Raw genomic sequence first — 55,524 nt, 5'->3', positions numbered from 1 at the left:
GCGTTGCGCAGCGAGCCGGTGCGGGTGGAGACGAGTCCCATGAGCCAGGGGAAGAGCGCTGCGCCGAGACCGGAGACGGCGAGGATGATTCCGGCGACGCGGGCGGAGGGACGGCGGCGAAGGAGGATGGCGAAGGTGGTGGGGAAGAACGGGGCGAGGCTCAGGCCGAGGAGGATGCAGAGGGCGGAGATCGCCGCTCCATTGTGCGCGCCGGCGAGCATGGCGATGAAGACGGCCGAGAGCACGAGGGCGAGGCGCTGGAGGGTTGTTTCGGAGATCCAGCGCAGGACGATGGAGGTGAGCAGGCGGCCGACGGTGAGCGCCGCCCAGAGGACGACCAGGGCGGATTGGCCTCCGAGGAGCTTGGTGTCCGAGAAGCGGAGGGTGAAGGTGGTGAGCCAGCCGGTCATGCAGGTCTCAAGGCCGCCGTAGAGGAAGAGGCAGAGGCCGAAGAGGAGGAAGAGGTTGTTCGGCAGAGACGATGGCGGCTGGCCCGTTGCCCCCGGGCCGCTGCTGTGTTCGCGGGACGTCATCAGCAGGCCGGCTAGGCCGGTGACGAGGAAGATGGCGGCGAAGACGAGTAGCGGGCCGCGCAGGGCAAAGTGCGGCATCACCGCGGCGGCGACCACTCCGGTGATGATGGCTCCGAAGCTGAAGAAGAAGTTGAGCGTGGAGAGCGCGGAGCCGGTGTCTTCGGTGTAGCGGCGGCCGGCGAGGATGTTGCTGGAGGCGATGATCTGGCCGAGGCCGAGGCCCCCGACGAAGAGCGTGGCGCAGCCGATCAGCAGCCCCTGGTCGAGCGAGGTGCTGAGGGCGAAGGCACCGAAGCCGATGCAGCTGAGCACCATGCCGGCGAGGATGCCGAAGCGGAGCCGGCGAGGGACGGTCATGCCGCCGAGGAAGGAGCCAATGAACTTGGCCTGGAAGAGCCAGCCGCTTTGCTCGTCGGTGAGATGCCACTGGTGGGCGAGTGACGGCAGCACGGGGCCGAGCATGACCGTGCCGAGGCCGGCGAGGAGGAATCCGAAGGCGAGCCAGGGGACGGCAGGGCCGTAGGCGTCGTTCTCGGCGGGAGGCGGGATGGGATTGGCGGGGGTCATGTGGAACGCAGGGGCGCGGCGGTGCTTCGAAGCGGGGTGCGTTCCGGTGAAGCCCAGGAGTGCGGTAGCCGCCGCACCGGGTCGGCTCCGAAGGGGTCCTGATGGGCCTACAGACGAGAGTGATGCTAGCACGGGGGCGAGGATGACTATCATGGAAGGCAGAGGCCGCGCCCTGAGAACGAGCAGCACCAGTTGTGCGCTGCCATGAACGGCGGTTGGCCCGGGAGCTTACCTTGTTGCAAGTTACCCGTCGCGCCGAAACGATTCGGCGCGTACGCCCTGTGATTGCGCTGGCCGCGGCCTTTGCGCTGGCGATGCCCTTTGCGGTTCTGACTGGATGCCACAGCAAGCCGGCGAGCACCAGTGGGCCGGTGACGAAGAAGTATCCGGTGCGGGGCTTCGTTGTGCGGGTGAATCCCAATCAGCAGACGATCCTGCTGAACCATGAGGCGATTCCGGGCCTGATGGAGGCGATGGCGATGGAGTACAAGGTCGCCGACCCGGCGGTGATGACCGAGGTGCACAAGGGCGACCGGATCTCGGCGACGATGCTGGGGGATGATAGCCCGGATGGGCCGGTGCATCTGCGGCTCACCGACGTGGTGGTGATCCAGCAGGCCAAGCCGGATTACAAGCCGGAGACGCAGTATCACGTGCCTGCGGCGGGCGATGCGGTGCCGAATATTGCGCTGCGCAACCAGTCGGACAAGACGATCCACCTGGGGCAATTCCAGGGCAAGGTGCTGCTGATCACGTTCGTGTACACGCGGTGCCCGCTGGCGGACTACTGCCCGCGGATGAGCCATAACTTTGCGCAGATTGACAAGGACCTGGCCGCGGACCCGAAGCTGTATGCGAAGACGCACCTGCTGAGCGTGAGCTTCGACCCGGCTTATGACACGCCGGCCGTGTTGCGCAGTTATGGCGGGGCCTACTCCGGCGAGTACACGAAGGAGAAGTTCGCGCACTGGGACTTTGCCGCGCCGCAGGAGAAGGATCTGAAGACGATGGAGGAGTGGTTCGACCTGGGAGTGACGCCGGGGCCGGGGAATACACTTGCACACTCACTGGCGACGGTGGTTGTAGGAGAAGATGGGAAGGTAATCGCTTTCTATCCGAATAACGATTGGAACGTTGCGGACGTGGAGGCGCAGGTGCGCCGCGCTGCCGGCGACGGGAACGTCTCTGCGGGGAAGGCCGGAACGCAACATTCCTCGAAGCTGCCAGTCGCCTTGTAGAGTTTTGCGCGGCCACGCGGTTGTACCGAAGACCGTACCAACATCTTGTACGCGCAGCCAGGCTGCGCACCAAAGGAGCACGACGATGGCGAAGATCACGATGATCGTGGGTTTTGTGCTGGTAGCGCTGGGCATAGCGTATTGGGGGCTTGCCGGGCGGACCGCCCCTACGGCGCTGATTCCCGCTTACTTCGGAGTGGCGCTGATGATCTCCGGCGCGCGCGCCCGGACCCAGAACAATAAGACGCGCATGCTGTTCATGCACGTGGCGGTAACGATCGGACTGCTGGGTTTCCTGTTTCCCGGGATCCGGGCGATCATGATCCTTGCGAAGGCCCCGGCGGGGTCGAATCTCATCATGACTTCCCTGGCGGTGCAGGAGCAGCTGGTGATGGCGATCATCTGCCTGGTGTTTACGGGGATGTGCGTGCGGTCCTTTATCGAGGCGCGGCGTACACCTCCGGTGGAACCTGTCGTCTAGCTTCTGTGGATCTTGTATGGAAAAGAGCGCGGCCTGTATTGGGCTGCGCTCTTTTCGTTTCGCCGCAGCCTGAATCGACGCGCTGTGCTTCTCATCGAACTTAGAGCGAAGACTTATTAAACGAGCGGCGACTTAGAGCGAACATAGGGCAAAGCGTGCTCTAGACTGGATGAACAATGGGTGGAATTTCACGTGGCATGGGCGGCGGTGGTGTAGGGGCGGCTGACCGTCCCGGTCGGGGCGGCGGGGTAGGCCGCGCGGAGAGTGCCGAGCTGACGAAGAACCGTCCGAAGCCCAAGTTTCGCGACATCTGGCCGGAGATTAAAGCCCTGATCCTGCCGCGGCGGTGGCTGCTGGCTGCCTGTTTCGGGCTGATGATCGTGAACCGCGTCTGCGGACTGGTGATGCCGGCAGCTTTCAGGCCGCTGATCGATCAGGTCTTCAACCGGTACCAGATTGCGCTTCTTCCGAAGATTGTTTTTGCGGTGATGGCCGCGACGTTCCTGCAGGGGATTACGTCGTTCGCGCTGACGCAGTTGCTCTCGAAGTCCGGCCAGCGGCTGATTGCCGAGCTGCGCATGAAGGTACAGAAGCACGTCGGTATGCTCTCAGTGAGCTACTACGACGAGAACCGCACGGGCACGCTGGTCGCGCGCATCATGAACGACGTTGAGGGTGTGCGCAATCTGATCGGCACAGGCATTGTGGACTTCGTCGGCGGTCTGTTGACGGCGGTGCTTGCGTTCCTTTATCTGCTGCGCGTGAGTGTGCAGATGACGCTGCTTACGTTCACGATCATGGCGGTGTTTGCGGTGGTGCTGCAGCGGGCGTTCAAGGTGATTCGCCCGATCTTCCGCGAGCGGGCGAAGATCAACGCCGAGGTGACGGGGCGGCTCACGGAGTCGCTGGGCGGCGTGCGCGTGGTGAAGGGCTATCACGCGGAGGCGAGCGAGTCGGCGGTGTTTGCGACGGGCGTTGAGAAGCTGCTGCAGAATGTCATCAGCTCGCTGACGGCGCAGTCGTTGATGTCGCTGTCGTCGACGGTGATCCTGGGGATCGTGGGCGCGATCGTGATGTGGATGGGCGCGCGGCTGCACATGCAGCACAAGCTGACCACGGGTGAATACTTCTCCTACGTGATGTTCCTGGCGTTCATGACGGCTCCGCTGATTCAGCTGGTGTCGATCGGCACGCAGGTGACGGAGGCGATGGCCGGGCTGGACCGCACGCGAGAGATCATGGCGGAGCTGGAAGAGGATGCGGATCCGGCACGAAGCCTGGAGATCGGGCCGATTGAGGGCACGGTCAAGTTTGTGGATGTGGGGTTCTCGTACGAGCCCGGGAAGCCGGTGTTGCATAACATCAGCTTCGAATCCAGGCCGGGGACGGTGACGGCGCTGGTGGGATCCAGCGGGTCCGGCAAGTCGACGATCATCAGCCTCATCTGCGGCTTTCATACAGCACAGGATGGCGCGGTGCTGGTGGATGGTCATGACCTGGCGGCCGTGCGGCTCTCGAGCTTCCGCTCGCAGCTGGGTGTGGTGCTGCAGGAGACGTTCCTTTTCGATGGAACCATTCGAGAGAACGTGCTGTTCTCGCGGCCGGATGCGACCGAGGAGGACTTTATGCGCGCCTGCACCATCGCGCGTGTCGACGAGTTTGCAACGCGGTTCCCAGAAGGGTACGAGACGATCGTGGGCGAACGCGGTGTGAAGCTGTCAGGGGGACAGCGGCAGCGGTTGTCGATCGCTCGCGCGATTCTTGCGGACCCTCGCATCCTGATTCTTGATGAAGCGACGAGCTCGTTGGATAGCGAGAGCGAGGCGATGATCCAGCATGGTCTCAGCTTCCTGATGCAGGGGCGGACGACGTTCGTGATTGCGCATCGGCTCTCGACGATTCGTCGTGCCGACCAGATTCTTGTGGTCGAACAAGGACACATTGTGGAGCGCGGCACGCATGACGAGCTCTTCAACGCACAGGGACGCTATCGCGAGCTGTATGACCGTCAGCATGGAGTGGAGGAGAATTTGTTCCTCGCGCCAGGTGAGGGCGATGTGGTGCCTGACGCGGAGGCGGTCTAAACCGTCGCCGCGCCAAGCTGAGTGAGAAGGAATGCGGAGTCGAAGGCTATCTCTTTGAGGTAGTCGTAGCGGCCGGAGGCTCCGCCGTGTCCGGCGTCCATGTTGATTTCGAGCAGCAGGGGAGCGGCGTCGGTTTTTAGTGTTCGGAGCTTGGCGACGTACTTTGCGGGCTCCCAGTACATGACCTGCGAGTCGTTGAGGCTGGTCTTGACGAGGATGGCGGGGAGCGGCTTGCCGGCTAGCTGCTCGAGGTTGTCATAGGGCGAGTAGCTGCGCATGTAGGCGAAGGCTTCGGGCTCGTTGGGATTGCCCCACTCTTCGTACTCGGCGACCGTGAGCGGAAGGCTGGCGTCGAGCATGGTGTTCATCACATCGACGAAGGGGACGTGCGAGAGCACGACGCGGAAGATCTCAGGCTTCATGTTTAGGACCGCGCCCATGAGCAGGCCGCCGGCGCTGCCGCCTTCGATGGCGACTCGCTTCGGGTCGCCGTAGCCTGAGCTGGTGAGAAACTCAACGGTCTCGATGAAGTCGGTGAAGGTGTTGCGCTTGACCATCATCTTGCCGGCATCGTGCCAGGGGTCGCCGAGTTCGCCGCCGCCGCGGATGTGGGCGTAGGCGACGACCAGGCCGCGGTCGAGCAGCGTGAGGCGCGAGACGCTGAAGCCCAGCGGTAGAGCGTAACCATACGAGCCGTAGCCATAGACATAGAGCGGGCGTGAGCTGTCGTGTTCGAAGCTCGGAATGCCTTCGCCGCTGATGCGGTAGACGAGGGTTACGGGGACGTCGGTGCCGTCGTGGGCTTTGAACCACAGGCGCTCGGCGCGGTAGTTCGCGGCGTCGAAGCCGCCCGGGACTTCCTGCTGCTTGAGCAGCGTGCTTTCGCCAGTGGCGAGGTTGTACTCGAAGACCGAGCCGGGGCGCACGGGCGACTGGTAGGCGTAGCGATAGGTGGTGGCGTTGAAGTCGCGGTTCACATCGCCGTCGGCTTCGTATGCGGGGTCGGGGAAGCTGATCTCGCGGGGATTGAGGGGCAGGCCTTCGGTGCTGAGGTCGAAGACGCGAAGGACGGGCAGGCCGCGCTCGCGGTAAGTGGTCACCATGAAGTTGCGGAAGAGGTCGAAGTCTTCGAGCGGGGCGTCGGGCTGCTCGGGCAGGACCTCCTGCCAGTTCTCGCGCGAGGTCGCGGTGACGGGGGTGCGCATGAGCTTGAAGCGTTCGGCGTCGCGATTGGTCTGGATGTAGAAGAAACCTTCGCGATGATCGACGGCGTATTCCTCTTCGTCGACGCGGGCTGCGAGGAGAGTGAAGGTTCCTTCAGGTTGTGCGGCTTCGAGGAACCAGGCTTCGCTAGAGGTGTGGCTGCTGGCGTCGAGGAGGAGATATTTTCGGTCACGGGTTCGGCCGAGGCCGACATTGAAGCGCTCGTCGGGTTCGTGGAAGATCTCAATGTCGTCGGTTAGCTGTGAGCCTAGGGTGTGACGGAAGACGCGGTCCTGGCGCTTGGTCTGCTCGTCTTCGGTGGAGTAGAAGATCGTCTTCGAGTCGGCTGCCCAGACGATGGAGCCGACGCGCTGGGCGGTGTCGGTGAGGGTTTCGCCGGTCTCGAGGTTCTTGATGGCGAGCGTGTACTGGCGGAAGCCGGTGTTGTCGGTGGAGTAGGCGAGGAGCTTTCCGTCAGGGCTGACGGCGAGGCCGCCGATGGACATGAAGGGTTGGCCTTCGGCGAGATGGTTGACGTCGAGGATGATGGTCTCTGCGTCGGGCCGTCCGGCGGGATAGCGGGAGAAGCGAGCGTACTGTTTGCCCTTCTCAGTGCGGGTGAGGTATTCCCAGGCGCCGTCGCGGTAGGGGTAGGAGACGTCGTCTTCCTTGATATGGGAGAGCATCTCGTCGTAGAGGCGCTGCTGCAGGGGCTTCGTGGGAGCCATGACGGCGGCGGTGTAGGCGTTCTCGGCCTCAAGATAGGCGGTGACGCGGGGCGAACCCTTGTCGCGGAGCCAGGCGTAGTCGTCATGCAGCTCGGTGTCGTGGATGGGAATCGTCTTCGATTCGCGTTCGGCGATAGGGGGAAGGGACGACTCGGGGACGACTGCGGGCTCAGACATTGTTGGCTGCATGAAAACTCCAAGGACAAGGATACCGACTTCGGAGGGGTGGTGTGCAACGCGTCAGGTCGTTGTCGACTCATACGTTGTCGTGAGCAGGGAAGCGCGGGACCGCTGCACGGGAACGAATTGCGGCCGATTGCGCTCCGCTACCAGAGGAGAGACGATGAAAAAGATTTGGATGACGGCCGCACTGAGCTCTGTTGCTGCCGCGGCGATGCTGCTTCCGGCAAGCTCCCACGGGCAGGCCACCGACGATGACAAGAAGTTTCTCGCCAACGTGTCGCAGGCTGGTGTTAACGAGATCAAGTTGAGCCAGCTTGCGGAAGAGAAGGCGTCGGACCCGAAGGTGAAGGAGTTCGCCCACCATATGGTGGTGGAGCATACTGCGCTGGGCAAGTCGCTGCAGCCTTATGCAGACTCGTGGGGCGTGGCTCCGGCGACGGACCTGGATGACTCGCACAAGGACGATTACAAGAAGCTGAGCGGGCTGAGCGGCAAGGACTTCGACAAGGAGTACATCGCGGATATGGTCAGCGACCATAACAAGGCGGAGAGCCTGTTCAAGTCGGAGATCAAGGACACCAAGGATTTGAAGTTCCGCAAGACGGTTGAAGGTGGGTACTCGCACGTGGTCGCCCACGACAACATGGCGAAGTCGCTGAAGAAGCAGCTGTAAGTGAGCTTTGAGGAAATCGCGAAGATTCCCTCAGCGGCTAAAGCCACGCTGCAACCATTCCACCTACGGCGGGACTAAAGTCCCGCCCTTTCAAAGCCGGACGTACTCAGCGGTTCCGTAACGTCTTCAAGAGGATCGTTGTAGTTGTATTCGACTGCCGAGCCTGAAAACCAACTGCTCTACGAGCCCTCCCGATTCCCGGGAGGGCTTTGCTTTTGCGGAACTCGCTAGCGCAAAGATGCGTATGCTGAAGACGTGGAATGCGTGCGTTCAACGTCGATGAGAGGGTTGCGTTGCTGGGCATGGCTGGTCTTTCTGGCCTCGATCCTCAGCCTGAACGCGCTTGCCGAAGATCCTGAAAAACTTCCTGTACCGAATGGCAACTACGTCTCGGACTTCGCCGGCGTCATCGACGCGGGCTCGAAGCAGGAGATGGAGGCGCTGAGCCGCGAGGTGTCCGAGAAGGCACACGCGACGATCGTTATCGTCACGGTGAATTCGCTGGACGGCGATACGATCGAGGACTTCTCGACCAAGCTGGAAGACAAGTGGAAGGTTGGGCCGAAGAATACGGACCGCGGCTTGTTGATGATCTTCGCGGTCGGCGACCATAAGCGGCGGATCGAGGTGGGGTCCGGGCTTGAGGGCATCCTCAACGATGCGAAGGTGGGCGACATCGGCCGCACCATGGTGCCGCAGCTGCAGCAGGGCGCGTACGGTGCTGCGATCCTTGGCGGTGAGCGGCAGTTGGCGCAGGTAATCGCCGATGACTCGCATGTCGCGCTGGATACGACGGTCAACCTGCCGGCGCAGCACACGTACCACTACCAGACCACGCATCATCGCTCGAGCGGTGGCGGTTGGGTGGGGCTGATCATTTTTGTGGTGATCATCCTGCTGATCTCGCGCGGCGGGCGCGGTGGTGGCGGCGGCGGATGGATGTGGTTCCTGTTGGGCAACCTGCTGGGTGGTGGCATGGGCGGAGGTCGCGGGCGCGATGGCGGTTTTGGTGGCGGAGACTCCGGCGGCGGCGGTAGTGGCGGCGGTGGAGACTTCGGTGGCGGATTTGGCGGAGGTTCCGGTGGCGGCGGCGCCAGCGGAGACTGGTAGCGGGTTTGCCTTAGCAAACAGGGCTTGCCGTAGGATGAAAACGAACGCAAGGAAACGCTGAAGCAGGGAACGAAAGGAACAATCACGATGCGTGGAATGATCGCAGTGCTGGGTGTGGTGGGCGTGCTGGTGCTGCTGGTGCTGATTGCCGGCGGGAGCTACGTGAGCACGCGCAATCACCTTGTGGAACTCAATGAAGCAGTGAACCAGTCGTACTCGACCGTGGACGTGGAGCAGCAGCGCCGGTTGGACCTGATCCCGAACCTGGTGGCCAGCGTGAAGGGCTACGTGAAGGAAGAGGAGACGGTGCTGACGAACATCGCCAACGCTCGCGCGGCGGTGATCGCGGCTTCGAGCGACCGGGCGAGCTCGATTGACGCGAATAAGCGGCTGGATGTGGCGATCAGCCCGTTGCTGCGGCTGCAGGAGAACTATCCGCAGCTGAAGGGCAATGACCAGTTCATGCGGCTCGAGGATGAGCTGGCGGGCACGGAGAACCGCATCCAGGTGGCGCGCAATCGGTACAACAAGTCGCTGGAGACGTACAACGTGGCCGTGCAGCAGTTCCCCGCGAGCATCTGGGCGAACATGGCGGGGTTCAAGTATCGCGACCAGTATTTCAAGGGCAATCCTGACAATAAGGTTGCGCCTACGGTGGACTTTTCGAAATAGAGACAGTAGGGACGTAGACAGGAACGACGGCTGCGCTTAGGCGTGGCCGTTGTTATTTTGCGGGGCTTGAGTCGAGGAGGCGTTGGGACTTCATGGCCTTGAAGATCAGCTCCATCGACCAGTCGAGGGCTTCGGTGCCCTGGACGATGATGGAGGCTCGCTCCTGCGAGGGGACCACGTAGAGCTCAGCCATGGGGCGGGCGGTGGCTTCGAACTGTGCGACGACGGACTCCTGGGTGCGGCCGCGTTCGCGCATGTCGCGATAGATGCGGCGGCGGAGGCAGACGGCGTTGGGGGCGTCGACGTAGATGGAGAAGTCGTAGAGCGGGCGCAGCTCGTCGTAGTGCAGGCCGAGGATGCCTTCGACGACGACATAAGGCTGCGGATGCACGGGCTCGAACGTGTCGGGGACGCGGGAGTGGATGCTGAAGTCGTAGACCGGGCGCTGGATGGAGCGGCCTTGCTTGAGCGCCCGGATGTGCTCGATGAAGAGCTCGCTTTCGAGCGAGTCTGGGTGATCGAAGTTCTGCTGGTCGCGCTTCTCGAAAGGGAAGTGCGAGAGGTCGCGGTAGTAGAGGTCGAGCGGGAAGACGGTGGCGTCGAGCTGCCGGGCGAGCTCGTGGGCGAGTGTGGTCTTGCCGGAGCCTGAACAGCCGGCGATACCAATGACTATGGGGCGAAGAGGTGAAGCGTCTGGGGGAAGTTCCACAGGGAAAAGCGTAATCCATCGCGAGGCGGTTTGTGTCGCGGCCTCCGGGCCGTGCTAGCTTGAGGGACATGACTCCCGCTCGTGTGTGCTCCTCCTGGCTGCTGGCCGCAGCTGCAGCCGCTGCCGTGTCTTCCACGCTTGCCCAGGCTCCTGCGACGACAGCGCAGGCCGCTGCTGTGGCGAAGGCTTATTCCTCTCCTCGGCACGACGAGCTGACGAAGGGATTTGAGGAGCTGCTGGCGATTCCGAATGTGGCGGCTGATCCGGCGGGGCTGAAGAAGAATGCGGATTATCTCGAGGCGCAGCTGAAGGCGCTGGGCGCGGAGACGAAGCTGTTGACGGCGCCGGGGCTGGAGAAGTGGCCGCCGGTGGTGTGGGGCGAGGTGAAGACTCCAGGGGCGACGCGGACGATTGTGTTTTACGCGCATTACGACGGCCAGCCGGTGACGAATTCGGAGTGGGATGGCGGCAAGCCGTTCTCTCCGTACCTGAAGACGGTGGACGGTGAGGCTCGGGTGTATGGGCGTGGGGCGGGCGATGATAAGGCTCCGATCTTTGCTCAGTTGACGGCGCTGAAGGCGATCGAGGAAGCGAAGCTGAAGCTGAATGCGAACCTTCGCTTCATCTGGGAGGGTGAGGAGGAAGCGGGGTCGGAGCACCTGGGAGAGATCTTGACGGCGAACCGATCGCTGATTACAGGGGACATCTGGCTGGTGTGCGATGGGCCGGTGGATCAGACGCGGAGGCAGTCGCTGGCCTTTGGCGCGCGTGGCGATGCGCATGTGCAGATCACGGTGTATGGGCCGAGCCATGCGCTGCATAGCGGGCACTATGGCAACTGGGCGCCAAACCCGGCGATGGAGCTGGTGCAGTTGCTGGCGGGGATGAAGGATGCCAATGGGCACGTGCTGATTCCGCATTACTACGACGGCATCAAACCGCTGGGGCCGGTGGAGTTGAAGGCGCTGGCCGATGCCCCGAAGAACGATGAGATGCTGCGCAATGAGCTGGCGCTGGGACACACGGATGGAAGCCCGCGACATCTGCTGGAGCTGCTGAATGAGCCTTCGCTGAACATCAATGGCATCTCGGCGGGACAGACGGGAGCGCATTCGACCAATGCCGTGCCGTCGACGGCGATTGCGAATTTGGATATTCGGCTGGTAGTCGGGAGCGAGGGCAAGCTGGAGCAACAGCGGGTGGTGGACTATGTGAAGTCGCAGGGGCTCTTTGTGACTTCGGCTGAGCCGACTCGTGAGGAACTATTAAGTCATCCGAAGGTGGCGCGGATTGAGCTGGGCGGCGTGGAGCCGGCGGTGCGGACGCCGATGGACCTGCCAATTGCGGGCGAGGTGATCGCCGCGGTGAAGAGCGCTCGCGGTGAGGTGGTGCTGCTGCCGACCATGGGAGGCACAGTGCCGCTGGATGCGATGGAGCGTGCGTCAGGGACTCGGACGATTACGGTGCCGATTGCGAATCATGATGATAATCAGCATGCGGCGAATGAGAATCTGCGGCTGCAGAATTTGTGGGATGGGATTGAGACGATGGCGGCGTTGATGGCGATGAAGTAGGGCAGCGGGTTCGCAGGATAGCGAGTTAGCAAGTCAGCGGCCGCGGAATCCCGATTTACGTGGCGGCGACCTGGGGGATGAGGGCTACGAGCAGTGCGGTGAACTGGCGTTCGACGCGTTTGCCGATCTCCATGACCTCTTCGTGGTGGATGACCTGGTCGAGGACGCCGGCGGCCATGTTGGTGACGAGCGAGAGGCCGAGGACTTCGAGGCCCATGTGGCGGGCGATGATGACTTCGTGCACGGTGGACATGCCGACGAGGTCGGCGCCGAGGGTGCGGAAGGCGCGGATCTCGGCGGGGGTCTCGTAGCTGGGGCCGAGGACCGCGAGGTAGACGCCATCGGGAAGCGGAATCTGCTGATTGTCCGCCTCAATCTTCGCAAGTACGCGAAGGCGCTTCGAGTAGGCGGCGGTCATGTCGAAGAATCGGGCGCCGGCGCTGGGCTTGAGGCCGAAGCGGGGCTCGTTGGGACCGAGCGCGGCGTTGTGGCCGGTGAGGTTGATGTGGTCGGAGATCGCGACCAGCGTGCCTTCGCCGTAGCTGGTGTTGATGCCTCCGGCGGCATTGGTGACGATGAGTTTCTCGCAGCCGAGCAGACCGAGGACGCGAGTGGGGAAGGTGACCTCGGACATCGAGTAGCCTTCGTAGGCGTGCACGCGGCCCTGCATCACGGCTACTTCGACTCCGGAGATCGTGCCGAGGACGAGCTTGCCGGAGTGGCCTTCGACGGTGGAGAGCGGCCAGCCGGGGATGTCGGAGTAGGGAATCGTCGTGGGGTTCTCGACCTGCGAGGCGAAGTTGCCGAGACCGGAGCCGAGGATGATGCCGATTGTGGGCCTGGCGGGATGAAGCTTGCGGATGGCGTCGGCTGCCGTGGTGCAGCGGGAGTACTGGTCGGGTGTGGCGGTCATAGAGGGAATCAGTGTAGCGCGGGGCTGCTGGTTGTTAGTTCTTAGTTGTTAGTTCTGAGTTCTTGATGCTGCGCTGGTCGAACTTGGCGCGGGACTTTTCGATCTTCTTGAGGTTCTTTTCAGCCCAGATCCATACGCCGCAGAAGGCTTCGCCGAGCGAGCTTCCCATGGCGGTGAGGTCGTACTCGACGCGTGGAGGGATGACGGGATAGACGGTGCGGGTGACGAGGCCGTCGCGCTCCATCTGGCGCAGGGTTTGGGTGAGCATCTTCTGGCTGATGCCGGGGACGGCTTCGCCGATGCGGGTGAAGCGGAGACGGCCTTGCGTTTCCAGTACCTCGAGGATGAGCATGGTCCACTTGTCAGCGACGCGGCCGATGACCTCGTCGACGAGGGCCCCGACCTGGGGATCAAGTTCTTCATACGATGGAGACGGTTTGTGGAGTAATTTGGCTGGCATGGGAGCCCCTCTTTCAGGAAGTGCGGGCGGTGCGTTTACACTCTCTTTTTGGTAAGTATGAAACTGCAAAGTGCCTACTTCCGAAAAGAGAGTGACAGGCATAGAGTACGTGATGTGGCCGGAAGAGGCCAGGGAACTTTGCGAATCTGAAGTGAGCACGAGGAGAACATCATGAAGCTGACAGGGAACACGATCTTTATTACGGGCGGCGGTTCGGGCATCGGCCGTGGACTGGCGGAGGCGCTGCACAAGCTGGGCAACCAGGTGATTATCTCGGGCCGCCGGCAGGCTGTACTGGCGGAGGTGATTGCGGCGAACCCTGGCATGCAGTCGGTGGAGCTGGATATTCAGGACCCGAAGAGCATCGAGAGCGTAGCGAAGAAGCTCATCGCCGACTTCCCGTTGCTGAATGTGCTGATCAACAATGCGGGCATCATGACGGTGGACAAGGTCGAGGGGCCGGTGGATGATGCGCAGGTTGCGGGGGTCGTGACGACGAACCTGCTGGGGCCGATCCGGATGACTTCGGCGTTCATCGAACACCTGAAGGCGCAGCCCGCTGCGTTTGTGATCAACGTGACGTCAGGGCTGGCGTTTGTGCCGCTGGCGATGACGGCGACCTACTGCGCCTCGAAAGCGGCGCTGCATTCGTACACGCTCTCGCAGCGTTATCTGCTGAAGGACACCAGCGTGAAGGTGCTGGAGCTGGCTCCGCCGTACGTGCAGACCGAGTTGATGGGTGCGGGGCAGGCGAGCGATCCGCGTGCGATGCCGTTGAAGGATTTCATCGCGGAGACGGTTGAGGTGCTGGGGACCGATGCCGTGGAGGTGAATGTGAAGAACGTGAGCTTCCTGCGCAATGAGGCAGGGCCGGGGGACGTGGCGTTCACGGCGAAGTTCAACGACATGATGGCGGGGCACTGAGGGGTAGGGTTGTTAGTTCTCAGTTCTCAGTTGTTGGGTTTTAGGTGTTTGGATTGGGCGTCCGCTTTTTGGCGGGCGCCTTTTTCTTTGTGGACTTCTTGGCAGTGGACTTGCTTTCGGTCTTGTTGTTTCGTTCGACGCGGAGGATCCAGGCGACGCGGAGGGCGTCGGCGAGCTCGGCTTCGGTGGCAGAGGCGAGGCGGATGTGGGTGGCTCCCATGCGGCCCCAGCTGCCGGATATCGGGAGGAAGAGCTGCGGTGCGTCGGCGAGGAGATCCTGTTGGGCTTCGGGGGTGAGCATCAGGTTGCCGTAGCCCTGCGCGATGTGGGCCAGTGTGGCGAAGATGCGTCCTCCTACGCGGAAGTCGGCGGCTCCCATGTGCGAGCCTTCTCCGGTTCCGGGGAGGGCGAGGGCGAGGCGGCGGAAGTCCTCGGCGGTTATGGTGTCCCCCCTCTCTTGCGCAAAGGTAAGTATCCCATTGCGTAAGTGCGCTACTCACGTTGTGGCGGGGCATCGCATAGTAGCGCGGTGGCAGCCGTTTTCCGATCTGCCGTCGCGCTCTATGGCTTCCTGCCTATACATATTTTGAGACTTTCATTTCCTGGTTCGGGATCGAGCAATCCGTATGCGACATTGTGCTCCTCCGAAGGCGATATGCTTGAGCCGATCACTTGGTACAGGGAGACGGCCGCTCGAAGAGTCAATGACGACGATGAGATCGGTTTTGAGCTGAGTTCCGATTGTGATTCTTTTTCGGTGAGATGTATACCCACCCCGGTATCCAAGCAGGATGGGACGTTCTCGCGCTTGCCGCCGGGCTCGAAAACGGTTTGCATGGTTGGAATTCCAAGATTTATCCCAGCTGGTTGCTGGCGAATCCATCCCGCCTCTTTCAGTACTGCGGCTATTACCACCGAAAATTTATTTGATTCATCATCCATGAATGCATCGAGGGTGAAGACCGTCCCTCTGTACGGCTTGAGCGCATCTATGAGTTCCTTCGTTCGGACAAGGGATCGCGGCGTCTTGATTGCGCTCAATTTCTCTTCCGCCGCAGCCTCTCGCTGGGTGGAATCCGCCAGCCTCTGCTCTGCATTCGCCAGCTTGGATACTGCGTTAGCCGCTTCCTGCTTTGCGGAGGCGATGCCACGGGCGTACGAGTCCGCTTCACGGTGGGCCGCTCTTGCATTAGCGATGGCTTCGCCAGATGAAGCAATCGCTGTCCTGGAAGCCGCTTCTGCTTGCGTTGCGGCCCTTGCGGACGCATCTGCTGAGATCCTTAAGTCTCCAACCGTGAGTATGGCGTCTGTCAATCGACTTTCTGTATCGGAAAGAACGGCCTCATTTATCGATCGGATGAGCCCTTCATATTCGGAGCCGAGGTGCTCGAATGTAAGCTCTCCAGCGACCCCCAGAACAACGAACAAGAGGCCAACACTGGAAAACATCTTGATGCTTCTTTCGAATCGAGTCGGAAACAGTTTCGGCCAAAGCTCATGCATCACCTCCGGAACTTCCATAGCACAACCAATCACGACTGCCAAAGTTGACCAAAAACCCGCTGTAGCGAAGCCGTCTCTAATGGAGTCAAGGTCAGACAGCGTCGCGTTATCAAGCAGCCGCAAAAATGTGGGGTCGATGAGCATAGGCTTTCAGGGTTCGGGAATGGCAAGGCCAGATTCTAGGCGGTAAGTATATCGGGTAGGCTGTTAGGCATGGCAGCGATCGACGTGAAGAACAAGCGGGTGCTGGTGGTGGGACTGGGGGCGAGCGGCCTGGCCGCGGCTCACTTCCTGAAGGCGCGTGGGGCGAAGGTGACGGTCAGCGATTCGCGGCCGGCGACGCTGATCACCGAGCTGCCGACGCTACTGGACGAAGGCTTCATGATCGAGACGGGAGGCCACGGGCTGCTGACGTTTCGGCGGCAGGAGCTGATTGTGGTGTCGCCGGGTGTGCCGCAGACGGTGCCGGAGCTGAAGCAGGTGCGGGCGCTGGGAGCGCACATTATCGGCGAGCTGGAGCTGGGTGTGGAGTTCCTGCAGGGCGAGGTGATTGCGGTTACCGGGTCGAATGGCAAGACGACCACGACGACGCTGATCGGGGAGATTCTGAAGGCTTCGGGTAAGCCGACGCTGGTGGGCGGGAACATTGGGCGGCCGGTGACGGCGATGGTGGACGAGAGCACGCCGGAGACCTGGAGCGTGCTGGAGGTCTCGAGCTTTCAGCTGGAGACGGTGGAGAGCTTCAAGCCGCGGATTGCGTTGGTGCTGAACATTACGCCGGACCATCTGGATCGGCATGGAACGTTCGAGGCGTACTGGGCGGCGAAGGCTCGGATTGCGGAGTTCCAGGATGCGGATGATTTCCTGATCCTGAATGCGGAGGATGTGGAGACGCAGAAGGTCGCGGCAAAGACCAAAGCGCAGATCTATTGGTTCAGCGCGAAGCGGCAGATCAAACAGGGGGCGTTCGCGTATGGCGAGAGCATCCTGTTTGTCGGGCAGGAGGGCAAGGCTCCGGAGCCGGTGATGCCGCTGAGCGAGATTCCGCTGGCGGGCAAGCACAATGTGGAGAACGTGCTGGCGGCGGTGTGTGCGGCGAAGCTGGCAGGTGTTTCGAGCGAGGTGATTCGCGAGGCGGTGCAGGGCTTCAAGGCGGTGGAGCACCGGCTGGAGTTTGTGCGTGAGCTGGAGGGTGTGCGGTACTACAACGATTCGAAGGCGACCAATGTGGACGCGACGATGAAGGCGCTGGAGTCGTTTGCGGGCGGGATCTGGCTGATTCTTGGCGGCAAGGATAAGGATTCGGACTACACGTTGCTGGCTCCGCTGATCAAGGAGCGGGTGAAGACGGTTATCACCATTGGTTCGGCGGCGGAAAAGATTGAGCGCCAGCTGGCGGGGATCGCGAAGATAGAGAGTGCCGGGACGATGGACCGCGCGCTGAGCTATGCGCGCGAGCACGCGACGGCGGGAGACACGGTGCTGCTGGCGCCGGCGTGCGCAAGCTTCGACCAGTTCAAGAACTACGAGGAACGCGGTCGGGTGTTCAAGGAGCTGGTTGGGGAGCTAGGGCCAAGGGGCTAGGGTCAAGGGCCAAGCGGGCCGCCAGCGATTGCGCCGATTCTTTGGAAGCTGAAGCAGGGTGTTGAATGGCGAAGCGGGTCGGCGCGGACAAGTGGTTATTCGGAACGGTGTTGCTGCTGGTGCTGTTCGGGCTGGTGAGCGTGTTCTCGGCTTCGGCGGTGATGGCCCAGGCGACGATGGGCTCGCCGTATGCGTTTGTGCTGAAGCAGGCGGCGTATGTTGCGGTGGGCATGGGCATCCTGTTCGTGCTGATGCGCGTGGACTACCGCAGGTACAACAACCCCAGGATCATCTTTCCGGTGATGGCGATTACGGGAACCCTGCTGCTGTCGGTGTTCTTCATGCATGGCATGAATGGAGCGCATCGCTGGGTGCGTTTTGCGGGTGGGTTCACGCTGGAGCCTAGTGAACTGGCGAAGCCGGTGACGGTGTTGTTCCTCGCATGGTGGCTGCAGACGCGGCTGCACTCGATCGACAATGTGAAGGACACGGTGCTGCCGGCGGTGCTGCCGCCGCTGGTGTTCATCGTGCTGATCTTGAAGGAGCCGGACCTGGGAACCGCGCTGGTGTGCGCCGCGGTGATGATGCTGATGCTGTACCTGGCGGGCATGCAGATGAAGTGGATCGGCGTGGCGGTGGCGTGCGCTGCTCCGGTGCTGTACTGGATGCTGTTCCATGTGGCGTTCCGGCGGGCGCGCATGCTGGTGTTTCTCAATCCGGAGGCGGACCCGAAGGGCGCGGGGTTTCATATTCTGCAGTCGCTGATTGCGGTGGGCTCGGGTGGGATCCGCGGGCGTGGGTTGATGGAGGGCGTGCAGAAGCTGTTCTACCTTCCGGAGCCGCATACGGACTTTATCTTCGCGAACATCTGCGAGGAGCTGGGGCTGATCGGCGGGCTGTGCGTGCTGGCGGCCTTCTGCATCCTGGGCTACCGTGGACTGCGGACGGCGTTCCTGTCGCGGGATCCGTTTGCGCGTTTCCTGGCGTTCGGGCTGACGTCGGTGCTGCTGGTGCAGGCGTTCTTCAACATGAGCGTGGTGCTGGCGCTGCTGCCGACGAAGGGCATTCCGCTGCCGTTTATCTCGTCGGGCGGAACGAGTGTGCTGGTGACGCTGGCTACGATGGGCGTGCTGCTGAACGTGACGCGCGAAGTGGAGTAAGGCTGTGCAGAGGCGAGAGTTTGTGATGTCGGCGCTGGCGGGCTTGGGGACAGTGCGGGGACAGGCGGCCTTGGCGACGCAAGAATTTTACCAGCTGCGGAAGTACAGCCTGCGTACCGGGCCACAGCTTGCATTGATGCAGACGTACTTTGAGAAGGCGCTGATTCCGGCGCTCAATCGGCTGAAGATGTCGCCGGTGGGAGCGTTCAAGCTGGATATCGGGCCGGAGACGCCGACGTACTATGTGCTGATTCCAGGGACATCGGCGGAGGCGCTGGCGAGGCTGGATGTGGAGCTCGAAGCGGATGCGGAGTATGTGAAGGCGGCGGCGGGATTTCGGGATGCTCCGGCTGCGGCTCCGGCGTTCGATCGGGAAGAGCGCACGTTGCTTGCAGCGTTTTCGGGATGGCCGAAGTTGGTTGCGCCGAAGAAGCAGAAGCGGATCTTTCAGATGCGCACGTATGAGAGCCCGAGCCAGGCGGCACATCTGCATAAGGTGCAGATGTTCAATGACGCAGAGATCAAGATCTTTACGCGGACGGGGCTGACTCCGGTGTTCTTCGCGGACACGATGGTGGGGACTCGAATGCCGAGCCTGACGTACATGCTGACGTTTTCGAGCGTAGCGGAGCTGATGGCAAGCTGGGCCGCGTTCTCGGCTGATCCGGAGTGGAAAGAGCTGTCGCACCGGCCGGGGAATACGGATCCGGAGATTGTGAGCCACATCTCTAACTTGTATCTGAGCCCATTGGATTGCTCGCAGATTTAGGGATCAGCGTGCAGCAGGACGAGGCAGGATGCTGTTGAGCGATGAGCTTTGAGGTGTTGAGTTATGAGGGCTTGCCGTCGGGTATGAACAGCTAGGATGAATGGGATGAAGGCGAGTCCTTTACGGGTGATGATCGCGGGTGGCGGCACAGGTGGGCATGTGATCCCGGCGCTGGCGATTGGGCGAGAGCTGCGGGATCGGCATGGGGCCGAGGTGATTTACGTCGGCACGGCGCGGGGCGTGGAGACCAAGCTGGTGCCGGAGGCGGGGTTCCGGCTGGAGCTGGTGCGGAGCGGGCAGCTGAAGAATGTTTCGCTGGCCACACGGCTGAAGACGATGACGGACCTGCCGCGGGGCATCCTGCACTGCATGGGGTTGATTGGGAGCTTCCGTCCGCAGGTGGTGGTGGGCGTGGGCGGTTATGCGAGCGGGCCGGCGATGATTGCGGCTGTGCTGCGGCGGGTGCCGACGCTGGCGTATGAGCCGAATGCTGTGCCGGGATTCACCAATCGCGTGCTGGGCAAGCGGGTGAGCGCGGCAGCGGTGAATTTTCCGCAGACGGCGAGCTTCTTTCGCAATGCCCAGGTGACGGGCGTACCAGTGCGGCCGGAGATCTTTGCGGTGACGGCGAAGACTGCGGGGTCGGCTCCGGGATTACTGGTGACGGCGGGCAGCAATGGGGCGCAGGTGTTCAACGAGACGATGCCGAAGATTGCGACGCGCTTGTTGGAGGCGGTGCCGGGGCTGATGATCGTGCACCAGTCGGGGCCGAGGCAGCTGGAAGCGACGCAGACTGCTTATGCGACGAGTGGGGCGGACCCCGCTCGGTGGAGCGTTGCGGCGTTTCTGACGGATATGCCGGCACAGTATCAGGCGGCGGATGTGGTGTTGGCGCGTGCGGGCAGCACGGTGGCGGAGCTAGCGGCGGCTGGGAAGCCCAGCGTGCTGGTGCCGCTGCCGACGGCGGCGGACGATCATCAGCGCAAGAACGCGGAGCTACTGGTGCAGGCGGGGGCGGCGGAGATGCTGCTGCAGAAGGATGTCACGGAAGAGTCTTTGCTTGGGGCGCTGGTGGGGCTGTTGGGTGATGCTCCGCGGCGCGAGGCGATGTCGGCGGCAGCGCGAGCGATGGCGAAGCCTGGAGCATTGCCGAGGATTGCGGCGATGGTGTTGGAGCTTGGTGGGAGCAGCGCTGCGCGTTAGCGCTTCGCGGTAAGCGACTTCGCCGTTAGCGCGCTGCGCGCGTTAGGGTAGGGCAAAAGAGAAAGGGCTGAGGTGGTTGACCTCAGCCCTTTGTGTTTTTGTTCGGTAAAGCGACAGCTTAGTGGTGTCCACCACCACCGCCGTGCGATCCGCCGCCGCCACCGCCGTGAGGGGCTCCGCCACCGCCTCCGCCGCTGGGACGGCCGCCGCCACCACCGCCCGAGTAGCTCGGACGAGCGCCGCCGCTGCCGCCGCCGGAAAAGCTGGGGCGAGCTCCGCCAGAGAAGTTCTGGCGACCTCCGCCGGGCTGTCCGCCCTGGAAGTTGCCCTGAGGACGGGCACCGCCCTGGAAGTTACCGCCGGGACGGCCGTAGCTGCTTCCACCTTGGACGCCGCCGGGGCGAGCGGCCGAGTTAGGAGCTCCACCACGGTAGCCGGAGGTCGCGCCGCCGCGGAAGTTGCCTTCATTGCCGCGGCCAGCGAAGCCGACAGGGCGTCCGCCTGCTCCGACGCGGGCGAAGCCGGCGCCGCCGCCGTGGAAGCTTCCACCAAAGCCGGCGTATGTGTGGTTGAAGTAGTGGCCGCCGAAGCCGGGGCCGAAGTGGCCGTAGGCGCGGTTGTACCAGAAGTGGCCGCCGTTCCAGTAGCCACCAAAGAAGCCGAGGCCGAAGTAACCGAAGCCGTAGTTGATGCCGCCGTAGTAGCCGACCCGGAAGCCCCAGTAGCCGGGATACCAGCCGTAGAAGCCGTCATTCCAACCCCAGTAGCCAGGGGTCCAGAGGCCGCCGGCGTAGGGAGGAAGGACCCAGGCGCCATTGACCCAGTAGTAGCCGTTCGGGCCCCAGGCCCAGTAGCCGGGCGTCCAGAGATAGCCGTCGCCGGGGCAGGGGGGCTGGTACTGGTCCGCCGGAATGGCCGGAGGAGCGTACTGCGCGGTGACCTGCGGGGCCGTGACGGGATTCATCTGGTTGGGATCGTAGTTGTCGGGATACTCGGGATCGGTGTAGCCCTGACCCTGATCCTGATTGGCGTACGCGCCGTTGGGGTCCCCATACGGGGGCTGTTGCGGCGCATATTGCTGCTGTTGCTGCTGGGGAGCGTACTGCTGCTGTTGCGCGTACTGGGACTGGCCCTGGTTGGGATCGTACTGCTGGACCTGTTGCTGAGGCTGATAGCCCTGCTGTTGCTGCGGAGCGTACTGCTGCGGAGCGGCGTAGGGGGCCTGACCAAAGGCAGCCTGGACGGGAGCAGCAGCAAGGGCTGCAACCGCAGCGGCTGCAAGAAAGGTGTTTCGCGTTGCGCGTGGCGTGATCATGCGATCATCCCTTCCCGGCCGACCTTCGGTTTGCTGCACCACCCGCAGCTGCGAGGTGTGGCCCGGGAGTTGAGCCCGGGAGTCTAATTGCTCCCCGGCGTTCAGTGGATTAGACACTGGTGCTGCTGTATTTGTTGCGCCAAAGTGAAGAGCTTTGATCGTCGTTCGCAAGGGTTGCTTCCACAGCATCTTGGACGGGAAAGGATACCTTAGAGGAATCCAAGTTGAAGGAGCCAGACCGCAGATGAATCTGCCAGAGCATGCGATGTTCGCGCCGGCCCAGCGCGTGCACTTTATCGGAATCGGTGGGATTGGAATGAGCGGGATCGCGGAGATCCTGCTGACGATGGGCTACAGCGTCTCGGGCTCCGACCTGAAGGCCAGCCCGGCGACGGAGCGGCTGAAGGGGCTGGGGGCGACGATCTTTATCGGCCACGAGGGGCGGAACTCGGCGGCGAGCGATGTCGTGGTGACCAGCTCGGCAGTGGCGCGGGACAACCCGGAGGTGCTGGAGGCGCGGCTGCGGAAGATTCCGGTGATCCAGCGCGCGGAGATGCTGGCCGAGCTGATGCGGCTGAAGTACGGCATCGCAATCGCCGGGATGCACGGCAAGACCACAACGACCAGCATGGTGGCGGCGGTGCTGGCGGGCGGAGGGTTGGACGCGACGGTGGTGGTGGGCGGCCGCGTGGATGCGATGGGGTCGAATGCGCGGCTTGGCACCAGCAAGTACCTTGTGGCCGAGGCGGACGAGAGCGATCGCAGCTTTCTGAAGCTGTCGCCGATTCTTTCGGTGGTGACGAACCTGGATCGCGAACACATGGATACGTACGCGGATATGGCGGACGTGGAGAGCGCGTTCCTGGAGTTCATGAACAAGGTGCCGTTCTATGGCGCGGTGACGGCGTGTATCGACAACCCGCGGCTGAAGGCGATTCTGCCGCGCGTGACGCGGCGCGTGTACACGTACGGCGAAAGCGCGGAGGCGGATTTCCGGCTGCGCGTGCTGCCGATGGCGTCGCAGGTGAGTGCTGAGGCTCCGCTGGGGTCGCAGGCGGTGTCGCGGTTCGAGGTGAACACGCTGGGGCTGGTGCTGGGGCCGTTCGACCTGCATGTTCCGGGCAAGCACAATGTGCTGAACGCGACGGCTGCGGTAGCGATCGGCGTGCAGGTGGGCATTGCGCCGGGGCAGATTGCGGAGGGGCTGAAGAGCTTCCGTGGTGTGGATCGGCGGTTCCAGGTGAAGGGCGTGGTCAACGGCATCACGGTCGTCGACGACTATGGCCATCATCCGACGGAGATCAAGGCGACGCTGGAGGCGGCTCGGCAGTGCGGCTACGGCCGTGTGCTGGTGCTGTTCCAGCCGCATCGTTATACGCGCACGCGCGACCTGATGGATGAGTTTGCGAATGCCTTTGGCGATGCCGATGCGGTGAAGGTGCTCGACATCTATGCGGCGAGCGAAGAGCCTATCGAGGGCATTACGGGCGAGAGGCTGGCGGATGTAATTCGCGAGGTGAATGGCGGGCGCGTGTACTACACGCCGACCATGCAGGAGGCGGTGGAGCGGCTGGCGCAGGATGCTCGGCCGGGGGACCTGGTGATGACGCTGGGCGCTGGGAGTGTGTCGCAGGCGGGGCCGATGCTGCTGGAGAAGCTGCAGGCTGGTATGTAACCAGGGGGCGTTGTATGTGGGACGTTCTACGTTGTACGGGAAGGCCCGGTTCGTACGACGTAAGAAGGTAGAACAGAGAACAAGTCAGTGTGATTTGTTCTCTGGCCGAACGCCAGCGAGTACAGCGAAGCGGTGGTCTTTGAACCAGCAGTCGACGTCGAGGAAGCCTGCGTCGCGCATCCACTGCATCTGGTCCTCGGTGGAGGCGTTGCGATCTTCTGCCTGGCGGTAGAGCGAGTCGGCGATTTGCTGCTCCGTCGCTCCGGCGGCGCGTACCTGCTCGAGCCAGAGGCGCTTGTAGACCTCTTCGAGATGCGGCGTAGGGCCAGCGACCTGATCGGCGTTGATGAAGATGCCGCTGGGCTTGAGCGCGGTGACGAGGCGCGCGAAGAGCTTGCGCTTGGTTTCGTGCTCGAGGTGATGAATGGAGAGCGCGGAGACGATAGCGTCCCAATTTTCGCCGAGCGGCGCGGTAGTGTAGTCCGCGATCTCGAAGGTGACCCTGTTGTCGCCGGCGAGGCGTGCGCGGGCGCGGTCGAGCATGGGCTCGGAGAAGTCGAGGAGATGGACGTGAGCTGCGGGGTGATGGCGGCGGACGAGCTCGGCAAGAATGCCTGAGCCTGCACCTAGGTCGAGGATGCGGGTTGCGTCCGTCGGGATGAGCTCCACGGCGCGGGCGTAGAAGGTATCGTTACAGGGAATCAGTTTGGCGCGGTCCGCATCGTAGGTTGCGGCGGTGGTGTCGAAGAGCTCCTTCGTCAGCGTCATCATGGCATCAGCGTAGATCGCGGCGGCATGTGCTGTCGCCCGGAATAAGCAATATTCATGCGGGGATTCGCGAGGACGTTGCGCCTGATGGAGCCATAAGGCTCGCGCGTGTCTACTTCGGCGCAAAGCTTCCAGCTTGGCCGGATCGCTTCTTACGGAGAGTTTCCAGCTCGGCTTGATTACTTCTCACGAAGAGCTTCCAGCTCTTCGAGGGTTCGTGGCCAGTCGGAGCCGAGGAGGCGGGAGAGCGAGCGGTCGGCGAGGACTTTGCCTTCGGTCTGGCAGGTGGGGCAGTAGTTGGTTTCGTTGTCGGCGAAGCGGATGCGCTGGACAGGTGAGCCGCAGCGCGGGCAAGGAAGGTTGTAGCGACCGTGGACGGCCATGTCGGGGCGGAAGGCGGTGACTTTTTCGGGGAAGGCCTTTTCGGCTTCAGCGTTGAAGCGGGCGATCCAGGTAGTGAGGGTTTCGCGGGTAGCGTTGTAGAGGCGCTGCCATTGCTCGTCGGTGAGTTTGCGGGTCTGGAGGATGGGAGAAAGGTGTGCGGCCCAGAGGATCTCGTCGGAGTAGGCGTTGCCGATGCCGGAGAGAATGCGTGGATCGGTGAGGGCTCGCTTGAGGGTGCGGTTTTCCTGTGTGAGCGCGGCTTTGAAGGCATCGAGCGTGAGGGCGAAGACATCGAGGCCGCCGGGATCGAGGTCATGCAGTGCGACCTCACCGCGCACGGCATACAGCGAGGCTCGGCGCTTCGAGCCGGCTTCGGTGAGGGTGAGTGTGCCGTTGGGGAAGTCGAAGGCAGCGAGGTTGCCTTTGGTCGCGACCTTGGGGCGGGGCTTCTTTGGAGACAGCTCGTGCCAGTGCAGGCGGCCGGCGATCATGAGGTGAAGGACTAAGAACAAGGGCTCAGGGTCAAGGGCCAAGGGTTCAGAAGGCGCAGCGGTGGCGGGTTCAGAGCCAGGGAATTCGAAGACGATGCGTTTGCCGATGCGGCGGAGGGCTTTGACGGGCTTGCCTTCGAAGGTGGTGAGTGGGGGATCGACGGTGCGGAGCAGGAAGGGTGAGGCGATGCGGATCGATTCGAGCGGCTGGCCGAGGACGCGTGTGGAGAGCGCGGTGAGATAGGCCGTGATGTCGGGGAGCTCGGGCATGGGTTAGAGCGTGAGGATGGCCAGGACGATGAGCGTGGTGAGGGTGAGGGTGTGCAGGATGATGTGCAGCGTGTTGATGCGGATTCCGTTGCGTGCGGGAAGGAAGGCGTGGGTGGCGCTGAACATGCGCTCATAGCTGGCGACGCGCTCCGGCTTCGCGCCCTTGAACCATGGGATCCACCAGGCTTCGAGCTCGCCGATGAAGAGAAGGACGTAGGCGATCCAGAGAAACATGAAGAGCCAGTGCGGCCAGTGGCGGTGAAGGAAATGAACGGAGCAGCCGAGCGCGATGGCGAAGGGCAGCGTGCTGATGATGGAGCCGAGGAGGACTTTGGAGGTGGGATGCTCGGAGCGGACGGCGGCGGGATTGCTGAGCGGGCCGAGGGGGATCCAGTCGTGCAGCAGGAGGAACGCAACGTGGAAGATCTGCAGCGCGAGCAGGAGAGTGAGCATGGTGGGAAGTGTACTGGCGGCGGGGTTTCCTGTTGCAGGAAAGTGCAGTTATGCGCGATGGGGTTCCCTGGTGGTTGCAGGATCAGGTGGATTTGTTGAGGTTGAGGGTTGCCTTAGTTGTCGAGGTTGTTCAGGTTGTTGCGTCCGGTGGCGGCGTACCAGAGGCAGCGGGCTGCCAGATAGCCGAGGCCAGCCATGGCTATCGAGCCGTAGATGTCGAAGAAGCCGACGAACTCCCAGATGCCGACGATCAGTCCTATGGAAGCGATTCCGCAGAGGAACTGCAGCCAGCGGCTAAAGGTGTCTTCCGGACCCCACATGGGTGCTGATTCTAAATGCGAGGCGAGTTTGGTGGATCGTGTCGAAGGGTTGGATCGCAACTGAGCTATTGGAGCTCGACGATTTTCTGGTCGGGAGTTGCAGGGTCCCAGCGGACGAAGCATTGCTTGCCTTTGAGGGCAGTGGCTTCGGCTTGTGCGTCTTTGCCGGGCTTCGGAGATTCCGACAGCGGTAGCCAGTCCTTGTGGGGTGCGCCGTTCACGGTGTAACTGGCGAGGATGTCGGTTTCATAGAGTGGCTTACTGCCGTATTGCAACGCGAAGCGAGCGATGGGGCGGAGGCGGGTGTCTTCGGCGACTGCGGGGGAAGTTGTCCACGAGGTTTGTTTGTGGCGATTGAAGGCGTGCTCTTCGTAGAGGAAGAAGATGATGCAGAGTAGGGCAATGACCGGCGGCGTCCAGATGCGGACGTAGGAGGTCCAGCTGCGGCGGGGCCTGCGATAGCGGGGCATAGGGGCGATTGTATTAGGCTGTATCGACAAATTCCGCGCGCCATGTATCGGAAGGAAGCAGGTTTCTCCACTACGCGGGGCGATGAAGCTACCCCGCTTCGGTCGAAATGACACATCTTGGGTGGGGTGGATTATGTCGATACAACTAGGCGGACGCGGATTCGCTTACGGAAGAGAACTCGTGCTCTGCTGCGAGCAGGTCTTTGTGTCTCAGCGGAACGAGATGCAGCAAGAGGCCCGCGACGCCGTTCAGCAGGGAGGCGAGAGTCATCCAGCGGTTTTCGCGGAAGAAGCCGAAGACCAGGAACAGCATGAGGAAGAAGGCGTGGAAGTAGGCGGGAGCGAAGGTGGCGAGCAGAGGGGTGGAGCGGCGGGGCTTGGGCCTGCGTAGCCAGCCGATGATAGCCGTCACGAGCAGAAGCGCAGTGAAGATGCCGAAGCGGCGTGCGGAGTTGATGGCGAGATGCCTCGCGAGATAGCCGTAGATCCAGCCTTCGTTGACGGTGAGCACGGCCTGCGAGGCGATGAGTGCGAGGATGGCGACGAGTGGGAACTGCCAGGTGGCGATCTTCGTGTGATGGGCGCGATCGCTGCGGATGATGAGGCGCTCGAACCAGCGGCTGAAAAACGAGTAGCAGAAGACGACGGTGATCCAGCCGACGAAGTTGCCGTAGGGGATGCCGAACCACTGCATGGTGAGTGGGTTGTACTGTGAGGGCCAGTACCAGTGCCACATGTGGAGGCGGTAGGCGACGACGTCGAGGGAGAGATCGATGTTGAGCGCGAGCAGGGTATCCAGCGCGGCGGCGGATTGCCAGGGCAGGCGCAGAGCGTCACTGAAGAGGCGCGAGACGTACATGATCACGGCCCAGTCGCAGCCGATGCAGAGTGGGATGTTGAATGGAGCGTGGCCGAGCATGAGCCAGAAGCGGCCATAGGTGTAGCTGTGCGAGAGCACTTCGAGGTACTCGAGCAGAAGGCCGAAGGCGAGGCCGCCGAAGATGTAGGAGAGCGAGCCGATGCGGCCGCGGCGGATGGCGTGCACCAGGCACAGCGCGAGCATCGCGTAGCTGGAAAGCTCGAACGCGGGAAAGACCCACGCGGGCGCGGGGCCGTAGGGAAGGCCGGGGAAGGGCGGCATTGCGGATAGTGTAACCGGGGCGCGGTTTGTGCTCAGGCCATGGTGGAGGGGCGGCCCAGAGTGGCCGCGACGCCTTCGACGAAGTTGCGCTCCTCGCGCAGGATGCACTTGCGCTCCTGGGCGAAGGCGATGTTCTTCTTCGCTTCGGGATCGGCGCGAAGACGCTTCTTGTAGGCCTCGTAGCTCGCAAGCGAGTCGAAGCCGATAAGCGCCCAGCCGATGTCGGTGGTGCCTTCATAAGGCAGGAAGTAGCCGATGAGGTTACCGCCGAGGCGCGGGATGATGGGACCCCACGCGACCGCATATTGCGCGAAGGCCTCGCGCTGGAACGGGTCGATCTGATAGCGGATGAGGCAGACGACGTTCATGCTGGTCTCCGGCAACGCCGCTGCGAATCCTGGCATACGCGCGGTGAGCGCGAGCGCGGGGAGTGCAGAGAGAACTTCGCGGCGATTCATGCCGACCATCGTACAAGGAGCGTGCATGCGAATCGCGAGGCGTGTGCGGAAGGCTAGTTGAAGCCGCGGCGGGTGCGGTTGAAGGCTTTTTCGGCGAGGGCTTCTTTTTCGCGTTCGCGGGTGCGTTCGCCGAAGTTGGCGGCTTCTTCGGCGCGGCGGCGTTTGTCGCCGGCGGAGAAGGTGCGGGCCTCGGAGCGGGAGATCTTCTTGTGCGCGGTCATGCCTTCGAGGAGGAACTCGGCGGCGGAGACGGCGACCTCGACCGGCGTACGCGAGGTGACCTTCAGCGGGGTGAGCTTGTCGAAGAGGCCCTGGATCTGCTGGAGCGAGTCGAAGACGGTCTGCGCGGGCTGCTTGTCGTTGAGTTCGACGGCGCCGCCGAGGTTGAACCACTGTTCGATCTGCTGGGTGTTGGTGTCGGCGAAGTAGCCGTCGTAGATCTGGGCGATGGCCTGGCGGATGATCTCGCGCACGACGATCTCGGAGCCCTTGAGCTCGCCTTCGTACTCTAGCTCGATCTTGCCGGTGATGCCGGGGAGCGCGGAGTAGATGTCGCCGACGCGGGGCACGACGAGCGATTCGCCATGCAGCAGGGCGCGGCGCTCCGCGTTGGAGAGGACGAGCTCCATGGTGGAGATGGGAAGGCGCTGTGAGACGCCGGAGCGCTTGTCGACCTTCTTGTCATCGCGGGCGATGAAGGCGATCTGCTCGACGATCTGGCGGATGAAGTGCGGGATCTCGATGCTCTCGATGGTGGGGCCGGCCTGCTTCGGCACGTCGACGTAGGAGCGGGCAGTCCAGGCTTCCTGCGAGGTGATCTCGATGGCTTCTTCGACGGACTCGGGATAGTGCGTGCGGATCTCAGAGCCGATGCGGTCTTTGAGTGGCGTAACGATCTTGCCGCGGGCGGTGTAGTCCTCGGGATTGGCGGAGAAGACGATGGCCACGTCGAGCTCGAGGCGGACGGGGTAGCCCTTAATCTGGACGTCGCCTTCCTGCATGATGTTGAAGAGCGCGACCTGAATTTTGCCGGCAAGATCGGGGACTTCGTTGATGGCGAAGATGCCGCGATTGGCGCGGGGCAGAAGGCCGTAGTGCATGGTGAGCTCGGAGCCTAGCTCGTGGCCGGAACGCGCGGCCTTGATGGGGTCGACGTCGCCGATGAGATCAGCCACGGTCACGTCGGGTGTGGCGAGTTTCTCTACGTAACGATCGTTGGGCGTGAGGTACTCGATCGGAGTGTCGTCGCCGAGGGCGGCAATGAGGTCCTTGGAGAACTTGCTCAGCGGCTTGTACGGGTTGTCGCGGAGTTCGGAGCCGGCGACGTAGGGCGTGTGGGGATCGAGCAGTGCGGTGAGCGAGCGCAGGATGCGGGACTTGGCCTGGCCGCGCAGGCCGAGCAGGATGAAGTTGTGGCGCGAGAGGACGGCGTTGACGACCTGCGGGATGACGGTGTCTTCGTACCCGACGATGCCGGGGAAGAGCGGCTGGCCGGCTCTGGGGCCATTGGGCGCGATCTCGCGCAGGCGGGCGATGAGGTTGTCGCGGAGTTCATCCTTGACGCTGCGTCCCACACGCTCCGGCGTGAATTCCGAGGTACGAAGCTGGCCGAGAGTGCGCGGGAGTTGGGTCATTGCCATGGTTCCAGTATAGATGTCGGCGGAAGAGCAAAGTTGCGGTGGGCGAGCTGCCAGATGTGGGATGTCGGATTCAAGATGCCGAATGCGCCAAGGCAAGATCCCCCAAATGGAATGTTGCGCTTGGTTCCTGAATCCGCCCACCCAATTTTTCCGGGGTCAGATGTGGGGCGCCTGGCATCGTGCGGGCCTGTTTTCTGTAGAGCGATGAGGGGAACAGCGCGCCCGCTTTGCGGGCTGGAGGTTTGAGGAAAGGCTGGGTCTGGGCGCGGGCATCCTGCGAACACCTCTCTCTTCGAGATATGGGCACCCAGCATCTCTGTGCATCCAAGGGTGCAGCGGTATTGCCGCACGAAAAGGAGCACGGATGCAGCGTTTTCACTTTCACCACAGCTGGTTCTTCGTTCTGTTCCTGTTTTGTGGCGCGATGGTTGTGGTCAATGTGGTCCACTTCGTGCTGTTCCGGCTGCTCAAGCGCGAGGAGGCTGTAGGCCCGAAGTTGGGCTGGGGGTTGCAACGGTATCTTGGCGGGCCGGCGCGCGCGGTGTTCATTCTCACATGCGTGCTGATTACGCTGCCGTTTGTCCCCGATCTGCCTGCCAACCTCGAAGTCACGATTCGCCACGGCACGTTTATGGCGCTGGTTCTGGCGCTCGGGTGGTTCGCGACGGGCTGCGTGTATGTGGGGCAGGCGATCCTGCTGCGGCGCTATGACATCACGGCGAAGGACAATCGGAATGCGCGCCGTGTGCACACGCAGATGCAGGTCTTCCGGCGGATTGCGATCACGTTCGTGATTGTGCTGACGCTGGTGGCGCTGTTGTGGTCGTTCAACGATCCGCGGCTGATGCACTATGGCTCGGGGCTGCTGGCCTCAGCGGGGATCGCGTCTCTTGTCCTCGCGACGGCGGCGAAGTCTACGGCTTCGAACTTCCTTGCAGGCCTGCAGATCGCGCTCACCGAACCGATCCGCATCGACGATGTGGTAGTGGTGGCGGGCGAGTGGGCGCGCGTGGAGGAGATCACGTCGGCGTATGTGGTGCTGAAGATCTGGGACCTGCGGCGGCTGATCGTGCCGCTGAGCTGGTTCATCGAGAACCCATTTGCGAACTGGACGCGCGACAGCTCGAACATTCTTACGACTTCGTTTCTGTATCTCGACTACATGGTGCCGGTGAAGGAATTACGCGCGCAGCTCGAGGTGGTGGTGAAGGCTTCGGGCATGTGGGACAGCGTGGCAGTGGGATGCCAGGTGACGAACCTGACGGATCGCGCGATGGAAGTCCGCTGCCTGATGAGCGCCGCCGATGCGAGCACGGCGTTTAATCTGCAGTGCTACGTGCGCGAGGAGATGATGGACTGGGTGCGCGAGCACTATCCGATGGCGTTTCCGAACATGCGCTATCGGGCGATGTCGTCGGAGAATGGCACGGCGGGGCAGGAGACGTTGCCTGGGAGTGCGGTGAGAGCGGCTTAGCAGTCGGCTAGCAATTGTCTGCGCCGGCGACGCAGGGCTTGCCGGAGGGTGGTGGTGGAGTTTCGTCGACGAGCTTGTAGTCGGTGGGGACCTGCATGAGGTCGGCGGAGGGCTCGGCGCGTTCGATCTGGGTGACGGCGACGAGCTGCTCGCCGGTGCGCGGATCGTTGTGGCGGATGATGAGGTAGATGGAGAGCTCGGGTGAGTACCAATACTCGTCGGTGATGGTGACGGGCTTGCCGGTGCCGCTCTGGTCCGCGGGGACGATGCGAGTCTTGCGGGTGCCGGTGAGGGTGACGCCACCGAGGTTCTGCTCGCCGAGTGAGGTTGTTGTGACGCCCGGGAACTTTGGCTGTTCGTCGGGTGGCCGCATATTGGCCGGCGTCACCGGAGGCCGGCGCAGCACACTCTGGCGCGCGATGTGGGTCGCTGTGTCGGTGAAGATGCTCTCGCGGGTGTTGGGATCGTAGAGGTGCGCTGAGATGAGCCGCGGCATGCCGTTGAAGGTTGCGGGGACCAGCCTGCGGCGCTCATTACGGATGCGGCCTGAGGAGGAACGAGCGACGCGATTTTCAGTCTTGACGACGCGCTCGGTGCCATCAGGCATGGCCTGGTGCGAGACGATCTCGACGGTTGCGGTGAAGGGCGCGTTGGGGATGGGTGTGACGAAGATGCCGTCGATGTGGACCTGCACGCCGCGGTAGTCGCGGGGCATGGGAGGCCGTGGTGCTGCGGACGCGGGGGCTTGCGCGTCGAGCTGTGCGTTGAGCTGGCCGAAGCTCTGGGCGCAGGCGAAGGGCGAGGCAAACAGCGCTGGGGCCAGCAGGATTGCGGCGCAACGGAGCATGGCAGGGTGACCTCGACGACAGCATAACTCGGAACATTGCGCCTGTCAGGCCCGACGGCGCGCAATCTTGAGATAGCGAGCCGCATGAATCGGGCAGGTATACTCACTCCACATTCCCCTTGTTGAAGCCCAGGAGACGTATGCACCAGCGTGTACGCGGTCTTGTCGCCCTTGCTGCCTTGTTGCTGCCGGTGTCAGCAGGCGCGCAGCAGATGAATCCCCTTGCGGTGGCGCATGAGCTGACGCCAGCCCCGCCTCGCTCGCCGTCGGATGGGGGAGGGCCGTACAAGCGGCTAGTGATTCGTGGGATCACCGTAATTGACGGCACGGGCGCGGCGCCGATGGGGCCGGTGGATGTGGTGGTCGAGGGCAATCGCATCGTGGATGTGGTGAGCGTGGGCGTGCCGCATCGGCCCATCAAGGACCGTGGGCGGCCGGCGAAGGGCGAGCGGGAGATCGATGGTACCGGCAAGTACCTTATGCCAGGGTTTGTCGACACGCATGTGCACTACGGCACGCTGGACAAGGCTCCTGACGCGGAGTACGTGAACAAGCTGTGGCTGGCGAGTGGTGTGACGACGGTGCGCGGCGTGCCGGGTGGTGGCCTCAACTGGACGCTGAAGGAGCGTGAGCGCAGCGCGAAGAATGAGATCACGGCACCGAGGATCTATGTCTATCAGCCGGCGTTTACGGGCGATGGATGGAAGGACAAGCCGGAGAAGACTCCGGAGCTGGGGCGCGAGTGGGTGCGGTTTCTGGCGGGCAAGGGAGCGGATGGGATCAAGCTGTTTGGCGGCGACCCGGAGGTGGTCGCGGCGATCCTGGATGAGGGCAAGAAGTACAAGATGGGCTCTCTGGCGCACCTGGGGCAGGAGAGCGAGCCGAGGCTGACGGCGAAGGACGCGACGCGGCTTGGGCTGCGGACGTTGACGCATAGTTACGGACTTTTCGAATCGATGCTGACGCAGACCACGGTGCAGGATTATCCGGCGGACCAGAACTATAACGACGAGCAGATGCGGTTTGGGCAGGTGGCTCGCAACTGGGACAAGATTGCTCCGCGCGGGAGTGCGCAGTGGAATGGACTAATCGACGAGTGGGTGAAGGGCGGCACGGTGCTGAACCCGACGTTCACGATTTACTCGGCCGGGCGCGACCTGATGCGGTCGTACACGGCGGAGTGGCATGACCAGTACACGCTGCCGTCGCTGATGCAGTACTACCAGCCGAACCGCGAGAACCACGGGTCGTTCTTCTACAACTGGACCACGGAGGATGAAGTCGCGTTCAAGAACTACTTCCGGGTGTGGATGGAGTTCGTTGAGGACTTCAAGAACGCGGGCGGGCACGTGACCGTGGGCACGGATGCGGGGTTCATCTACCAGACGTATGGGTTCACGTATATCCAGGAGCTGGAGATGCTGCGCGAGGCGGGGTTCACGCCGCTGGAGGTGATACGGTCGGCGACGTTGTATGGGGCGGAAGAGCTGCAGAGCCCGAAGCAAAGCGATGTGGATCTTGGAATTATTCGGCCGGGTAAGTTGGCGGATATGGTGATCGTGGGCGAGAACCCGCTGGCGAACCTGAAGGTACTGTATCCGACGGGATGGATGCGCCTGAACGACGCGACCGGCAAGACCGAGCGTGTCGGCGGGATCGAGTACACGATCAAGGATGGCATCGTGTTCGACTCCAAGAAGCTGTTGGGGGATGTGGCGGAGATGGTGGCGAAGCAGAAGGCTGCTATCAAGGGGCCGGTGATGCTGCAGGGGGTTCGTAAGACGTACCGACCGCTATAGGTCCTCTTTTTCGGCTCACGGCTGGAGCAGAACGAGTTTGCGGAGCCCTGCTAGGGCCGCCACATCGCGGGCTCAAGAAACGTATAGCGAATGACGGCGTATAGTGCAGGGCCGCCGACGGCTGTCTGAAGGAGAATCGTGCCGGACGAGACAAGCCATCCCTTTTCGTAGAGCTTCTTCATTTTGGGTGTGAAGAACTGATAGATCGACAAGGCGGTGAGGATTACCGAGAGAACTATCCATACGGCGTGAGGGCCGTACGCCCGCTGATACGCGAACCCCAGCAAAGCGGGCACGACCATCAGTCCAACAGCAGACTCGACAAGATCGAGTGGGCCGACAAGGTCCGGTTTCTTGAAGTAGAGAATGACGCGGCCAATCGCGCAGAGTACCAAAACAGCGGAGAATACCCAGACGTAGATCTGCCAGTTGTGCATAGGTCACGAGTTTAATGGGTGAATGCCTTTCTGCGGATAGGACTTGACGCCATGTAATCGATCGATTACGTTGAGTGCATGTTCTCGATCCGTCCCTTGCCAGAGTTCACTGCATGGATCGACAGCCTGACGGACGAGACGGTTCGCGGCATTGTGGTGGCGCGCATCAAGCGACTGCAGATGGGATTGATGGGCGATGTGCAGCCGGTAGGCGGTGGGGTCTCAGAGCTTCGGATTCATCATGGCGCCGGGTGGAGGTTGTATTTCACACGGCGAGGAGCGCAGATGATTGTGCTGCTGGTGGGTGGATCGAAGAGTATGCAGAAAAAGGACATTCAGCGCGCAAAGGCCCTCGCAGAGAAGCTGGATGGGAGGGAGGAAACAGAATGAGCAAACGCAAGAACGTCCAGAGCAGCAAGAAGATCAAGGTGGCGGAGTTGCCGGAGTTTGACGGCGCGCATTATCTGGATAGTGAGACGGCTATTGCGGCGTACCTGACAGACATCCTGGCTGCCAACGACGCGGCGTTGCTGGCAGCCGCGCTGGGAGACATTGCTCGCGCGCGTGGCATGACTGAGATTGCAAAGGCGGCAGGGATTACGCGGGAGGCATTGTATAAAGCACTGCGCCCGGATAGCGCGCCGCGGTTTGACACGGTCGCTCGTGTATGTGCGGCGCTTGGGGTGAAGCTGGTGGTGCAGGCGGTTGGGGCTGAAGAGAAGTCAGTTGCGGCATAGGGCAGGGTAACGCGAGACGCGAATTCCCTGCAGGGGAATGACAAGCGTGGAGAAAGCGAAGGGCGCAGCTTGTTGGCTGCGCCCTTTGTCCTCTCAGTACCACCCGAGAGATGCCGGTGAACGCTTTGGCTCGTCCCTCGTTGCGGGAGGAGCGGCGTTCGATATGTTGTGAGGGATCACCGTTTCCGGCTTTCCCTCTGCGGCTAAAGCCGCATTCGTTCTGGTGCTCAGCGGCGGGGCTGACGCCCCGCCCTGACAAAGCCAGTTAGTGGCCCGCCTGACATGGCTCTTAGAGCGAGCTCATGTTGTGGAGGAACTCCTGGTTGTTGCGGGTCTTGCCTAGCTTGTCGGAGAGAAGCTCCATGGCTTCGACCGGGCTAAGCGGGTTCAAGACCTTACGCAGGATCCACGTCCGCTGGAGGTCGTCCTTGGGGATGAGCAGCTCTTCCTTGCGGGTGCCCGAGCGCTGGATGTCGATCGCGGGGAACACTCTCTTATCGACCAGTTTGCGGTCGAGGATCACTTCCATGTTGCCGGTGCCCTTGAATTCTTCGAAGATGACTTCGTCCATTCGGGAACCGGTGTCGACGAGGGCGGACGCGATGATCGTGAGCGAGCCACCTTCCTCGATGTTGCGGGCCGCGCCGAAGAAGCGCTTTGGCCTTTGCAGCGCGTTCGAATCGACACCGCCGGAGAGCACTTTTCCTGAGGGCGGAACGATGGTGTTGTAGGCGCGGGCCAGGCGGGTGATCGAGTCGAGCAGGATGACGACGTCGCGCTTGTGCTCGACGAGGCGCTTGGCCTTTTCGATGACCATCTCGGCGACCTGCACGTGGCGGGCTGCTGGTTCGTCGAAGGTCGAGCTGATGACTTCGCCCTTGACGGAGCGCTGCATGTCGGTGACTTCTTCCGGTCGCTCGTCGATGAGCAGGACGATGAGGACGACCTCGGGGTGGTTCGCCGTGATGGAGTTGGCGATCGACTGCATGAGGACGGTCTTGCCGGTGCGCGGCGGAGCGACGATGAGACCGCGCTGGCCCTTGCCGATGGGGCAGAGGAGATCCATGACGCGGCCGGGGATGGCTTCGCGGACGGTCTCCATCTTGATGCGTTCCTGCGGGTAGAGCGGCGTCAGGTTGTCGAAGAGGATCTTGTTGCGAGTCTCCTCGGGCGACTCGAAGTTGATGGCCTCGATCTTGACCAGGGCGAAGTACTTCTCGCCTTCGTGCGGGCTGCGGACGTTGCCGCTGATGGTGTCGCCGGTCTTGAGGTCGAACTTGCGGATCTGGGAGGGCGAGACGTAGATGTCGTCCGGTCCGGGGAGGTAGTTGTAATCGGGCGAGCGGAGGAAGCCGTAGCCGTCGGGGAGGATCTCAAGGACGCCTTCGGCGAAGATGTGGCCTTCTTTTTCGCTCTGAGCCTGGAGGATCTTGAAGATGAGGTCCTGCTTGCGCAGGCCGCTGGTACCGGCGATATCAAGGGCGCGGGCCAGCTTGCCGAGCTCGGCAATGGACTTCTCTTTCAGCTCGGCGATGGTCATTAATTCCTGGGTGCTTTCAGTGGACATGGTTCAACTTTTCTTTGGAAGGGAGATGGGTGTTGCAGGGAGCGGAGATCCGCCCGGGTGTTGCGGCAAGGGGGATTGCGGAGGATCGGGACAGCAGACGTGCTGAAACCGGAAAGGTCTTTGCAACCTCGGCGGATAAAGGTAGGAACCTGGAAGATTGGAGACAGCCTAGCAGAGAAGCGTTGCTTGCGGAAGAGCCGCAAATCCCCCCGGAGAGCCCTGATTTGCACAGGGTGGGAGTGCTCCGGGAGGAGGGAGCGCCGTGGATCGGCCCTTTGGGATCCAACGGCGGGCGGCAAAACGGCAGGCAGAACCTGCGACTGCAGAACTAGGCGGCGCGGCGGGAAGGGATCGAGAGTTCAGCGTCCACGTGTTCATTCATGGGGACGGTGTCCTTGAAGCGATCCAGAACTTCGTTGGTGGTGTCCTGGAGCCGGGTGTTGGGCTTGTGAAGCTTGCGCGTGGCCTTGGAGGCGAGCTGACAAAGCTTGTAGCGGTTCGTGACGTGAGTGAGGGCTCCAAAGATCAGATCTGAGCGCATGAGTGTTTGTTCTCCTTGACAAGGGATTGGCCTGGGTCGTCTCTGTTCCAGTGGACCCTTTGGGCGAATAGCTTGAGCGATGATTCTGCTGGGGATGTTCGGACGGGCAGGGTCTTGCTCGTCGAGGACCCCGGTATGCCGGCAAGGCCAGCTTCGATCCTCTATTGCTAATTAGACGCGTCTGGCGGGTGCAAGGGCGCAAGTCCTTGCGGTCCAGACAGGCGAGGAAGCCATCGGTACAGGTCCCCCCTGCATTTCAGGGCTGTTCCTCAAGAATTCCTCGGGTTCCCTCAGAGACCAGAACTTCGGCACACACACGAAGGGAAACCGCCGATCGTGGCGCATGCTGCAAGCTGGGCTGGCTGTGGGGGTGCAGCAGAGCCGCTGGCGTCAGTCAGGGGAAACCCACCTGGCGAACCTGAAGGATCTAGTGCCTCTGGCTGACTACCTTTTGCACCATACCGCCTGCTATGGCCCAGGTCAATCCCTTTTTCTGTGGGATACCGACGCCGTAATTCCAAAATCGGGAGACCGAATGCCTCGTTCATGCGACAAAACCTTATATTTCACGTATATCCCTGTTGGTCGCGGGTTCGGGTCACGACCAATAGCTGCGATCCAATGTTCTGTATTGGATGGCCTCGGCGAGGTGCTGGACGGTGATGGCGGGTGCGCCGGCGAGGTCGGCGACGGTGCGGGCGACCTTGAGGATGCGGTCGTGAGCCCTGGCGGAAAGTCCCTGGGCCACCATCGCGCGCTCCAGAAGGCTCTCCGCATCGCTGGAGAGTTCGCAGAACATGCGGATCTGCTGGGTCGACATCTGGGAGTTCGAGAAGACTTTGGATCGTGGCGGGGTGCGGGTGGAAGCGCGGCTACGGGGATCCGGTGCGGAACGGGTGGCAGGTTTGTCGGTGGGTTTGATGTGTTCGAGAAAGCGGGCGTGCTGGCGCTCGCGGGCGGCGAGCACGCGGGAGCGGATCTGTGCGGAGTCTTCCTGGGCGGAGGCGCCGCGCAGCTCCTTATATTGAACGGCTGGGACCTCGATGTGGATATCGATACGGTCGAGCAGGGGGCCGGAGACGCGGGAGAGGTAGCGCTGGATCATCGGAGGGGTGCACTGGCAGTCGCGGGACTTGTCGTTGTGGAAGCCACAGGGGCAGGGATTCATGGCGGCGGCGAGCATGAAGCGGGCGGGGAAGCTGAGCGACATGGAGGCGCGGGCGATGGTGACCTGGCCGTCTTCGAGGGGCTGGCGGAGGACTTCGAGGACGTTGCGGGGGAACTCGGGCAGCTCGTCGAGGAAGAGAAGGCCGTTGTGGGCGAGCGAGACCTCGCCGGGGCGGGGGATCATGCCACCGCCGATGAGACCGGCGTCGGAGATGGTGTGGTGGGGCGAGCGAAAGGGGCGCTGGGTGACGAGGCCCGCATCCTTATCGAGAACGCCGGCGACGGAGTGGATCTTGGTGGTTTCGAGAGCTTCCTCGAACGCGAGCGGCGCGAGGATGGAGGGCAGGCGCTTGGCGAGCATGGTCTTGCCGCTGCCGGGCGGGCCGATCATGAGGATGTTGTGACCGCCGGCGGCGGCGACCTCCAGCGCGCGCTTGGCGACGTGCTGGCCGCGGACATCGCGGAAGTCGGGCAGGTTCTGCTCGGCGCCCTGGAGGAGCTGCTGGGTGTCGACGCGGAGCGGCTTGGCGAACATGGAGGTTTTGCCGGAGCCGAAGCTGTTCAGGAGCTCGCGGACCTCGAGCAGTGAGCGGACGGGGAAGACGTCGACGCCTTCGACGACCGCGGCTTCGCGGGCGTTGGCGGCGGGAAGGATGACGTTGTGGATTCCGGCGGCGCGAGCGGCGATGGCGATCGGCAAGACTCCTTGCACAGCGCGCAAGCCACCGTCTAGGCCGAGCTCGCCGACGAGGACGAAGTCCTGTACATCCTTGATCGCAAGCGCGCCATACGCGCCGAGGATGCCGATGGCGATGGGAAGATCGAAGCCCGAGCCTTCCTTCTTGAGGTCGGCAGGGGCGAGATTGATGGTGATGCGGGTGGTGGGAAGGTCGAAGCCGGAGTTCTTGATGGCCGAACGGACGCGGTCACGGGACTCACGCACAGCGGCATCGGGCAGGCCTACGGTCGAGAACTCGGGCTTCTCGGTCTGGTGACCCAAGAAGTCGATTTCGACGTCGATGAGGTGCGCATCGATACCGTAGACCGCGGCGCTGCGAGTCATGAAGAGCATGCGTTGAACCGGAACTCAAAGTGGGAAGCGGTTGCGGACGAGTGTAGCACCGGCGCAGCGCGGTCTTATCGGCCAACCCCGGCTGCGGCTCTGGGCATCGCTTTCACAGGGCTTCCTGCGATGTCCGCGGCGAAGTGTTCTTGCGCAACGCGGCTATAACAGAGAAGATGACGCGAAGACCTGCGATGTCGCCGCGTAGCGGCATACCTGGCAAGAGGAGAGTGATGCACGTGAGCGCTGCGAGACGATCGACGAAAAACTTCGGGCCCCAAACCGCAATTCACGACGAGCATGATCGGACGCAGCTTCTTCCGCGCTGGGCTGCGGGCGTGATGGCCGTGCTACTGGTGGGGTCGACCGCAAGCGCGATGGCCCAGAGCAGTACAGCGAAGCCGGCGATCTCCTCGAAGCAGAGCACGCCTGCATCGAGCGCCGACGGGAAGGTGGTGGGCGTGGATACGCCGGCGGTAGGTGATGCTGCCCCGAGCACGAAGACCGACCCGGTCACCCAGTCGTGGTCGCTGCTTACCGACTCGGTGCATGATGACAAGCATGTGGATGTTCAGATCCAGGCGCTGGGCGCGCTGGGGACGATGGGAGCGAATCCGAAGTCGGTTGCGCTGATCGATGGTGCGTTCTCGGCGAAGGATGTCGATACGCGCACGGCGGCTGTGCTGGCTGCGGGACAGGCGCGCAGCCACTCGCTGGAGCCGAAGCTGAGGGATGCGTTGAACGCTCCGGAGGCACAGATTGCCTTTGCTGCAGCGACGGTGCTGTGGAAGATGGGCGATCACTCCGGTGAGGATCTGCTGCTTGCGGTGGTGGATGGCGATCGCAAGGCATCGGCGCCACTGGTAGAAGGCAGCATGCACCAGGCCAACCGCGAGATGCACAATCCGGCATCGCTGGCCAGACTGGGCGCGGAGACTGGAGCGTCGCTGCTGCTTGGGCCCTTCGGTTTCGGCGTGACGGCCTATGAGTACATTCGCAAGAACGGCGGAGACGCGGCGCGCGTTCAGGCGGTCGAGGACATTGCGCAGCTGCACACGCCTGAGGCGCGCAGCACGTTGGAGGCAGCGCTCCAGGACAAAGACCCAACGGTTCGCGCCGCGGCGGTGAAGGCCTTGCGTGGCTATCACGATGAGAAGACGCAGCACGCGATCGCGCAGCTGCTGTACGACACCAAGAAACCGGTGCAGTTGGGCGCGGCGGCGGCTTACCTGATCAGCGCGGGTGTGGTGGCGATGCCGCCTCCTACGCCGACAGACCACTAACGCTTTGCATCACTCAGCACCAGACGATAACGCCGCGCCCTACAATGAAGGGCAGGACGGCGCATGCAGACTAGTCTCTTCGAACTCTTTAAGATCGGCATTGGGCCTTCGAGCTCGCACACGGTAGGTCCCATGCGCGCGGCGCTGGCGTTTGTGCGTGAGCTTGCGCAGCGCGGCGAGTTTGGCTTGCACATTACGGTCGACCTCTATGGCTCGCTGGCGCTGACGGGGATTGGCCATGCAACCGACCGCGCGATCCTGATGGGGTTGCTGGAGGAGTCGCCGGATACGGTGGACCTCGACCGCATCGATGCGCGGCTGGAGGCGTTGAAGGAGTCGAAGACGCTCCGTTTGCTGGGGACGCATGCTGTGACGTTCGATCCTGCGGCGGACCTGCGCTTCCATCGCGACCGGATGTACCCCGATGGGCTGGAGACGCACCCCAACGGCGTGCGCTTTTCTGCGCTCGATGAAGTGGGCAAGGTGCTCTTCGAGCACGTCTATTACTCCATTGGCGGCGGCTTCATCCTGACGGCGGAGGAGCTTGCCAATAAAGGCTCGGGCCGCGCGGAGCGGGTGGTGCCGTATCGCTTCAAGAGCTCGGCCGAGCTGTTACAGCAGGGGGCGGAACACGGCAAGACCATCGCAGAGATGGTGCTCGCGAACGAGGTGGCGCTGCTGAGCGATGCGACGATCGCGCGGCGGATCGACCGCATCGTGTCGCCGTTTCGTCCGGGAAACGAGGCTCCGCCTTCGCTGGAGTCGATGACGCCTGAAGAACAGATTGAGGCGGCGGTGCTGACGCTGTGGCGTGCGATGGAGGATTCCATCGAGCGCGGCAAGCAGACCGAGGGCACACTGCCTGGGGGACTCAACGTGAGGCGTCGCGCTCCTGGGCTGGCACGAAGGCTGGCGCGCATGGATGAAGTGGGACAGCATCGCGATCCACTCGCGCCGCTGGACGATGTGACGCTGGCGGCGATGGCGGTGAACGAAGAGAATGCTGCGGGCGGGCGCGTGGTGACGGCGCCGACGAACGGCGCAGCGGGTGTGGTGCCGGCGGTGGCGTACTACTTCCTGCGGCATGCCTCGCACGGGCTGAGCGATATCGAGAAAGAGCGTGGGCTGCTGCGATACTTCCTGGCGGCGTCGGCGATCGGTGTGCTCTATAAGGAGAACGCGAGCATCTCGGGTGCGGAGGTTGGCTGCCAGGGCGAGGTGGGTGTGGCGTGCTCTATGGCTGCGGGTGGGCTGGTGGCGGCGCTGGGAGGCGACAACGATGCGGTGGAACATGCGGCCGAGATCGGCATGGAGCACAACCTCGGCATGACGTGCGATCCGATTGCGGGGCTGGTGCAGATTCCGTGCATCGAGCGCAATGGCATGGGGGCGGTGAAGGCGGTTAACGCTTCGCGGCTCGCCATGAACGATCCGGGCGTGCACAAGATCTCGCTGGATCAGATCATCGACACGATGTACCGGACGGGGATGGACATGCAGTCGCGCTACAAGGAGACGAGCCTGGCGGGGCTCGCGCTGAACATCATCGAGTGCTGAGCGCGATGAGATTGTGATACGGTCTCGCATGCGATCGCTGCGTGTGTTTCTTGTTGCATGGCTCATTGGGTCTCTGGCTGCCGCGGGACAGAAGCCCAGCCGCGGGCCGTCGACTGCCGTGGAGCGTGTGCGGGCGCTGGCTGCGATCGGCGACCTGGAGCAACATCCGCTGGGAGACAAGGCGCAGGAGGAGCGAACGTGGCTGCTGCAATGGCTGGTCGACGTTCCTGATGTCTCCGTGCTCACCTGTGCCCTTGTCCCTGGTATGGGTAAAGCGAAGGGCCACGCTAAGGGAAAAGCGAAGGGGCAGACGAACAGTGGTGCGAGCAGTAGCTCGGGTGGTGGTGTTACGGGCAACGCCAATGGCAACGCTGCGGGGAGCGCTGTAGGAAGTCCGAAGGTGGACTCGCTGATCTTGTTTCAGATGATGGCGGGTAACGCGCGCTACGCGATCGAGCACAAGGACGAGCCAGTGAATCCCGTCGCGGAGTTCCAGGCTGGGGTGCGCAGCGGACTGCACGCCTACGAGATCCTGGCCGCGAGCAATGCGAGCAATCGACAGGCAGGGCTGGAAGAGATGCTGCAGTTGCGGAATGCCGGCTTGCTCGACGCGTGGGTAGAGCAGCGAGTGGGAACGGTGTGCTTGTCCGCTGCAAGGCAGAACTAGAACCTGCCGACGTTGATCCAATAGCGCGTCGAGAGTTCGATGCGGCTATCCATGGCGTAACGCTCGAAGAGTTCGCGTAGCGTGGCTTCGAAGGCTGGGAAGCGTGGATCGCTGGGCAACGGAGCGTGAGACAGCGAACGAACGAGGCCGAAGAGTTCCGGCCAGGTGAGATGCATCGAGCCAGCGATCCTCTCGTGGCGATAGTCGCGCAGGAGGAAGTCGGGAAGGCGTGCATACTTCGCATAGGCCTCCTGAGTGCTGGCAGGGCTTGTGGTCAGCGAGCGCAGCAGCTCCTCGATCGCAATGTTTTCGTCGCTGCCGTCATCCGCGCGACCGAACGCGACACTGACGAACCATCCCTCGGGCTTGAGGATGCGGCGGAATTCAGCCATGGCGTGATCGATGTCGAACCAGTGCAAGGCGCGTCCGCAGCAGACGAGGTTCACTCTGTGGTCTGCGAGCGTCGTTGCTTCGGCGCTGCCATCGATGAGTTGGAGCAGTGGCTGGTTGGGATGGAGGACCGCGCAGGCTTGGCGCATCTCCGCGTTGGGTTCGACAGCGAGCACGTGGTTGCCATGGGCGAGGAAGACATCGGCGAGCATGCCGGTGCCGGCCCCGATGTCGGCGATGAGCCAGTCGGGCGTGAGGCCGCACCAGTCGCGCAGACGTGGGAGCAGGATCGCGGGATCGTAGCGCTCGCGATACTGATCGTAGTCGGCGGCGCGGCCGGTGAAGCGCTGGGTGTTGTCGGTTGCTGAGAGTTCGGTCACAGGAATATAGACGTGCGGTCAGCGGGCGACGGCTAACGCTGTCAGCGTTCGAGGGCCATCGCGATGGAGTTGCCGCCGCCGAGGCAGAGTGCGGCCACTCCTTTATGTGCGTCGCGGCGCTGCATCTCGTGGAGCAGCGTGACGAGGATGCGGGCTCCGCTAGCTCCGATGGGATGGCCGATGGCGACGGCGCCCCCGTTGACGTTGACGCGTGCGAGATCGAGACCGAGTTCTTTGGTCACGCCGAGGGCTTGCACGCTGAAGGCCTCGTTGAGCTCGAAGAGATCGACGTCGTCGATGGACCACCCTGCTCGCCGGAGGAGTTGTTGCACGCCAGTGACGGGGGCTAGCATCACCCACTTCGGAGCAACGCCGCTAGTGGCCTGGGCGCGGATCGTCGCGAGAGGTGTGAGGCGAAGTTCTCTTGCGCGATCTGCGGACATGAGCACGACGGCGGCCGCGGCGTCGTTGACTCCGGGAGCGTTGCCTGCGGTGACGGTGCCATCGTTCTTGAAGGCGGGCTTGAGTGCGGCGAGTGCTTCGAGCGAGGCATCTTCGCGGATACTCTCGTCGTGCTGCACGAGGATGGGCTCGGCTCCGCGCTTCGCGGCGGGGAGGGTGATCGGCACGATCTCCGCGTCGAAGCGTCCTGCGTTGCGCGCGGCGGTGGCCTTGCGATGCGAGTGCAGAGCGTACTCATCCTGCTGCTCGCGGGTAAAGCTGTGCTTCTCGGCGACGAGTTCGGCGGTCATGCCCATGTGCCAGTCTTCGCAGGCGCACCACAGGCCGTCGCGAACCATGGAGTCGACGGCTTGCGTATCGCCAAGGCGTGCGCCTTTGCGGAGCGAGGGAAGAAGGTAGGGGGCGTTGGACATGGACTCCATGCCGCCGGCTACGGCGATCTCGCTGTCGCCCAGTGCGATGGCCTGAGCTGCGAGGCCGACGGCTTTGAGTCCGCTGCCGCAGACCATGTTGATGGTGAGTGCGGCGACGGTGTCTGGGAGACCACCGCGCAGTGCCGCCTGGCGTGCGGGGTTCTGTCCGAGGCCTGCGGCGAGCACGCAGCCCATGATGCAGTTGTCCGGATCCGAAGAGTTGATGCGGGCACGCTCGACGGCGGCGCGCACTGCGATGGCGCCGAGCTCGATGGCAGAGAGTGAGCTGAGAGCGCCAAGAAATTTTCCGACCGGTGTGCGTGCTGCGCTGACGATGACGACCTCGCGCGATGCGCTCATGGGTTGCTGCTCCTCGTCGCCGCGAGACCCTGGGACCTCGGCGCGACAAAGTATACGGCTTGATGAGGATCTTCGGCCCGATCCGTGGAGATCGGAATCGCCAGTGTTCATGCGGTGATTTGCTTGCGCGTGCTGCGCACGCGATTGAGCGCTGGAGCAGCGACGCCTCTTCATGCAGTGCGAGGGGATGGTACGTTGTGATCCGAGACACACAACGCATGCGAGAGGCATAAGCGTTTCGGCGATGCGCGAGGTGATGTGAAACGGTTCTTGTGACGTCGTCGCATGCATTTTTTTCTTGACTCCATGACGCGGTAAATCTATACCTTCGTTAGTCGCATCACTCATCGTGATCGTGACGTGGGAGCGCAGGCAAACGCAACCAAGGCAAGGCAACCAAAAAAGGCAACACACTCGGGGACGCGAAAGCGTCCCCGAGGTGTTTAAGCCAGAGCCAAGATTCGAAGATGCGAGAGACGAGATGTGAGGGGCTGGTTGCGTCGCATCCGTACATCCTGATCGAGCACGCAATGTCTTTTGGCCGCGGGCAAGTATCGAGGCCGCATCTTGCATCTCGTCTCTCGCATCTTCCTCACACAGTATTCTGTTGGTATGACGCGACGTCGATGGATCGCCGATGAGTGGAATGACACAACTGCGAGCCTGACGGGCGATCAGGCGCTGCATCTTGCGCGGGTGCTGCGTGCGCAGGCGGGGCAGGTGTTCGATGTGGTTGCCGGTGGTTTCCTGCGCCGTGCAGAGATCACAAGTGTGAGTGAGCGTGAGGTGGTCTTCTCGCTTGGGGAGGAGCTGGAGATGGATGAGTCGCTTCCCGTGCACCTGTTGATGGCGGTGTTCAAGTTCGATCACATGGAGTGGGGCCTGGAGAAGGCGACGGAACTGGGAGCGGCTCGCGTGACTCCGGTGCTGGCGCGGCGCACGGAGAAGCATCTTGCGCAGGCGGCGGCGAAGCGCGTGGAGCGATGGCGGAAGATTGTGCGCGAGGCTTCGCAGCAGTCGCGGCGCAGTGATGTCCTGGTGGTGGATGATCCTGTCGCGCTGAAGCTGGCGGTTCCGATGGTGACGGCGACGACGAAGCTGCTGCTCGCGGAGACTGAGCAGGAGAACTCGTTGAGCAGCGTGTTCGCGAGTCAGCCAGTCAGCGAGTTGGCGATGGCCATTGGTCCTGAGGGTGGATGGGCTCCGGATGAGATGAAGCTGTTCGAGGAGGCGGGGTGGAAGGCGGTGACGCTGGGGCCGCGGATTCTGCGCGCGGAGACCGCGGCGATCGCGGCGCTGGCAGTTTGTGGGGCGTTGCTGTAGGCGCGTCTTTGTGTAGAGTTCGAGGCCGTACAGGATTGCTGTAGAGGTGTGAGGTTTTGAGGGGAACAGGTATGAGGCACATCGGCTTTGCGAAGGGTATGACAAAAAGGGCGGCCTGATGGCCGCCCTTCTGCCTTGCTGTTCAACGCTCGAATTAGCTGAACATCTCCTTGACCTTGTCGAAGATGCCGCGTGAGGTGGGAGTGTTTTCCATCTTGATCTCGTCGGAGAGCTGGCGGAGGAGATCCTTCTGCTGCTTGTTGAGCTTAGTCGGCGTCTGCACGCGGACCTCGACGATAAGGTCGCCCTTGCCATAGGAGTTGAGGTGCGGCACGCCCTTGCCCTTGAGCTTGAACTCCTTGCCCGACTGCGTGCCTTCGGGAACCTTCAGCATCTCCTTGCCTTCGAGCGTGGGGATCTCGATCTCGGCGCCGAGGGCCGCCTGCGCGAAGCTGATGGGCACGGAGCAGTGGACGTCGTCGCCATCGCGCTCGAAGAACTTGTGCGCCTTGACGGTGAGTACGACGTAGAGGTCGCCGGGCGCGCCATTGAAGCGGCCAGCATCGCCTTCGCCGGTATAGCGGATGCGGGTGTCCTGCTCGACGCCGGCGGGCACCTTGACGAGGATCTTGTGCTCGCGCTGGATGCGGGCTTCGCCATGGCAGGTCTTGCAGGGGTTGCGAATGACGGTGCCGGTGCCGCTGCAGACCGGGCAGGTGCGGGCGATGGAGAAGAAGCCCTGCTGCGAGCGGATCTGTCCACGGCCGCCGCACTGCTGGCAGGTCTCGGGCGCCTTGCTGCCTTCGGAGCCTGAGCCTGCGCAGGTCTCGCAGACTTCGGCGCGGCGGATGGTGATCTCGCGCTCGACGCCGAAGACGGCTTCCTCGAACTCGAGGCGCATATCGAACTTGAGGTCGCGGCCACGCTGCTGGCGCGAGGGACGACGACCGCCTTGGCCACCCATGTTGAACATCTCGCCGAAGAGATCGCCAAAGATGTCGCCGAGGTCGCCCTGCTGGAAGGGGCTGCTCGGTCCACCAGAGCCGCCGACGCCGGCGTGACCGTAGCGGTCGTAGGCTGCGCGCTTGTCGGGATCGCTCAGTACGCCATAGGCCTCGCTGCAGGCTTTGAACTTCTCTTCGGCCTCAGGGTTATTGGGATTGCGATCCGGGTGGAACTGCATCGCGAGCTTGCGATAGGAGGTTTTGATCTCCTGGTCGGAGGCGGTGCGCTCGACGGAGAGGATCTCGTAGTAGTCAGCTTTCATCGTTGGCGGCATGAATCGATTCCAGTGAATAGGGAGTAGTGAATAGTGAGTAGAGGCAAATGCCTCGGTCTACTCGCTCTTCTGGGCCGGGTTGACGGCGATGCGCACGAGGGCCGGGCGGAGGAGCTTGTCGCGCAGCTTGTAGCCGCGGCGGATCTCCTCGAGCACGGAGTGGTCGGGGTGCTCGAGCGTCTCGATGCTGCCGAGGGCTTCGTGCATGTGCGGGTCGAAGGGCTCGCCGACGGTGGGGACGGCCTGCACGTTGAGATTGCGCAGGGCATCGTCCATCTGCTTGAGGATGAGCTCGACCCCGGTGCGAAGCTGCGCGGCGTCGCCCTTGCTGTTGAGTGCGAGCGCGAAGTTGTCCATGACGCTGAGGAAGGGCTCGATGGTCTGCTGCACGGTGTAGTCGCGCGCATCCTGGCGCTCCTTCACTTCGCGCTTGCGGGCGTTGTCGAACTCGGCCTGCAGGCGGGCGAGGCGATCCTGTGCTTGGAGGAGTTGTGCGGCGAGCTGGTCGCGCTCGCCACGTAGCTGCTCGAGTTCGAGATGGCCGGTTGCGTCGTTGTCGATGGCTGCGTTCTCGACGGCCTGGGCCGCTTCCTGTTCGGGAGTGAGGGTGGTGTTGTCGGACATAGTCTCTTCCTTTCCGTCCTGTCCGCGCGTCCAGCGCGCGAAGCGATCTTTGAGGCCTGCGGAGTTGAGCGGTGGCATATTGCTTCCTTGTGCGCGGTGCGGGACCGCGAAGTTCGCCCTGGGCTCGTGAGGCCTGTTGGTTGGATGATGCTTACGGCGTTGCGGGATCACGGAGCCGGTCGAAGACTTCGGCGACGTAACCCACGGCGTCGATGGTGCGGGTGTACTGCATGCGGCGCGGCGCGAGAACGCCGACCGCGCCGGAGCTTCCATCGCCAACACGGGCGGGTGCGGCGACGAGCACAAGGCCGTCCATGCCGGGCTGCTGCTGCTCGAGATCGAAGACGACGCGGACGCTGCGTTCCTTGGCGTCGATGTAAGCGTTGAGGATTTCGACGAGGCGCTGCTTTTCTTCGAGCGCGGCGAGCAGAGCGCGGAGGCGCTCGCGGTCCTGTGGATGGGCGATGAGGTTGGCGATGCCGTCGAGGTAGACGGTGGGCTCGGCGGCGGAGGCCGGAATGGCGCTGGCCCAGAGGTCTACGGCGTCGCGAAGTTCCTGGTAGGCGTGGCGCTCGGTGTCGAGGCGGCGCGCGAGCTCGGCGCGGACGCGCTCGATGTTCCAGCCGCGGAAGTGCTCGTTGAGGAAGTTGGAGGCGGTGTTGAGCTCGACCGGTCCGAGGTCGCGAGTGAGGACCAGCACGCGGTCACGGACCATGCCGCTGCGCGTGACGACGACGGCGAGGATGCGGTTTGCCGCGAGGCGCGAGAAGTGGACATGCTCGAGGAGGTCGGCAGCAGTGGAGGCGCCGATGGCGAAGCCGACGCCGGAGCTGAGCGCGGCGAGCACCTGCGAGGTGCACTCGAGGAGAGCTTGTGCGCCGGCGACTCCGGCGAACTGGGAGTCGATCTGGGCACGGAGCTGGGTGCGGACCTCGGCCTGGCCAGCGAGCTGGAGAGTTGCGAAAGCGCCCATCCCACTGGATTGGCCGAGCTGCGAGACGTAGAGGCGGAAGCCGGCGGCGGAGGGGATGCGGCCAGCGGAGGTGTGCGGCTGGTCTAAGAGTCCGGCATCCGCAAGGGAGGCCATCTCGTTCCGGATCGTCGCAGAGCTCATCGCGTGGTCGAACGCGACGTGAGCGAGGGTGCCGGAGCTGACGGGCTCGCCGGTCTCGATGTACTGCTCGACGATGGCGATGAGGATCTCGCGCTGCCGGGTTGTGAGGGGAGCGGACATAGGGGGCGGGCGGGCCGCTATGTCTATTTTAGCGGGAGTGTCAAATGGGAGGGTTCAGGGGCCAGGGTTTAGGGGCCAGAGGGCTGGGGGTTCGGGGTTTCCCGGGACTTTGGTGCAAAGCAAACCCGGGTCCCTTGAGGGACCCGGGGTACCCGATTCTGTGGTGGGTCTAGCTGATTTCGAGGACGTCTTCGGTGCTTTCGGCGATCTCTTTGGAGCGGGCGGCGACCTTTTCGGCGATGGCCATGAACTCCTGGCCGCGTGGGGTGGCAGTGCCGGCGAGGGCGGCGGGAAGGCCTCGGTCGCCGCCTTCGCGGACGTGGGGGTCCATGTCGATGGCGCCGAGGAAGGGAAGCTTGAACTGCTTGGCGGTCTGCTCGGTCGCGCCGGCGCCGAAGATGTCGACGATGGTGCCGTCGGGCAGCGTCATCTGGCTCATGTTCTCTACCAACCCCATTACTTCTACGTTCACCTGGGCGAACATGCCGAGCGCTTTGCGCGCGTCTTCCAATGCGACCGAGGAGCCGGTCGAGACGACGACAGCGCCGGTGAGGGGCACGGTCTGGACGAGGGAGATGACGACGTCGCCGGTGCCGGGAGGGAGGTCGACGAGGAGGAAGTCGAGCTCGCCCCAGGCGACCTGAGTGAGGAACTGGCGGATGATCTGGTGGAGCATGGGGCCGCGCATGACCATGGGCTTGTCGCCGGGGGCGATGAGGCCGATGGAGATGAACTTGACGCCGTGCGCGATCAGCGGCTCGATCATGTTCTCGCCGACGATGTTGGGCTGGCGCGTGGCGCCCAGCATGGTGGGCACGTTGGGGCCGTAGATGTCGGCGTCGATAAGGCCAACCTTGTAGCCGAGCTTGGCGAGCGCGATGGAGAGATTGACCGCGACGGTGGTCTTCCCCACACCGCCTTTGCCGGAGCCGACGGCGACGATGTGGCGGATGCCACGAAGTGGAAGAGGTGCGGGGGGAGCGGGTGCGTGGGAGTGGGACATGGGACCTCAAGTGCGAGTGAATAGTGAGTAGTGAATAGTGAAAAAGGCTCGGGCGCTGGCGTTTACGGGTTCAGACCTCAGCGGTGGGTTGCGAGTTTGCCCATGGCCTCGTAAGCGAAATTCAAGATGAACGCAACCATGAAGAAAACAGCACTCGCCGCGTCACGGTCAAACTTCCCTCGGCGAACCTGGACCCAAAGAATTGTGCCGGTCAGTGCGACGAACACCCACGGTGCAACGATGTCGAACCTCAGGTACCACCCGGATGCGACCTTCAGGGCCGTTTGCATGTCGGTCAGGGAAGTTACAAGGTTCAAGACGAACGTCGCTCCACCGATCCAGAACATCCACTTGGAATTGCTCTCTTTCTGCTCTTCGGTCTGCATCGTGGCTCCGGGATGAAAGTCGGTGAGGCCGGTTACTCTCTGCGCGGTCGTAATGATGTCCCTCAGCGGCTAAAGCCGGGTTGGTTTGCGCGGTTTATGTCACGGCTGAAGCCGTGACCTGCCGCTCGTGCCCGTCCTTCGAGTTTGTCAGCTCTTGTCGTGGCCGATGCCTCAACTGCTCTAGCTGAAGCCTCAACTTCCGTTCCTGCAACGTGAGGTTCGGTGCGGTGCCCTACTTCACTATTCACTGGCCTCTAAAGGTGCCATTCCGGTGAGAGGGTCGCGCGCATTTCCTTTTTGCGGGCTACTTCTCCGGAGCGCATTTCGCGGCGGCGTCCGGCGTCTTCGAAGCGGCGGAGCTGGTGTTCCGTCTCGGGGATCACGTGCGGAAGCGTGAGGCGGTTGCCGAGGTGGTCCATCGCGACAAAGGTGAGGTAGGCGGAGGAGACGTGGCGCAGCGTGTCCTTGCGCGGATCCTCGACCATGGCTTTGACGCCGACTTCCATGGAGGTATTGAAGGCGCGGTTGACGCTGGCTTTGAGGATCAGGATGTCGCCGAGGTGGACGGGGGCGACGAAGTCGAGGTGGTCCATGCTGACGGTGACCGGGATGCCACGCGCGTGGCGGCTGCAGGCCATGGCGCCGACGAGGTCGATGAACTGCATGAGGCGGCCTCCGAAGAGGTTGCCGAGGGGATTGGTGTCGCCGGGGAAGATGATCTCGGCGCGCTCGGACTGCGATGCGGAGACGGGGCGCGGCGCGGGAGGGTGGTTCGTTTCAGTCATGTCTTCTTTATTCTAAATAGATGGACAGGATTGCGATGTTGCGGGAGATTCTTGCGGCCAACCCCGGGGACGCGTTCGCGCGTTACGGGCTGGCGACGGCATTGGCGGGCGAAGGAAAGACGGACGCCGCGCTGGATGAGTACAACGAGACGATTGCGCGGACCCCGGATTATGTACCGGCGTACCAGATGTCGGCGCAGGTGCTGGTGAAGCTGGGGCGCACGGACGAAGCGAAGGCGCGGCTGGCTGCGGGGCTGGAAGCGGCGGAGCGCACCGGCAACAGCCACGCGGCGAGCGAGATGAACGGGATGCTCGACGAGCTGGGGTAGCGGGGCTAGTTGGGCGTGGGGTCGGCGTCGACGCTGTCGATGATGAGCACCTGGACGGGGACCTTCGCTGCGTTGAGCTTGAGGCCGCAGCTCTCTTCGAGCGCGGTGAAGAGCGACGGCAGCGTTGAGGTCGCGTCGTCGTCGCGGGCGAACTCGATGCTGAAGTCGTAGCCGCCGGGGATGCCGGTGCGGTCGATGACGGGTGTGGCGATTAGCGATGACGTGTAGGTCGCGAGGTCGGTCATCGACCAGTTGAGGCCCTTGAGGTTGCCGGGATTGACGTCTTGGCGGAAGCCCGGAAAGGGGGCGCCACGCGTTGGCGTGAGGTGCGCGCCGTGCTTCGCGACGACGAGGATGTAGCCCGGCTCGTCGCGGGTTTCGGTGTGGCAGACGAGGTGGAAGCGCTGCTGGAGCAGGTCCTGGAGGCGCGGGCGCAGCTCCTCGCGCGAGAGGCTGATGCCGGGTTCGGGCTTAGCGGTGATGTTGTAGAGATTTCCCGTGAGCCAGCGCGGCTGGTTGAGGATTTGTTTGCCGTCGACGTTGTAGGCGAGGCGGATGAGGAGCTCCAGCGAGACGTGCGATGCAGAGAAGGTGCCCATGCCGGGGCGGGACCACTGCCCATGCTGCGGATCGCCGTCGGGATCGGGGCGGATGGTGGCGACGTCGAAGGACGGGAGCGGGGGCTTGGCTGCCGGAGTTGTCGGAGTTTGTGCGGGCAGGCGATAGGTTGTGGCGCAGCAGAGCAGGATCGCGAGGGGGCGACAGCAGCGGCTCAGGGGCATGGTGAAGTGTAGACGCCGATGAGCCCGTAGCGGTAGCGAATCAGTAGCCGCGTGCGAGCAGGGAGGCTACGGTGAGCTGGCTGGCCTCGCCCTCGTGCATCTGCGCGGCGAGCTGGGCGGCGTACTTGGAGAGTGCGTCGGTCTCGATGTTCACCGGCAATCCTGCGGAGAGCGAGTGCAGGTGGGTGGCCTGGTAGGTGTGCGGGATGATGGCGATCTCGACGAAGAAGCCGTCCTCGTCGTTGCGGACCTTGGCTACGGTGAGCGAGATGCCGTCGACGGTGATGGAGCCTTGCGAGATGACGTTCGCGGCGAGCTCGCGTGGGAGCTGGAGGGTGAGGCGCCAGTCGGTGGTGGTGAGATCAGTCGTGAGAGGGACGAGCGAGATGACGGTGGCGGTGCCGTCTACGTGGCCCTGGACGACGTGGCCGCCGAGGGGCGAGCCGGCGGGCGTGGGGAGCTCAAGGTTCAGGACTGTGCCGTTGGCTAGGTTGCCGAGCGTGGTGCGCGCGAGGGTTTCGGCGGCGAGGTCGGCGGCGAAGTGGGTGGCGTCGTTCTCGACGACGAGTGCGGTGAGGCAGACGCCGTTGACGGCGATGCTGTCGCCTTCGCGCCAGCGGCCGGCGAGGGCGGGCGCGTTGACGATGAGCAGCGGAGCGCCGCCGGTGTGGGCGCGGGAGACGAGCTTGCCGGTGGTTTCGATCAGGCCGGTGAACATGCTTCTAGGGTAGCAAGGTGGGGGTAGCAAGTCGGGCAGGCGAGTTATACCTTGGCCCAGGGATCGTGGAGGTAGCCGGTGATGCGAATGTCTTCGGAGTTGCTGGCGTCACCGTGCGCGAAGGTGGAGCGTGTGATCCCGGTGAGGCTCTCCTGGAGCTTGTACGGAGAGGGATAGCGCGTCGAGAAGGGGATGGCGTCGCTGCCCAGTTCGGTATCGGCGTAGTAGAGGACGACGCGGTCGACGAGATCCTGCTGCAAGAGTGTGTCGGTGACACCGGTGCCCGCTTCGACGAGGATGCTGGTCATCTTCAGTTCTTCCGAGAGCTTGCGCAGGGTGACGTGCAGGTTGGGATGACCGGTGGTCGTGGGATGCCGCCAGATCTCCGCGCCGGCTGCCTGGAGGGCCGCTTCGCGTTCGGTGCTTGCCTGCTCCGAACACACCAGAATGACGTTGCCGCCGGAGAGTACGGTAGCGTCCACCGGCGTGCGCAGGGTCGAGTCCAGGATGACGCGGAGCAAGGGGCGGCGGCGGGGCAGATCGCTGCGATCGGTCAGTGTGGGGTCGTCGGCCAGAATGGTGCCGACGCCCGTCAACAGAACATCCGAAGCATGGCGCAGGCGCTGGACGTCATCGCGTGCCGCTTCGCCGGTCAGCCAGTGTGGGGAGACGTCGCGCCTCGTCGAAGGTGTAGGAGCGATCTTGCCATCGAGCGAGACGGCGGACTTCAACGTGAGGAAGGGGCGGTGATTCTGGATGGCGAAGGCGAAGGCGTCGTTGAGCTGGCGGGCCTGGATCGCCTGAGGTGAGTTGCGATTGGCGACGTCGACGATGATGCCTGCGTCGCGCATCTTCGCGAGGCCCTTGTTGCGGGTAAGCGGGTTGGGATCGATGGCAGCGACGACGCAGCGCGTGATGCCTGCGGCGATGAGTGCCTCAGAGCATGGCCCCGTGCGGCCGTGATGGGCGCAGGGCTCGAGCGTGACGTAGGCGGTGGCCCCGGCGACGCTGTGGCCGAGCGCGGCGGCTTGCTTGAGCGCAGTAATCTCGGCGTGGTCGAAGGCGTCGTAGTGGTGCGCGCCTTCGCCGAGGAGCTGACCTGTGGGCGAGGTGAGTACGCAGCCGACGGTGGGGTTGGGTGAGGCAAGACCAACGGCGGCCTGCGCGAGGTCGAGCGCGCGCAGGAGGTGAATCTCGTCCTGGGGAAGAACTGGCATGAGGCCTTGCTGAATCGTGTCTGGTGCAGTTATCCGAGCATGGAGTCGACGAAGGCTTCGGGTTCGAAGGGGAGGATGTCGTCGATCTTCTCGCCGACGCCGGCGTAGAGGACGGGCAGGCCTAGTTCATGCGCGATGGCGACGACGATGCCGCCCTTGGCGGTGCCGTCGAGCTTGGTGAGGACGATGCCTGTGACCTTCGCGGCCTCGGTGAAGAGGCGGGCCTGCTGCAGGCCGTTCTGCCCGGTGGTCGCGTCGATGACGAGGAGTGTCTGGTGGGGTGCGCCGGGGACGATCTTCGACGCGGTGCGCACCATCTTGTCGAGTTCCTTCATCAGGTCGCTCTTGGTGTGCAGACGGCCGGCGGTGTCGACGATGAGGATGTCGGTGCCGCGGGCTTTGGCGGCGGTGGCGGCGTCGAAGAGCGCGGCGGAGGGATCGCCGCCCTGTTTGGTCTTGATGAGCTCGACACCGGAGCGCTGCGACCAGACTTCGAGCTGCTCGATGGCTGCGGCCCGGAAGGTGTCCGCGGCGCAGAGGAGGACGCTGCGGCCCTGCGGATGCTCGCGGGTGGGCTTGCGGAAGAGCGCGGCGAGCTTGCCGGTGGTGGTGGTCTTGCCGGTGCCGTTGACGCCGACCATCATGATGACCTCGGGTGAAGTGGCGGGGTGGCGCACCGGAGTATCAACGGACTGCAGGATGCGGAGGATCTCCGCTTTGAGCAGCGACTTGAGTTCGGCGCCGTCGGAGATGCCCTGGCGAAGCGCGCGGTCGCGGAGGCGGGTGATGATCTCGTTGGTGGTGTTGGAGCCGATGTCGGAGGCGAGCAGCGCCAGCTCGAGGTCGTCGAGCGAGGCTACGTCGATTTCGCGGGTGAGGGCGACGACGGACGAGATGGAGTTTGAGAGCGATTCGCGCGTGCGCGTGACCGCCTGCTTCATGCGGTCGAAGAGACCGCGCGGCGGGGCGGGCGTGGTTTGGTCGGGCTCGGGTGCTGGGGTTTCGCGCTTGCCGAAGAGTGAGAAGGCCATCCCTTCTAGTCTA

The 55,524-nt window shown here is 63.2% G+C and carries 55 protein-coding genes (1 of these 55 only partly in view); 22 read left to right on the top strand and 33 right to left on the bottom strand.

From position 1 onward, the window contains the following. Positions 1–1,100: the 5' portion of an MFS transporter gene (locus AC5E6W_RS08335; protein ID WP_491751816.1), read on the bottom strand. 100 nt of this gene lie to the left of the window's left edge; the window shows 1,100 of its 1,200 coding nt (coding positions 1–1,100); it begins with the start codon at positions 1,098–1,100; the stop codon falls past the left edge of the window. A gap of 236 nt (positions 1,101–1,336) precedes the next feature. On the opposite strand from AC5E6W_RS08335, the gene AC5E6W_RS08330 reads away from it, so the two are divergent. The 3 genes from AC5E6W_RS08330 to AC5E6W_RS08320 all read left to right on the top strand — a co-directional run bounded on the left by AC5E6W_RS08330 (position 1,337) and on the right by AC5E6W_RS08320 (position 4,903). Then, complete coding sequence (locus AC5E6W_RS08330; RefSeq protein ID WP_491751815.1) at positions 1,337–2,338, top strand: SCO family protein; 1,002 nt, start codon at positions 1,337–1,339, stop codon at positions 2,336–2,338. A gap of 85 nt (positions 2,339–2,423) precedes the next feature. Then, positions 2,424–2,819: a hypothetical protein gene (locus AC5E6W_RS08325; RefSeq protein ID WP_491751814.1), complete on the top strand. Its 396-nt coding sequence runs from the start codon at positions 2,424–2,426 to the stop codon at positions 2,817–2,819. A gap of 176 nt (positions 2,820–2,995) precedes the next feature. Further along, the gene (locus tag AC5E6W_RS08320) at positions 2,996–4,903 is read left to right on the top strand and encodes an ABC transporter ATP-binding protein (RefSeq protein WP_491751813.1); all 1,908 of its coding nucleotides are present in this window, start codon (positions 2,996–2,998) and stop codon (positions 4,901–4,903) included. Here AC5E6W_RS08320 and AC5E6W_RS08315 read toward each other — a convergent pair. Next, positions 4,900–7,023: a S9 family peptidase gene (locus tag AC5E6W_RS08315; RefSeq protein WP_491751812.1), complete on the bottom strand. Its 2,124-nt coding sequence runs from the start codon at positions 7,021–7,023 to the stop codon at positions 4,900–4,902. The genes AC5E6W_RS08320 and AC5E6W_RS08315 overlap by 4 nt on opposite strands. 154 nt (positions 7,024–7,177) lie before the next feature. On the opposite strand from AC5E6W_RS08315, the gene AC5E6W_RS08310 reads away from it, so the two are divergent. From AC5E6W_RS08310 to AC5E6W_RS08300, 3 genes are all read left to right on the top strand, one after another. Beyond that, on the top strand, positions 7,178–7,690 hold the full coding sequence (locus AC5E6W_RS08310) for a DUF4142 domain-containing protein (protein ID WP_491751811.1): 513 nt from the start codon (positions 7,178–7,180) through the stop codon (positions 7,688–7,690). 288 nt (positions 7,691–7,978) lie between these two features. Beyond that, positions 7,979–8,800: a TPM domain-containing protein gene (locus AC5E6W_RS08305; RefSeq protein WP_491751810.1), complete on the top strand. Its 822-nt coding sequence runs from the start codon at positions 7,979–7,981 to the stop codon at positions 8,798–8,800. A gap of 87 nt (positions 8,801–8,887) precedes the next feature. Then, the gene (locus AC5E6W_RS08300) at positions 8,888–9,472 is read left to right on the top strand and encodes a LemA family protein (RefSeq protein ID WP_491751809.1); all 585 of its coding nucleotides are present in this window, start codon (positions 8,888–8,890) and stop codon (positions 9,470–9,472) included. A gap of 52 nt (positions 9,473–9,524) precedes the next feature. Here AC5E6W_RS08300 and udk read toward each other — a convergent pair whose 3' ends face one another. Continuing rightward, on the bottom strand, positions 9,525–10,181 hold the full coding sequence (gene udk, locus AC5E6W_RS08295) for a uridine kinase (RefSeq protein ID WP_491751808.1): 657 nt from the start codon (positions 10,179–10,181) through the stop codon (positions 9,525–9,527). A gap of 68 nt (positions 10,182–10,249) precedes the next feature. On the opposite strand from udk, the gene AC5E6W_RS08290 reads away from it, so the two are divergent. After that, complete coding sequence (locus tag AC5E6W_RS08290) at positions 10,250–11,755, top strand: M20/M25/M40 family metallo-hydrolase (RefSeq protein ID WP_491751807.1); 1,506 nt, start codon at positions 10,250–10,252, stop codon at positions 11,753–11,755. 55 nt (positions 11,756–11,810) lie between these two features. Here AC5E6W_RS08290 and AC5E6W_RS08285 read toward each other — a convergent pair whose 3' ends face one another. Continuing rightward, positions 11,811–12,668: a purine-nucleoside phosphorylase gene (locus AC5E6W_RS08285; protein WP_491751806.1), complete on the bottom strand. Its 858-nt coding sequence runs from the start codon at positions 12,666–12,668 to the stop codon at positions 11,811–11,813. 34 nt (positions 12,669–12,702) lie between these two features. Then, complete coding sequence (locus AC5E6W_RS08280) at positions 12,703–13,128, bottom strand: winged helix-turn-helix transcriptional regulator (RefSeq protein ID WP_491751805.1); 426 nt, start codon at positions 13,126–13,128, stop codon at positions 12,703–12,705. Positions 13,129–13,299: 171 nt separating this feature from the next. Between AC5E6W_RS08280 and AC5E6W_RS08275 the strand changes: the two genes are divergently transcribed. Next, a complete protein-coding gene (locus AC5E6W_RS08275) occupies positions 13,300–14,052 on the top strand; it encodes an SDR family oxidoreductase (protein ID WP_491751804.1) in 753 nt (250 codons plus the stop codon). Positions 14,053–14,092: 40 nt separating this feature from the next. Here AC5E6W_RS08275 and AC5E6W_RS08270 read toward each other — a convergent pair whose 3' ends face one another. Both AC5E6W_RS08270 and AC5E6W_RS08265 read right to left on the bottom strand, forming a co-directional pair. After that, positions 14,093–14,494 (bottom strand): MmcQ/YjbR family DNA-binding protein, encoded by a 402-nt coding sequence (locus tag AC5E6W_RS08270; protein ID WP_491751826.1) that lies wholly within the window; start codon positions 14,492–14,494, stop codon positions 14,093–14,095. 119 nt (positions 14,495–14,613) lie between these two features. Further along, entirely contained in the window at positions 14,614–15,699 is a 1,086-nt protein-coding gene (locus AC5E6W_RS08265; RefSeq protein WP_491751803.1) for a hypothetical protein, read from the bottom strand. Between the two features lie 78 nt (positions 15,700–15,777). On the opposite strand from AC5E6W_RS08265, the gene murD reads away from it, so the two are divergent. The 4 genes from murD (at position 15,778) to murG (ending at position 20,271) form a co-directional block, all read left to right on the top strand. Continuing rightward, the gene (murD, locus tag AC5E6W_RS08260; protein ID WP_491751825.1) at positions 15,778–17,139 is read left to right on the top strand and encodes a UDP-N-acetylmuramoyl-L-alanine--D-glutamate ligase; all 1,362 of its coding nucleotides are present in this window, start codon (positions 15,778–15,780) and stop codon (positions 17,137–17,139) included. 65 nt (positions 17,140–17,204) lie between these two features. After that, positions 17,205–18,299: a putative lipid II flippase FtsW gene (ftsW, locus tag AC5E6W_RS08255; protein ID WP_491751802.1), complete on the top strand. Its 1,095-nt coding sequence runs from the start codon at positions 17,205–17,207 to the stop codon at positions 18,297–18,299. Positions 18,300–18,369: 70 nt separating this feature from the next. Beyond that, entirely contained in the window at positions 18,370–19,068 is a 699-nt protein-coding gene (locus AC5E6W_RS08250; protein ID WP_491751801.1) for an NIPSNAP family protein, read from the top strand. A gap of 105 nt (positions 19,069–19,173) precedes the next feature. Next, the gene (murG, locus tag AC5E6W_RS08245; protein WP_491751800.1) at positions 19,174–20,271 is read left to right on the top strand and encodes an undecaprenyldiphospho-muramoylpentapeptide beta-N-acetylglucosaminyltransferase; all 1,098 of its coding nucleotides are present in this window, start codon (positions 19,174–19,176) and stop codon (positions 20,269–20,271) included. Positions 20,272–20,389: 118 nt separating this feature from the next. Here the strand turns inward: murG and AC5E6W_RS08240 are convergent, their stop codons facing one another. Further along, positions 20,390–21,586, bottom strand: a complete 1,197-nt coding sequence (locus AC5E6W_RS08240) for a YXWGXW repeat-containing protein (RefSeq protein WP_491751799.1) — start codon at positions 21,584–21,586, stop codon at positions 20,390–20,392. A gap of 265 nt (positions 21,587–21,851) precedes the next feature. On the opposite strand from AC5E6W_RS08240, the gene murC reads away from it, so the two are divergent. Beyond that, a complete protein-coding gene (gene murC, locus AC5E6W_RS08235) occupies positions 21,852–23,261 on the top strand; it encodes a UDP-N-acetylmuramate--L-alanine ligase (protein WP_491751824.1) in 1,410 nt (469 codons plus the stop codon). Between the two features lie 84 nt (positions 23,262–23,345). Here murC and AC5E6W_RS08230 read toward each other — a convergent pair whose 3' ends face one another. The 8 genes from AC5E6W_RS08230 to AC5E6W_RS08195 form a co-directional block, all read right to left on the bottom strand. After that, complete coding sequence (locus AC5E6W_RS08230) at positions 23,346–24,032, bottom strand: class I SAM-dependent methyltransferase (RefSeq protein ID WP_491751798.1); 687 nt, start codon at positions 24,030–24,032, stop codon at positions 23,346–23,348. A gap of 176 nt (positions 24,033–24,208) precedes the next feature. Next, positions 24,209–25,174 (bottom strand): Fpg/Nei family DNA glycosylase, encoded by a 966-nt coding sequence (locus AC5E6W_RS08225; RefSeq protein ID WP_491751797.1) that lies wholly within the window; start codon positions 25,172–25,174, stop codon positions 24,209–24,211. Positions 25,175–25,177: 3 nt separating this feature from the next. Continuing rightward, a complete protein-coding gene (locus tag AC5E6W_RS08220) occupies positions 25,178–25,627 on the bottom strand; it encodes a hypothetical protein (protein ID WP_491751796.1) in 450 nt (149 codons plus the stop codon). 113 nt (positions 25,628–25,740) lie between these two features. Further along, positions 25,741–25,947: a hypothetical protein gene (locus AC5E6W_RS08215; RefSeq protein WP_491751795.1), complete on the bottom strand. Its 207-nt coding sequence runs from the start codon at positions 25,945–25,947 to the stop codon at positions 25,741–25,743. Between the two features lie 65 nt (positions 25,948–26,012). After that, complete coding sequence (locus AC5E6W_RS08210; RefSeq protein WP_491751794.1) at positions 26,013–26,417, bottom strand: hypothetical protein; 405 nt, start codon at positions 26,415–26,417, stop codon at positions 26,013–26,015. Positions 26,418–26,562: 145 nt separating this feature from the next. Beyond that, on the bottom strand, positions 26,563–27,558 hold the full coding sequence (locus AC5E6W_RS08205) for a carotenoid biosynthesis protein (protein ID WP_491751793.1): 996 nt from the start codon (positions 27,556–27,558) through the stop codon (positions 26,563–26,565). 32 nt (positions 27,559–27,590) lie between these two features. Further along, the gene (locus tag AC5E6W_RS08200) at positions 27,591–28,016 is read right to left on the bottom strand and encodes an NIPSNAP family protein (protein WP_491751792.1); all 426 of its coding nucleotides are present in this window, start codon (positions 28,014–28,016) and stop codon (positions 27,591–27,593) included. A gap of 53 nt (positions 28,017–28,069) precedes the next feature. Then, positions 28,070–29,656, bottom strand: coding sequence for a sigma 54-interacting transcriptional regulator (locus AC5E6W_RS08195; RefSeq protein ID WP_491751791.1), 1,587 nt, complete (start codon positions 29,654–29,656; stop codon positions 28,070–28,072). A 364-nt stretch (positions 29,657–30,020) separates the two neighbouring features. Between AC5E6W_RS08195 and AC5E6W_RS08190 the strand changes: the two genes are divergently transcribed. Next, a complete protein-coding gene (locus tag AC5E6W_RS08190) occupies positions 30,021–31,130 on the top strand; it encodes a mechanosensitive ion channel family protein (RefSeq protein WP_491751790.1) in 1,110 nt (369 codons plus the stop codon). Between the two features lie 7 nt (positions 31,131–31,137). On the opposite strand, the gene AC5E6W_RS08185 is transcribed toward AC5E6W_RS08190, so the two are convergent. Continuing rightward, on the bottom strand, positions 31,138–31,977 hold the full coding sequence (locus AC5E6W_RS08185) for a hypothetical protein (RefSeq protein WP_491751789.1): 840 nt from the start codon (positions 31,975–31,977) through the stop codon (positions 31,138–31,140). A gap of 140 nt (positions 31,978–32,117) precedes the next feature. On the opposite strand from AC5E6W_RS08185, the gene AC5E6W_RS08180 reads away from it, so the two are divergent. Then, the gene (locus tag AC5E6W_RS08180) at positions 32,118–33,776 is read left to right on the top strand and encodes an amidohydrolase family protein (RefSeq protein ID WP_491751788.1); all 1,659 of its coding nucleotides are present in this window, start codon (positions 32,118–32,120) and stop codon (positions 33,774–33,776) included. A 50-nt stretch (positions 33,777–33,826) separates the two neighbouring features. Here AC5E6W_RS08180 and AC5E6W_RS08175 read toward each other — a convergent pair whose 3' ends face one another. Then, the gene (locus AC5E6W_RS08175; protein ID WP_491751787.1) at positions 33,827–34,213 is read right to left on the bottom strand and encodes a hypothetical protein; all 387 of its coding nucleotides are present in this window, start codon (positions 34,211–34,213) and stop codon (positions 33,827–33,829) included. A gap of 96 nt (positions 34,214–34,309) precedes the next feature. On the opposite strand from AC5E6W_RS08175, the gene AC5E6W_RS08170 reads away from it, so the two are divergent. Both AC5E6W_RS08170 and AC5E6W_RS08165 read left to right on the top strand, forming a co-directional pair. After that, positions 34,310–34,603: a type II toxin-antitoxin system RelE/ParE family toxin gene (locus AC5E6W_RS08170; protein ID WP_491751786.1), complete on the top strand. Its 294-nt coding sequence runs from the start codon at positions 34,310–34,312 to the stop codon at positions 34,601–34,603. Continuing rightward, positions 34,600–34,950 carry an addiction module antidote protein gene (locus AC5E6W_RS08165; RefSeq protein ID WP_491751785.1) on the top strand — a complete coding sequence of 117 codons (351 nt, stop codon included), beginning with the start codon at positions 34,600–34,602 and terminating at the stop codon, positions 34,948–34,950. The genes AC5E6W_RS08170 and AC5E6W_RS08165 overlap by 4 nt, the downstream gene beginning before the upstream one ends. A 289-nt stretch (positions 34,951–35,239) precedes the next feature. Here AC5E6W_RS08165 and rho read toward each other — a convergent pair whose 3' ends face one another. From rho to AC5E6W_RS08150, 3 genes are all read right to left on the bottom strand, one after another. Beyond that, positions 35,240–36,490, bottom strand: a complete 1,251-nt coding sequence (gene rho, locus AC5E6W_RS08160; RefSeq protein ID WP_491751823.1) for a transcription termination factor Rho — start codon at positions 36,488–36,490, stop codon at positions 35,240–35,242. Between the two features lie 355 nt (positions 36,491–36,845). Further along, complete coding sequence (locus AC5E6W_RS08155; protein WP_491751784.1) at positions 36,846–37,058, bottom strand: DNA-directed RNA polymerase subunit omega; 213 nt, start codon at positions 37,056–37,058, stop codon at positions 36,846–36,848. Between the two features lie 598 nt (positions 37,059–37,656). Further along, positions 37,657–39,297 (bottom strand): YifB family Mg chelatase-like AAA ATPase, encoded by a 1,641-nt coding sequence (locus tag AC5E6W_RS08150; RefSeq protein ID WP_491751783.1) that lies wholly within the window; start codon positions 39,295–39,297, stop codon positions 37,657–37,659. Positions 39,298–39,527: 230 nt separating this feature from the next. Between AC5E6W_RS08150 and AC5E6W_RS08145 the strand changes: the two genes are divergently transcribed. From AC5E6W_RS08145 to AC5E6W_RS08135, 3 genes are all read left to right on the top strand, one after another. After that, positions 39,528–40,571, top strand: a complete 1,044-nt coding sequence (locus AC5E6W_RS08145; RefSeq protein WP_491751782.1) for a HEAT repeat domain-containing protein — start codon at positions 39,528–39,530, stop codon at positions 40,569–40,571. A gap of 63 nt (positions 40,572–40,634) precedes the next feature. After that, a complete protein-coding gene (locus tag AC5E6W_RS08140) occupies positions 40,635–42,128 on the top strand; it encodes an L-serine ammonia-lyase (RefSeq protein WP_491751781.1) in 1,494 nt (497 codons plus the stop codon). A 28-nt stretch (positions 42,129–42,156) separates the two neighbouring features. After that, on the top strand, positions 42,157–42,795 hold the full coding sequence (locus AC5E6W_RS08135; protein WP_491751780.1) for a hypothetical protein: 639 nt from the start codon (positions 42,157–42,159) through the stop codon (positions 42,793–42,795). On the opposite strand, the gene AC5E6W_RS08130 is transcribed toward AC5E6W_RS08135, so the two are convergent. Continuing rightward, positions 42,792–43,565, bottom strand: a complete 774-nt coding sequence (locus tag AC5E6W_RS08130) for a class I SAM-dependent methyltransferase (protein ID WP_491751779.1) — start codon at positions 43,563–43,565, stop codon at positions 42,792–42,794. The two genes, AC5E6W_RS08135 and AC5E6W_RS08130, sit on opposite strands and share 4 nt — an antisense overlap. A 41-nt stretch (positions 43,566–43,606) precedes the next feature. Continuing rightward, the gene (locus AC5E6W_RS08125) at positions 43,607–44,800 is read right to left on the bottom strand and encodes an acetyl-CoA C-acetyltransferase (protein WP_491751778.1); all 1,194 of its coding nucleotides are present in this window, start codon (positions 44,798–44,800) and stop codon (positions 43,607–43,609) included. Positions 44,801–45,412: 612 nt separating this feature from the next. On the opposite strand from AC5E6W_RS08125, the gene AC5E6W_RS08120 reads away from it, so the two are divergent. Beyond that, the gene (locus tag AC5E6W_RS08120) at positions 45,413–46,123 is read left to right on the top strand and encodes an RsmE family RNA methyltransferase (RefSeq protein ID WP_491751777.1); all 711 of its coding nucleotides are present in this window, start codon (positions 45,413–45,415) and stop codon (positions 46,121–46,123) included. A gap of 154 nt (positions 46,124–46,277) precedes the next feature. Here the strand turns inward: AC5E6W_RS08120 and dnaJ are convergent, their stop codons facing one another. The 6 genes from dnaJ to AC5E6W_RS08090 form a co-directional block, all read right to left on the bottom strand. After that, positions 46,278–47,402, bottom strand: coding sequence for a molecular chaperone DnaJ (dnaJ, locus tag AC5E6W_RS08115; protein WP_491751776.1), 1,125 nt, complete (start codon positions 47,400–47,402; stop codon positions 46,278–46,280). 57 nt (positions 47,403–47,459) lie between these two features. Next, the gene (locus tag AC5E6W_RS08110) at positions 47,460–48,104 is read right to left on the bottom strand and encodes a nucleotide exchange factor GrpE (RefSeq protein WP_491751775.1); all 645 of its coding nucleotides are present in this window, start codon (positions 48,102–48,104) and stop codon (positions 47,460–47,462) included. A gap of 73 nt (positions 48,105–48,177) precedes the next feature. Further along, positions 48,178–49,260 carry a heat-inducible transcriptional repressor HrcA gene (gene hrcA, locus AC5E6W_RS08105; RefSeq protein ID WP_491751774.1) on the bottom strand — a complete coding sequence of 361 codons (1,083 nt, stop codon included), beginning with the start codon at positions 49,258–49,260 and terminating at the stop codon, positions 48,178–48,180. A 169-nt stretch (positions 49,261–49,429) separates the two neighbouring features. Beyond that, entirely contained in the window at positions 49,430–50,263 is an 834-nt protein-coding gene (locus tag AC5E6W_RS08100) for an Mrp/NBP35 family ATP-binding protein (RefSeq protein ID WP_491751773.1), read from the bottom strand. Between the two features lie 77 nt (positions 50,264–50,340). Next, positions 50,341–50,649: a hypothetical protein gene (locus tag AC5E6W_RS08095; protein WP_491751772.1), complete on the bottom strand. Its 309-nt coding sequence runs from the start codon at positions 50,647–50,649 to the stop codon at positions 50,341–50,343. A gap of 254 nt (positions 50,650–50,903) precedes the next feature. Next, on the bottom strand, positions 50,904–51,434 hold the full coding sequence (locus tag AC5E6W_RS08090) for an acyl-CoA thioesterase (protein WP_491751771.1): 531 nt from the start codon (positions 51,432–51,434) through the stop codon (positions 50,904–50,906). A 20-nt stretch (positions 51,435–51,454) separates the two neighbouring features. Between AC5E6W_RS08090 and AC5E6W_RS08085 the strand changes: the two genes are divergently transcribed. Further along, a complete protein-coding gene (locus AC5E6W_RS08085) occupies positions 51,455–51,763 on the top strand; it encodes a tetratricopeptide repeat protein (RefSeq protein ID WP_491751770.1) in 309 nt (102 codons plus the stop codon). Positions 51,764–51,768: 5 nt separating this feature from the next. On the opposite strand, the gene AC5E6W_RS08080 is transcribed toward AC5E6W_RS08085, so the two are convergent. The 4 genes from AC5E6W_RS08080 to ftsY all read right to left on the bottom strand — a co-directional run. Then, positions 51,769–52,545, bottom strand: a complete 777-nt coding sequence (locus AC5E6W_RS08080; protein ID WP_491751769.1) for a TIGR03435 family protein — start codon at positions 52,543–52,545, stop codon at positions 51,769–51,771. A 40-nt stretch (positions 52,546–52,585) separates the two neighbouring features. After that, a complete protein-coding gene (locus AC5E6W_RS08075) occupies positions 52,586–53,263 on the bottom strand; it encodes a riboflavin synthase (protein WP_491751768.1) in 678 nt (225 codons plus the stop codon). Between the two features lie 44 nt (positions 53,264–53,307). Further along, positions 53,308–54,480 (bottom strand): bifunctional diaminohydroxyphosphoribosylaminopyrimidine deaminase/5-amino-6-(5-phosphoribosylamino)uracil reductase RibD, encoded by a 1,173-nt coding sequence (ribD, locus tag AC5E6W_RS08070; RefSeq protein ID WP_491751767.1) that lies wholly within the window; start codon positions 54,478–54,480, stop codon positions 53,308–53,310. Between the two features lie 29 nt (positions 54,481–54,509). Continuing rightward, a partial coding sequence (ftsY, locus tag AC5E6W_RS08065; RefSeq protein WP_491751766.1) for a signal recognition particle-docking protein FtsY occupies positions 54,510–55,524 on the bottom strand: 1,015 nt, incomplete at its 5' end.

The sequence above is a fragment of the Bryocella sp. genome, from assembly GCF_058498515.1.
This window is presented reverse-complemented; position numbering and strand designations above follow the sequence as displayed.

Coding starts and splice junctions, on each gene's coding strand:
- AC5E6W_RS08325 (WP_491751814.1), top strand. CDS start 2,424: ATGGCGAAGATCACGATGATCGTGGGTTTTGTGCTGGTAGCGCTGGGC.
- AC5E6W_RS08320 (WP_491751813.1), top strand. CDS start 2,996: ATGGGTGGAATTTCACGTGGCATGGGCGGCGGTGGTGTAGGGGCGGCT.
- AC5E6W_RS08315 (WP_491751812.1), bottom strand. CDS start 7,023: ATGCAGCCAACAATGTCTGAGCCCGCAGTCGTCCCCGAGTCGTCCCTT.
- AC5E6W_RS08310 (WP_491751811.1), top strand. CDS start 7,178: ATGAAAAAGATTTGGATGACGGCCGCACTGAGCTCTGTTGCTGCCGCG.
- AC5E6W_RS08300 (WP_491751809.1), top strand. CDS start 8,888: ATGCGTGGAATGATCGCAGTGCTGGGTGTGGTGGGCGTGCTGGTGCTG.
- AC5E6W_RS08290 (WP_491751807.1), top strand. CDS start 10,250: ATGACTCCCGCTCGTGTGTGCTCCTCCTGGCTGCTGGCCGCAGCTGCA.
- AC5E6W_RS08285 (WP_491751806.1), bottom strand. CDS start 12,668: ATGACCGCCACACCCGACCAGTACTCCCGCTGCACCACGGCAGCCGAC.
- AC5E6W_RS08280 (WP_491751805.1), bottom strand. CDS start 13,128: ATGCCAGCCAAATTACTCCACAAACCGTCTCCATCGTATGAAGAACTT.
- AC5E6W_RS08275 (WP_491751804.1), top strand. CDS start 13,300: ATGAAGCTGACAGGGAACACGATCTTTATTACGGGCGGCGGTTCGGGC.
- AC5E6W_RS08265 (WP_491751803.1), bottom strand. CDS start 15,699: ATGCTCATCGACCCCACATTTTTGCGGCTGCTTGATAACGCGACGCTG.
- ftsW (WP_491751802.1), top strand. CDS start 17,205: ATGGCGAAGCGGGTCGGCGCGGACAAGTGGTTATTCGGAACGGTGTTG.
- murG (WP_491751800.1), top strand. CDS start 19,174: ATGAAGGCGAGTCCTTTACGGGTGATGATCGCGGGTGGCGGCACAGGT.
- AC5E6W_RS08240 (WP_491751799.1), bottom strand. CDS start 21,586: ATGATCACGCCACGCGCAACGCGAAACACCTTTCTTGCAGCCGCTGCG.
- murC (WP_491751824.1), top strand. CDS start 21,852: ATGTTCGCGCCGGCCCAGCGCGTGCACTTTATCGGAATCGGTGGGATT.
- AC5E6W_RS08230 (WP_491751798.1), bottom strand. CDS start 24,032: ATGATGACGCTGACGAAGGAGCTCTTCGACACCACCGCCGCAACCTAC.
- AC5E6W_RS08225 (WP_491751797.1), bottom strand. CDS start 25,174: ATGCCCGAGCTCCCCGACATCACGGCCTATCTCACCGCGCTCTCCACA.
- AC5E6W_RS08220 (WP_491751796.1), bottom strand. CDS start 25,627: ATGCTCACTCTCCTGCTCGCGCTGCAGATCTTCCACGTTGCGTTCCTC.
- AC5E6W_RS08215 (WP_491751795.1), bottom strand. CDS start 25,947: ATGTGGGGTCCGGAAGACACCTTTAGCCGCTGGCTGCAGTTCCTCTGC.
- AC5E6W_RS08210 (WP_491751794.1), bottom strand. CDS start 26,417: ATGCCCCGCTATCGCAGGCCCCGCCGCAGCTGGACCTCCTACGTCCGC.
- AC5E6W_RS08205 (WP_491751793.1), bottom strand. CDS start 27,558: ATGCCGCCCTTCCCCGGCCTTCCCTACGGCCCCGCGCCCGCGTGGGTC.
- AC5E6W_RS08200 (WP_491751792.1), bottom strand. CDS start 28,016: ATGAATCGCCGCGAAGTTCTCTCTGCACTCCCCGCGCTCGCGCTCACC.
- AC5E6W_RS08195 (WP_491751791.1), bottom strand. CDS start 29,656: ATGGCAATGACCCAACTCCCGCGCACTCTCGGCCAGCTTCGTACCTCG.
- AC5E6W_RS08190 (WP_491751790.1), top strand. CDS start 30,021: ATGCAGCGTTTTCACTTTCACCACAGCTGGTTCTTCGTTCTGTTCCTG.
- AC5E6W_RS08185 (WP_491751789.1), bottom strand. CDS start 31,977: ATGCTCCGTTGCGCCGCAATCCTGCTGGCCCCAGCGCTGTTTGCCTCG.
- AC5E6W_RS08180 (WP_491751788.1), top strand. CDS start 32,118: ATGCACCAGCGTGTACGCGGTCTTGTCGCCCTTGCTGCCTTGTTGCTG.
- AC5E6W_RS08175 (WP_491751787.1), bottom strand. CDS start 34,213: ATGCACAACTGGCAGATCTACGTCTGGGTATTCTCCGCTGTTTTGGTA.
- AC5E6W_RS08165 (WP_491751785.1), top strand. CDS start 34,600: ATGAGCAAACGCAAGAACGTCCAGAGCAGCAAGAAGATCAAGGTGGCG.
- rho (WP_491751823.1), bottom strand. CDS start 36,490: ATGACCATCGCCGAGCTGAAAGAGAAGTCCATTGCCGAGCTCGGCAAG.
- AC5E6W_RS08155 (WP_491751784.1), bottom strand. CDS start 37,058: ATGCGCTCAGATCTGATCTTTGGAGCCCTCACTCACGTCACGAACCGC.
- AC5E6W_RS08150 (WP_491751783.1), bottom strand. CDS start 39,297: ATGCTCTTCATGACTCGCAGCGCCGCGGTCTACGGTATCGATGCGCAC.
- AC5E6W_RS08140 (WP_491751781.1), top strand. CDS start 40,635: ATGCAGACTAGTCTCTTCGAACTCTTTAAGATCGGCATTGGGCCTTCG.
- AC5E6W_RS08135 (WP_491751780.1), top strand. CDS start 42,157: ATGCGATCGCTGCGTGTGTTTCTTGTTGCATGGCTCATTGGGTCTCTG.
- AC5E6W_RS08125 (WP_491751778.1), bottom strand. CDS start 44,800: ATGAGCGCATCGCGCGAGGTCGTCATCGTCAGCGCAGCACGCACACCG.
- AC5E6W_RS08120 (WP_491751777.1), top strand. CDS start 45,413: ATGACGCGACGTCGATGGATCGCCGATGAGTGGAATGACACAACTGCG.
- dnaJ (WP_491751776.1), bottom strand. CDS start 47,402: ATGCCGCCAACGATGAAAGCTGACTACTACGAGATCCTCTCCGTCGAG.
- AC5E6W_RS08110 (WP_491751775.1), bottom strand. CDS start 48,104: ATGCCACCGCTCAACTCCGCAGGCCTCAAAGATCGCTTCGCGCGCTGG.
- hrcA (WP_491751774.1), bottom strand. CDS start 49,260: ATGTCCGCTCCCCTCACAACCCGGCAGCGCGAGATCCTCATCGCCATC.
- AC5E6W_RS08100 (WP_491751773.1), bottom strand. CDS start 50,263: ATGTCCCACTCCCACGCACCCGCTCCCCCCGCACCTCTTCCACTTCGT.
- AC5E6W_RS08095 (WP_491751772.1), bottom strand. CDS start 50,649: ATGCAGACCGAAGAGCAGAAAGAGAGCAATTCCAAGTGGATGTTCTGG.
- AC5E6W_RS08090 (WP_491751771.1), bottom strand. CDS start 51,434: ATGACTGAAACGAACCACCCTCCCGCGCCGCGCCCCGTCTCCGCATCG.
- AC5E6W_RS08085 (WP_491751770.1), top strand. CDS start 51,455: ATGGACAGGATTGCGATGTTGCGGGAGATTCTTGCGGCCAACCCCGGG.
- AC5E6W_RS08080 (WP_491751769.1), bottom strand. CDS start 52,545: ATGCCCCTGAGCCGCTGCTGTCGCCCCCTCGCGATCCTGCTCTGCTGC.
- AC5E6W_RS08075 (WP_491751768.1), bottom strand. CDS start 53,263: ATGTTCACCGGCCTGATCGAAACCACCGGCAAGCTCGTCTCCCGCGCC.
- ribD (WP_491751767.1), bottom strand. CDS start 54,480: ATGCCAGTTCTTCCCCAGGACGAGATTCACCTCCTGCGCGCGCTCGAC.